The organism is Mucilaginibacter gynuensis (assembly GCF_039541195.1).
Taxonomy (GTDB): Bacteria; Bacteroidota; Bacteroidia; order Sphingobacteriales; family Sphingobacteriaceae; genus Mucilaginibacter; species Mucilaginibacter gynuensis.
The window spans coordinates 692,057-749,727 of the sequence record NZ_BAABFT010000002.1; the positions used below are offsets into that span (position 1 = coordinate 692,057).

At 44.2% G+C, this 57,671-nt stretch carries 51 protein-coding genes and 1 tRNA gene (1 of these 52 cut by a window edge); 22 read left to right on the forward strand and 30 right to left on the reverse strand.

Annotation, left to right across the window (positions count from 1 at the left end; genetic code table 11):
* Positions 1–67 precede the first annotated feature (67 nt).
* Positions 68–442, forward strand: coding sequence for a DinB family protein (locus tag ABD894_RS06160; RefSeq protein ID WP_345210197.1), 375 nt, complete (start codon positions 68–70; stop codon positions 440–442).
* Between the two features lie 119 nt (positions 443–561).
* On the forward strand, positions 562–984 hold the full coding sequence (locus ABD894_RS06165) for an SRPBCC family protein (protein WP_345210116.1): 423 nt from the start codon (positions 562–564) through the stop codon (positions 982–984).
* A gap of 59 nt (positions 985–1,043) precedes the next feature.
* Here ABD894_RS06165 and ABD894_RS06170 read toward each other — a convergent pair whose 3' ends face one another.
* Positions 1,044–1,646: a YceI family protein gene (locus tag ABD894_RS06170; protein WP_345210117.1), complete on the reverse strand. Its 603-nt coding sequence runs from the start codon at positions 1,644–1,646 to the stop codon at positions 1,044–1,046.
* A 51-nt stretch (positions 1,647–1,697) separates the two neighbouring features.
* Here ABD894_RS06170 and ABD894_RS06175 point away from each other — a divergent pair, with 51 nt between their 5' ends.
* Positions 1,698–2,648, forward strand: coding sequence for a winged helix-turn-helix domain-containing protein (locus ABD894_RS06175; RefSeq protein WP_345210118.1), 951 nt, complete (start codon positions 1,698–1,700; stop codon positions 2,646–2,648).
* Positions 2,649–2,707: 59 nt separating this feature from the next.
* Here the strand turns inward: ABD894_RS06175 and ABD894_RS06180 are convergent, their stop codons facing one another.
* Genes ABD894_RS06180 through ABD894_RS06190 form a run of 3 tightly spaced genes read right to left on the reverse strand, consistent with a single transcriptional unit; the run spans position 2,708 to position 8,629 of the window.
* Positions 2,708–3,391 (reverse strand): DUF3823 domain-containing protein, encoded by a 684-nt coding sequence (locus ABD894_RS06180; RefSeq protein WP_345210119.1) that lies wholly within the window; start codon positions 3,389–3,391, stop codon positions 2,708–2,710.
* Between the two features lie 11 nt (positions 3,392–3,402).
* Entirely contained in the window at positions 3,403–5,301 is a 1,899-nt protein-coding gene (locus ABD894_RS06185) for a RagB/SusD family nutrient uptake outer membrane protein (protein WP_345210120.1), read from the reverse strand.
* 10 nt (positions 5,302–5,311) lie between these two features.
* The gene (locus tag ABD894_RS06190; RefSeq protein WP_345210121.1) at positions 5,312–8,629 is read right to left on the reverse strand and encodes a SusC/RagA family TonB-linked outer membrane protein; all 3,318 of its coding nucleotides are present in this window, start codon (positions 8,627–8,629) and stop codon (positions 5,312–5,314) included.
* A 724-nt stretch (positions 8,630–9,353) separates the two neighbouring features.
* On the opposite strand from ABD894_RS06190, the gene ABD894_RS06195 reads away from it, so the two are divergent.
* Positions 9,354–10,001: an NAD-dependent epimerase/dehydratase family protein gene (locus tag ABD894_RS06195; protein WP_345210122.1), complete on the forward strand. Its 648-nt coding sequence runs from the start codon at positions 9,354–9,356 to the stop codon at positions 9,999–10,001.
* A gap of 1 nt (position 10,002) precedes the next feature.
* Positions 10,003–11,133 (forward strand): MBL fold metallo-hydrolase, encoded by a 1,131-nt coding sequence (locus ABD894_RS06200; protein ID WP_345210123.1) that lies wholly within the window; start codon positions 10,003–10,005, stop codon positions 11,131–11,133.
* A 25-nt stretch (positions 11,134–11,158) separates the two neighbouring features.
* On the opposite strand, the gene ABD894_RS06205 is transcribed toward ABD894_RS06200, so the two are convergent.
* Positions 11,159–13,468, reverse strand: a complete 2,310-nt coding sequence (locus ABD894_RS06205; RefSeq protein ID WP_345210124.1) for a PAS domain S-box protein — start codon at positions 13,466–13,468, stop codon at positions 11,159–11,161.
* Between the two features lie 279 nt (positions 13,469–13,747).
* Here ABD894_RS06205 and ABD894_RS06210 point away from each other — a divergent pair, with 279 nt between their 5' ends.
* Entirely contained in the window at positions 13,748–14,158 is a 411-nt protein-coding gene (locus tag ABD894_RS06210) for a response regulator (protein ID WP_345210125.1), read from the forward strand.
* A gap of 443 nt (positions 14,159–14,601) precedes the next feature.
* A complete protein-coding gene (locus tag ABD894_RS06215) occupies positions 14,602–15,288 on the forward strand; it encodes a GNAT family N-acetyltransferase (RefSeq protein WP_345210126.1) in 687 nt (228 codons plus the stop codon).
* Positions 15,289–15,291: 3 nt separating this feature from the next.
* Here ABD894_RS06215 and ABD894_RS06220 read toward each other — a convergent pair whose 3' ends face one another.
* The 4 genes from ABD894_RS06220 to ABD894_RS06235 form a co-directional block, all read right to left on the reverse strand.
* Positions 15,292–17,013, reverse strand: coding sequence for a hypothetical protein (locus ABD894_RS06220; protein ID WP_345210127.1), 1,722 nt, complete (start codon positions 17,011–17,013; stop codon positions 15,292–15,294).
* A gap of 20 nt (positions 17,014–17,033) precedes the next feature.
* Complete coding sequence (locus ABD894_RS06225) at positions 17,034–17,807, reverse strand: ABC transporter ATP-binding protein (RefSeq protein WP_345210128.1); 774 nt, start codon at positions 17,805–17,807, stop codon at positions 17,034–17,036.
* 84 nt (positions 17,808–17,891) lie between these two features.
* The gene (locus tag ABD894_RS06230; protein ID WP_345210129.1) at positions 17,892–18,707 is read right to left on the reverse strand and encodes an alpha/beta hydrolase; all 816 of its coding nucleotides are present in this window, start codon (positions 18,705–18,707) and stop codon (positions 17,892–17,894) included.
* Between the two features lie 244 nt (positions 18,708–18,951).
* On the reverse strand, positions 18,952–20,985 hold the full coding sequence (locus tag ABD894_RS06235; protein WP_345210130.1) for a beta-L-arabinofuranosidase domain-containing protein: 2,034 nt from the start codon (positions 20,983–20,985) through the stop codon (positions 18,952–18,954).
* A 679-nt stretch (positions 20,986–21,664) separates the two neighbouring features.
* Here ABD894_RS06235 and ABD894_RS06240 point away from each other — a divergent pair.
* Positions 21,665–22,498, forward strand: coding sequence for a hypothetical protein (locus ABD894_RS06240; RefSeq protein ID WP_345210131.1), 834 nt, complete (start codon positions 21,665–21,667; stop codon positions 22,496–22,498).
* Positions 22,499–22,622: 124 nt separating this feature from the next.
* On the opposite strand, the gene ABD894_RS06245 is transcribed toward ABD894_RS06240, so the two are convergent.
* A tRNA-Lys gene (locus tag ABD894_RS06245) sits at positions 22,623–22,695 on the reverse strand.
* Positions 22,696–22,806: 111 nt separating this feature from the next.
* Entirely contained in the window at positions 22,807–23,427 is a 621-nt protein-coding gene (locus ABD894_RS06250; protein ID WP_345210132.1) for a hypothetical protein, read from the reverse strand.
* A gap of 119 nt (positions 23,428–23,546) precedes the next feature.
* Between ABD894_RS06250 and ABD894_RS06255 the strand changes: the two genes are divergently transcribed.
* Positions 23,547–23,900, forward strand: a complete 354-nt coding sequence (locus tag ABD894_RS06255; protein ID WP_345210133.1) for a nuclear transport factor 2 family protein — start codon at positions 23,547–23,549, stop codon at positions 23,898–23,900.
* 60 nt (positions 23,901–23,960) lie between these two features.
* Here ABD894_RS06255 and ABD894_RS06260 read toward each other — a convergent pair whose 3' ends face one another.
* The 7 genes from ABD894_RS06260 to ABD894_RS06290 form a co-directional block, all read right to left on the reverse strand.
* Positions 23,961–25,064 carry a fatty acid desaturase gene (locus tag ABD894_RS06260; protein ID WP_345210134.1) on the reverse strand — a complete coding sequence of 368 codons (1,104 nt, stop codon included), beginning with the start codon at positions 25,062–25,064 and terminating at the stop codon, positions 23,961–23,963.
* Between the two features lie 185 nt (positions 25,065–25,249).
* A complete protein-coding gene (locus ABD894_RS06265; protein ID WP_345210135.1) occupies positions 25,250–25,900 on the reverse strand; it encodes an HAD family hydrolase in 651 nt (216 codons plus the stop codon).
* A gap of 81 nt (positions 25,901–25,981) precedes the next feature.
* The gene (locus ABD894_RS06270) at positions 25,982–26,992 is read right to left on the reverse strand and encodes a family 43 glycosylhydrolase (protein ID WP_345210136.1); all 1,011 of its coding nucleotides are present in this window, start codon (positions 26,990–26,992) and stop codon (positions 25,982–25,984) included.
* A gap of 1 nt (position 26,993) precedes the next feature.
* Entirely contained in the window at positions 26,994–28,013 is a 1,020-nt protein-coding gene (locus ABD894_RS06275; RefSeq protein WP_345210137.1) for a glycoside hydrolase family 43 protein, read from the reverse strand.
* Positions 28,014–28,015: 2 nt separating this feature from the next.
* The gene (locus tag ABD894_RS06280) at positions 28,016–29,992 is read right to left on the reverse strand and encodes an alpha-L-arabinofuranosidase C-terminal domain-containing protein (protein ID WP_345210138.1); all 1,977 of its coding nucleotides are present in this window, start codon (positions 29,990–29,992) and stop codon (positions 28,016–28,018) included.
* A 48-nt stretch (positions 29,993–30,040) separates the two neighbouring features.
* A complete protein-coding gene (locus ABD894_RS06285; RefSeq protein ID WP_345210139.1) occupies positions 30,041–31,594 on the reverse strand; it encodes an alpha-N-arabinofuranosidase in 1,554 nt (517 codons plus the stop codon).
* A gap of 49 nt (positions 31,595–31,643) precedes the next feature.
* Entirely contained in the window at positions 31,644–32,816 is a 1,173-nt protein-coding gene (locus ABD894_RS06290; protein WP_345210140.1) for an aldose epimerase family protein, read from the reverse strand.
* 328 nt (positions 32,817–33,144) lie between these two features.
* Between ABD894_RS06290 and ABD894_RS06295 the strand changes: the two genes are divergently transcribed.
* From ABD894_RS06295 to ABD894_RS06335, 9 genes are all read left to right on the forward strand, one after another.
* A complete protein-coding gene (locus ABD894_RS06295; protein ID WP_345210141.1) occupies positions 33,145–33,852 on the forward strand; it encodes an NUDIX hydrolase in 708 nt (235 codons plus the stop codon).
* 157 nt (positions 33,853–34,009) lie between these two features.
* Positions 34,010–35,728 (forward strand): ribulokinase, encoded by a 1,719-nt coding sequence (locus ABD894_RS06300; RefSeq protein ID WP_345210142.1) that lies wholly within the window; start codon positions 34,010–34,012, stop codon positions 35,726–35,728.
* Positions 35,725–36,423, forward strand: a complete 699-nt coding sequence (locus ABD894_RS06305) for an L-ribulose-5-phosphate 4-epimerase (protein WP_345210143.1) — start codon at positions 35,725–35,727, stop codon at positions 36,421–36,423. Before ABD894_RS06300 ends, ABD894_RS06305 begins: the two co-directional genes overlap by 4 nt.
* A 24-nt stretch (positions 36,424–36,447) precedes the next feature.
* Positions 36,448–38,367 (forward strand): glycoside hydrolase family 97 protein, encoded by a 1,920-nt coding sequence (locus tag ABD894_RS06310; protein ID WP_345210144.1) that lies wholly within the window; start codon positions 36,448–36,450, stop codon positions 38,365–38,367.
* A gap of 38 nt (positions 38,368–38,405) precedes the next feature.
* A complete protein-coding gene (gene araA / locus ABD894_RS06315; protein ID WP_345210145.1) occupies positions 38,406–39,896 on the forward strand; it encodes an L-arabinose isomerase in 1,491 nt (496 codons plus the stop codon).
* A 104-nt stretch (positions 39,897–40,000) separates the two neighbouring features.
* Positions 40,001–41,707, forward strand: coding sequence for a sodium:solute symporter family transporter (locus ABD894_RS06320; RefSeq protein WP_345210146.1), 1,707 nt, complete (start codon positions 40,001–40,003; stop codon positions 41,705–41,707).
* Between the two features lie 27 nt (positions 41,708–41,734).
* Positions 41,735–42,394: a fructose-6-phosphate aldolase gene (gene fsa / locus ABD894_RS06325; protein ID WP_345209184.1), complete on the forward strand. Its 660-nt coding sequence runs from the start codon at positions 41,735–41,737 to the stop codon at positions 42,392–42,394.
* A complete protein-coding gene (locus ABD894_RS06330; RefSeq protein WP_345210147.1) occupies positions 42,372–43,262 on the forward strand; it encodes a transketolase in 891 nt (296 codons plus the stop codon). The genes fsa and ABD894_RS06330 overlap by 23 nt, the downstream gene beginning before the upstream one ends.
* 91 nt (positions 43,263–43,353) lie before the next feature.
* Entirely contained in the window at positions 43,354–44,319 is a 966-nt protein-coding gene (locus tag ABD894_RS06335) for a transketolase family protein (RefSeq protein ID WP_345210148.1), read from the forward strand.
* Between the two features lie 135 nt (positions 44,320–44,454).
* Here ABD894_RS06335 and ABD894_RS06340 read toward each other — a convergent pair whose 3' ends face one another.
* The 5 genes from ABD894_RS06340 to ABD894_RS06360 are packed head-to-tail and all read right to left on the reverse strand — an operon-like array spanning position 44,455 to position 48,366.
* Positions 44,455–44,922: a QcrA and Rieske domain-containing protein gene (locus ABD894_RS06340; protein ID WP_345210149.1), complete on the reverse strand. Its 468-nt coding sequence runs from the start codon at positions 44,920–44,922 to the stop codon at positions 44,455–44,457.
* A gap of 22 nt (positions 44,923–44,944) precedes the next feature.
* Positions 44,945–45,883 (reverse strand): DUF5777 family beta-barrel protein, encoded by a 939-nt coding sequence (locus ABD894_RS06345; RefSeq protein ID WP_345210150.1) that lies wholly within the window; start codon positions 45,881–45,883, stop codon positions 44,945–44,947.
* Between the two features lie 21 nt (positions 45,884–45,904).
* The gene (locus ABD894_RS06350) at positions 45,905–46,450 is read right to left on the reverse strand and encodes a YceI family protein (protein ID WP_345210151.1); all 546 of its coding nucleotides are present in this window, start codon (positions 46,448–46,450) and stop codon (positions 45,905–45,907) included.
* A 3-nt stretch (positions 46,451–46,453) separates the two neighbouring features.
* Positions 46,454–47,737 carry an outer membrane beta-barrel protein gene (locus ABD894_RS06355; protein WP_345210152.1) on the reverse strand — a complete coding sequence of 428 codons (1,284 nt, stop codon included), beginning with the start codon at positions 47,735–47,737 and terminating at the stop codon, positions 46,454–46,456.
* Positions 47,734–48,366, reverse strand: coding sequence for an RNA polymerase sigma factor (locus ABD894_RS06360; protein WP_345210153.1), 633 nt, complete (start codon positions 48,364–48,366; stop codon positions 47,734–47,736). Before ABD894_RS06360 ends, ABD894_RS06355 begins: the two co-directional genes overlap by 4 nt.
* A 336-nt stretch (positions 48,367–48,702) precedes the next feature.
* Here ABD894_RS06360 and ABD894_RS06365 point away from each other — a divergent pair, with 336 nt between their 5' ends.
* The 3 genes from ABD894_RS06365 to ABD894_RS06375 all read left to right on the forward strand — a co-directional run bounded on the left by ABD894_RS06365 (position 48,703) and on the right by ABD894_RS06375 (position 51,261).
* Positions 48,703–49,575 (forward strand): hypothetical protein, encoded by an 873-nt coding sequence (locus ABD894_RS06365; protein ID WP_345210154.1) that lies wholly within the window; start codon positions 48,703–48,705, stop codon positions 49,573–49,575.
* Positions 49,576–49,733: 158 nt separating this feature from the next.
* The gene (locus ABD894_RS06370) at positions 49,734–50,144 is read left to right on the forward strand and encodes a nuclear transport factor 2 family protein (RefSeq protein WP_345210155.1); all 411 of its coding nucleotides are present in this window, start codon (positions 49,734–49,736) and stop codon (positions 50,142–50,144) included.
* Between the two features lie 49 nt (positions 50,145–50,193).
* Positions 50,194–51,261 (forward strand): NAD(P)H-dependent flavin oxidoreductase, encoded by a 1,068-nt coding sequence (locus tag ABD894_RS06375; protein WP_345210156.1) that lies wholly within the window; start codon positions 50,194–50,196, stop codon positions 51,259–51,261.
* 178 nt (positions 51,262–51,439) lie between these two features.
* Here the strand turns inward: ABD894_RS06375 and ABD894_RS06380 are convergent, their stop codons facing one another.
* From ABD894_RS06380 to ABD894_RS06400, 5 genes are all read right to left on the reverse strand, one after another.
* Complete coding sequence (locus ABD894_RS06380) at positions 51,440–52,168, reverse strand: esterase family protein (RefSeq protein ID WP_345210157.1); 729 nt, start codon at positions 52,166–52,168, stop codon at positions 51,440–51,442.
* A 46-nt stretch (positions 52,169–52,214) separates the two neighbouring features.
* Positions 52,215–52,820, reverse strand: coding sequence for a GDSL-type esterase/lipase family protein (locus tag ABD894_RS06385; RefSeq protein ID WP_345210158.1), 606 nt, complete (start codon positions 52,818–52,820; stop codon positions 52,215–52,217).
* Positions 52,821–52,899: 79 nt separating this feature from the next.
* On the reverse strand, positions 52,900–53,793 hold the full coding sequence (locus tag ABD894_RS06390; RefSeq protein WP_345210159.1) for a pirin family protein: 894 nt from the start codon (positions 53,791–53,793) through the stop codon (positions 52,900–52,902).
* Between the two features lie 487 nt (positions 53,794–54,280).
* Positions 54,281–55,021 (reverse strand): SDR family oxidoreductase, encoded by a 741-nt coding sequence (locus ABD894_RS06395; protein ID WP_345210160.1) that lies wholly within the window; start codon positions 55,019–55,021, stop codon positions 54,281–54,283.
* A 158-nt stretch (positions 55,022–55,179) separates the two neighbouring features.
* Positions 55,180–55,665: a GNAT family N-acetyltransferase gene (locus ABD894_RS06400; protein ID WP_345210161.1), complete on the reverse strand. Its 486-nt coding sequence runs from the start codon at positions 55,663–55,665 to the stop codon at positions 55,180–55,182.
* Positions 55,666–55,719: 54 nt separating this feature from the next.
* Between ABD894_RS06400 and ABD894_RS06405 the strand changes: the two genes are divergently transcribed.
* The gene (locus tag ABD894_RS06405) at positions 55,720–56,256 is read left to right on the forward strand and encodes a GNAT family N-acetyltransferase (protein ID WP_345210162.1); all 537 of its coding nucleotides are present in this window, start codon (positions 55,720–55,722) and stop codon (positions 56,254–56,256) included.
* Positions 56,257–56,259: 3 nt separating this feature from the next.
* Here the strand turns inward: ABD894_RS06405 and ABD894_RS06410 are convergent, their stop codons facing one another.
* Together ABD894_RS06410 and ABD894_RS06415 are read right to left on the reverse strand one after the other, a co-directional pair.
* Complete coding sequence (locus tag ABD894_RS06410) at positions 56,260–57,222, reverse strand: EamA family transporter (RefSeq protein WP_345210163.1); 963 nt, start codon at positions 57,220–57,222, stop codon at positions 56,260–56,262.
* Between the two features lie 35 nt (positions 57,223–57,257).
* Positions 57,258–57,671, reverse strand: partial view of an Lrp/AsnC family transcriptional regulator gene (locus ABD894_RS06415; RefSeq protein WP_345210164.1) — the 3' portion only. 69 nt of this gene lie beyond the right edge of the window; 414 of the gene's 483 nt are visible here — the last part of the coding sequence; its start codon lies off the right edge, out of view; its stop codon occupies positions 57,258–57,260.

Below are 57,671 nucleotides of genomic sequence, written 5' to 3' on the forward strand. Positions count from 1 at the left end.
TGCGGTTCAAGGGCTTTCGTACTCAATTTTGTGGCGAATGAAGTAAAGCACGACTGCCGTTAAACCCATACCCGAGTTTAACGGCAGCGATGTACGGTACCTACTGGTACACAATGCCAATGTGTATACGCACTGGCTGGCAAACTTCGCCATGAATAAAGGAGTAGCGATCATTGAAGAAAGCGACGTAATCACCATTGATGCTGTAAAACAATTATTTGCTAACGCGGATGCTTATGTGGATGAATTCCTGAATCGATTCGCGCAAACATTAAATGATCCCATCAGCGCTGTACTCCCGCGTAACCGACCCGTTACCGCTACTCCGCTGGAAATTTACACGCACGCGTTCGCCCATGAGTTTCATCATAAAGGGCAGATCATGACCATGTGCCGATTGCTTGGCCATACACCTCCCGATACGGATATTATCAGGTTTTAATTGTTATATATATTGCCATAAATACCCCGCAATTTGGCACAATTACACCTTTTTAAAGCAGGCAGCTTCTCCTATCTTTATCTTATTAAAATTCAACAAAATCACTAACCAATATTACTATGGAAACCACAAGCAAAGCAATTACTGTAGAAACTATTGTTAACGCACCTATTGAAAAGGTTTGGGATAGCTGGAGCCAACCCGAACATATCACTAAATGGTGCCAGGCATCCGACGACTGGCATGCCCCTCATGCCGAAAATGATTTGCGTACAGGCGGTAACTTTTCGACCACTATGGCCGCAAAAGATGGCAGTTTCAGTTTTGATTTTGGCGGTACTTATACCGATGTGCAGCCCTACAGCCTTATTGCTTACGGCCTTGGCGATGGCAGAAAAGTAAGCATCACCTTCACTAAAGAAATTGAGGGCACCAAAGTAACAGAAACCTTCGACCCGGAAGAAACCAACCCCATCGAAATGCAACGCGGCGGCTGGCAGGCTATCCTGGATAACTTTAAAAAATATACTGAAGCTTTGTAATAACAAGTTTTAAATAGTGGAGCCCGGTTGTAACAGCAGCCGGGCTTTTTGCAAAAATCCTATTTATTAAAAACCAGATTCAGGGAAATATCAATATTCTCGGTGATCATTTCATCTTTTATAGCGGCAAACAGGTTCCAGTCACCTTTTTTAGGCTGAAAATCGATACGCCATTTTACGCGGTTTATCTGGGTTGCTGCCGTCGCGGTAAGTGTATTTCCTGTGCCTTTTATAAGGGCAGTAAACGTAATTGGGTTGGTGATTCCTTTGATGGTTAGGTCGCCCGTTACTTTGTAATTATTTGCTTGCTCTGTATGGATAATCTGTTTAACCGCCATGGTGGCGGTTGGATACTGGGCCACATCAAAAAAGCCGGGGGTACGCAACTCGTCATCTACTTTTTTATTTTTACCCTCTTTAGTATGATCGGTGGCGCGCATCGTGTTCATATCAATGGTGAAAGTGCCATCTTTACGCTCACCTTCGGACGTATAGTTCAGGGTACCTGCATTAAAAAGGATGTAACCGAAATGGCCACCCATCGTTTTCTGCCCGTTCCATAAAAGTTTGCTTTTTTTGATATCCAAACGGTATGTTTGCTGGCCATAAGCAGTAAGTTGAAACATGGCGAACAGCAGGATAATGGTAAGTTTGTTTAGCATGGTTTAATATATTTTGATGCAGCAAACCTACTTACACGCAATACTTTAGCTATGATGATTATTGTAAATAAAATTGTAAACTTTGTAAAATCAATCCGTATAGATATGGCCGGTTATAAAGTACTCCTGAAAACCAAAACAAAATACCTGCTGGGGCTCACCGTTTTGTTGTTTTTAACGTTATTGTGCGCTGCTTTTAGCAGGGCCGGTACCGATGATTTTGATACAGCCAGGAAAGAATTATTGTTCCGAAAAATAGGCCATGAGGTGCTCCTGCAATCGGGCGACAGTACATCGAGGGTATTGCCGGTAAAAAAAATAGCCGAAAATGAGTACCAGATAAGGTTTGAAAACGATTTTTCTTTTCAGCCCGATTCGCTGGAAAAGATAATAAGCCGCACACTGGCCAAAGAGAAGATTGCCAACGATTACATTGTTAACGTATTAAATTGCACCGGCAAGGAAGTAATATATGGCTATGCCATATTCAAAAACTCGAAGGACAATATTGTAGCCTGCACCGGCCGTAACCAGCCTAAAAACTGTTATCTTATTGAATTAAAATTTAAAAGCAGTGGTATACCCCTACCTCAAAAAGGATATTTGTTAGGTGGTATTCCTTTACTGGCCTTTATTGGGCTGATCATCTCGAAATCGGTTAAATCGCGGAAAGAGGTAGCTGAATCAAATAATACCGGTATTGACCATTATAAACTTGGCGATGATACGATATTCTATCACGAGAAAAAACAACTCCTAAATAACCAAACCATAACAAAACTCACCGCTAAAGAAAATAAACTGTTACTGATCTTTGCTCAATCGCCAAACGAAATTGTTGAACGAAGCCGCCTGCAAAAGGAGCTATGGGAAGATGAAGGCGTAATTGTAGGCCGTAGCCTGGATATGTTTATATCAAAATTGCGCAAGAAGCTCGAAAATAACCCATCGATACAATTGATCAACATACACGGCAAAGGTTATAAACTGGAGATCAAATAGCTGATAAAATCACTATCATCATAAAAAAAGCAGGGCTTTTACACCCTGCTTTTTCTGTATTATTTAAGTTGTATTTTTTGCGGTGCCGAATAGGCCAGCTCATTTGCGCCTACCGTTTTTACACCTACACGCACATATACCGCATCGGCGCCGGTTAAGGCTGCCGGTATAGTTACGGTGGCGTTAAATGGCGTACCCGGTGTTACCGCAGCACCGTTAACTACGCCAATAGCGCTGTTATTATCCTGATCAAGCAGTGTAGTTCTGAAAACATACAACCGTACCTGCTCAAGCTGACTGCCCTGATCGCCCCGTGCGATTGTTACAGATGCGGTAATGTCATTCCCGCTCCTGGTATAAGCAGCATTGGTTACAGCGAAATAGGGTGTTACCGGTACATCAACAATGGTGTTGCCGCTAACATGCACGTCAATGGAGTCTGTTTGCGTTACCCACGGACCGGATCCGGGCAGGCGGGTAAGTTTGTAATCGCCATCGAAAACCAAGGCAGAAAACGAACCGTTCTGGTCAACAAATATCTGTATCTTATTAAAAAAATCGTAGCCGTGCTGCCAAAGCTCCAGCTGAACTTGGTTTGACCTTACTCCTATAGGTTGGCCATTAAAAACAACCCGGCCTGATAGTTTTGATTTTGGCGCTTCATAGTTGTCTTTTTTGCAACTGCTTGCCCCTGCTATTACCAGCAATAATAACAGGCTATATATATATGATCTGACTTTCATGATGCTCATAATTAGTTAAATGGATTTTGAACAATTTTAGGGTTACGGTTAAGGATGGATTGATCAAACCGTGAGTAATAATTGAAATTTTGGAAGAACCTTGGTGATTTAAAACGTGGCGCTACCATTTTTACATATATGTATTTACCATCGCGGGCAGCATCACCGGGGCGTATAACCCTGTACGGATATAAGCTGTATACTACCGCGTCCGGATTGCCAGCACTGCCATTCCAAACTTTATCGGCTATTCTCCAGCGTTTTAAATCCCATACACGGTGATCTTCAAAGGCAAATTCAGATCTGAACTCGGCCCTTATTTTATCACGGGTAATTGTTGCTGTAGTGTACAAATTAGCACCGGTAAAGCCTGCGCGCTGGCGTATCGGGTTAATATAGGTTACTGCCTGCCCTGTTTCGCCCAGTTCAAAGGCGGCTTCGGCGGCGTTAAGGTACATTTCGCTTAAGCGGAACCAAACCCACCACACATCGCTTTGTATACCACGGGTACTGGTACCACCACCCTGATCGATATATTTACGCAGGTAAAAACCTGTATTTGACACCTCGGCAATACTGCGGTGCGGGCCCGAAGCCGATACCAGCAGCTTACCATCGGTGTAATTTGTACCTAAATCTGCACCTTCCTGAAAAGTGTATGAGCCTGAGCCTGCATTCCAAACGGCAACGCCGGCCTGCATATCAACACTGGTGCCTTTAAACGGAGCACCCGGATAGATCACTGTTCCGTACATACGGGCATCTTTACCGGCAAAAACATCTGACACGTTATTGTAATACAAATAATCAGTATTACCGGCATTACGCAATTTCAGTTCACCGCTGGTACCATCGAGGTTCTGGTAACTTTCAACCAGGTTTAGCGATGGCGTAACGCTTGATGAGCTTAGGTTATCTTCACGTAAGCCACGGGCTATATTATCATAAGTAAACCCGTGTTTTTTTGCTTTTGAGGTTAAAAAATCACGTACAAACAGCACCTCTTTATTACCGGTTTTGTTACGGATGGCCTCATAAAAATTCTCGCCTGCATCAGGGTTGCTGTTGTACAATTCATAAGAGCCGCTATTGATCACCTCTTTTGACGCATCAAGCGCTTTTTGATAATATTCATTGGCACGGCTTGCCGGTATACCTACCTCACCACCCGGTAAAGTTATTGATGGAGTAAGCAAGGCATTGTATTTGGCAATACTTGCAGCGTACAACATCGCGCGGCTTTTAAGCGCGAGGCAGGTGTATTTATTGGCACGACTTACACTGGTACCATTAGCTATATCATCTTTTATAGCATCCATCTCGCTGCCTATAAAATCATATACTTCGGCCTCTTTGTTACGCGGTTGCTGCAAAGGTGTTGGGTCGCCGCTGAAATCGTAAATGAGTTGTTTGGTAACCAATGGCACCCCGCCTTCGCGCTTTACCATTTCAAAATACTGGTAGGCTCTTATAAACCTGAATTCGGCTTTCAGTTGCGTACGCTGTGCTTCTGTTAAGGTTGATGCACCGTACTTATCAACGTTTTCAATTGCCAGGTTCAAATCGCGAATAAAAAAGTAATCATACAAGAACCAACGACTGGCGCTGTAATTCGTGATATTATTACGTGCTTCGAGATCGGCATTAGTTTGGCCCGACCACATGGCATCATCATAAGCTGCCATATCGCGCCATTGCGAACCGGCCTGATCGGTAAGCCCCATATCTGTAGGCATACGGTTATAGTAATTGGCTAAGAGGCCAATGATCAATTTTTGGTCTTTCCATAAATCTTCGTCGGTAACTATACTAACGGGTTGCAATTCCAGGAAATTTTTTCTGCAGCTTGTTGCCGCCACCAGCACCAGGGCAAGGCTAAACATCAAGCATCTATATAAAATCTTTTTCATGATCTAACGTTTACAAGGTTAAATTAAAGCCAAATGTGTATATCTTTTGTTGCGGGTATGCCAATCCGTTTATAGCTGATATTTCCGGATCGATCTGGTATCCTTTCACATTATCAAATGAGAAAAGATTGGTACCTGTAACATATACCCTAAGGGCGCTTAAACCCATTTTTTTAATAATATTTTGCGGAAAAGTATAACCTAACTGCAAGTTTTTAAGCCTGAAGTAATTGATGTTTGTGGTCCAAAAATCATTTCTGAAGTTAGGTGCGTCATTTTCATTACGCCCGGGCAAAAACACCTTATTTGATAAAGCATTAGGCACCCTGAAAATAGATAAGTTATTGTTATCTTTTCTCAATGCCGGATAGGTACCCGGTAACCATGCGCTATTCGGGTCATAAAGATCGGCCCTGTGCCAGGCGTCAGTTAACATATAGGTAGGTGAGTTACCATTGTTTTGAAAAGGGTACTTCAACTCATAATCCCTATAAAATGTTTGCATAGTAGCACCGGCAAAATCAAAGGCCAGTGATATGCCTTTATAGCTAACGCGACCATTAACACCGTAATTAAAGTATGGCAATGCACCTTCGGCATATCCAATTGGCCGTTCGTCATATTGGTTTATTACACCGTCGCCATTCAAATCTTCGTATATCAAATCGCCGGGTAATAATGTTGTATTAGCGGCACCATCAATATTTACCGGGTAATCATTTATTTGTTGCTGCGACTCAAAACGACCTATAATGTGATGGCCAAAGTTAACGCCTGTCCACCGGCCTGCTTGCCCCAGCCTGTATTGTTCATAAGAGTTACCAAAACGTTCCCTGTACACATAATCTGTTTTGTTACGGCCTAAACTCGCGTTGCCACCTATAGAGAAATCAACCTGCCCCACTTTGTTTGTGTAAACTATTGATCCGTCTAAACCCTGTGTTATATCGGAGTTTAAGTTTTCGGGAGGCAGATCATATCCTATTTCTCCGGGTAAAACCACCTCATTTCTTATTGCCGGGAAGCCGGCCCTGGTACGGCGGAATACATCAAACTGCCCACTGAAGTGAGTAAACACAGTAAAATCAAAACCCACGTTCAGCATTTTGTTGCGCAACCACGATATAGTTGTAGTAGGTATACCTCGTGGCACTACGCCGTTGTAAAATGTACCGTCAAGCACCGCGCTGCCTGCATTAGTATTATAACCACCCAAATAAGCAAATGGGCCCGGCGCATAATAATTTCCGGCGCCGTCTTGCAGCGAGGTACCTGTTTCACCATACGAGAAACGCAGTTTCAAATCATTTATAGTGTTTGCAAAACGCTTCATAAAACCCTCTTGTGTTATGCGCCAGCCTGCCGTAACACCGGGAAAGAAACCAAACCGGCTACCATTACGGTACAAAAACGAACCATCATAACGGGCCACACCTTCTATGAGGTATTTATTTTTATAGCTGTAATTTATCCTTGATGCAACACCTTCAAATGCCTCCTGGTAACGGGAATCGCCCAAATAATCAACATCTGGAAACAACTGTGTTACAATAATATTATTAGGAGGTACCGAGTGCAGCGCCTGGTATTTGTTTTCGCTTTCGCGCCTTTCATACGCCACTACGGCCGATATATCATGATCACCAAACTTTTTGGCATAGTTCAATTGTAACTGCGAAAATTTTGAAATAACGTTTCTTTTATGTGTTTCGCGCCATGGGTTTTGGTTACCGTACAAGGCTCCGTTGGCAGCACGATCATTGTATTGGCCGGTAGTTTCATCGTAGATATAAGCCGGATAGGTATACTCAAAGCCTTCAAAATCTTCGTTCAGGAAATCATAAGAATATAAACCTTTAATTGACAGACCGAATTTAAAATCGTACTGCGCGTTAAACTTGGCGCTCATGGCACGGGTTATATTGTCAATATAACCGGTCACATCGTTTTTGTAAGTTGCCGGATTAACGTTTACATTGTGTGTTTGATTGATGTACAGTGGGTTATCATTGGCATAAGCCTTTTCGGTAGGCCACATACTGCCTATACTTAGCAAGGGGTTAAAAAAATCGTCCAAACCCGGTACACCTACGTTGTGCCTGTCTTCTAAACGTCCGCTCAATTGGGCGCCTACGGTAAATCCTTTAGCTATTGTGCTGCTGATATTACTTTGCAGGTTTGTACGTTTAAATTTAAAATCCTTAATTATGGCATCCTGGCTTACATGGTTAACCGCCAAATAGTAAGTAGATGTTGCCGAACCGCCTGCAACATTGGCGCTTACATTATACTGCGGCACATTAGGGCGAGTAACAAATTCATAATAATCATTGTTCAGGTGGGCTTTATCTGCCTGGGTTTCCCATTTCATCAATTCATCAGCCGGATACAATGTTGATGGGTCGCCGCCAAGATTTTGAATAGATTGCGCAAGTCCCCTTATGTACTGTCCCGCATTTGCCGGGCGTGGGAAACGTGTGAAGTTTTGCAAACCATAATAGCCGGATAAGTTGATCTTGGCATCCTCACCTTTTTTACCGCGTTTGGTGGTTACCAATATAACACCGTTACCGGCCGCCAAACCATATATGGATGCCGACGCATCTTTTAATACAGTAATACTCTCAATATCATCCAAACCCAACTGGTTAAAAGCATTTTCACCAGAGATACCTGTATTATAACCAAACCCATCAGTACCGTTTGAGGTGCTGTAGGTTACCCCATCAATTACATACAAAGGGTTACCGAGGTTACGGATCTGGATGCTGGTACCATTACCCGGCCTTGAATCGGTAGTACGTGAGTTGATACCCGGTACCTTACCTACCAACGCGCTGGTTGCCGCTATTGATGGCGTGCGAACCAGGTCGGCAGATTTAACGGTGCTTATCGCGCCGGTTACGCTGGCTTTCTTTTGCGTACCATAAGCTACCACCACTACCTCTTCCAAATCGTTATTGGTGGGGATAAGCTGCACCGTAATGTTTTGGCCGGGCTGCACGGCTACATCTTTAGTGGTATAACCAATGTATTTTACCTCTAAAGTGGTGTTGGCGCTTATATTAAGCGAAAACTTACCGTCAATATCGGTGGCTACACCCGCTTTGCTCGTTTTATCTAACAAGGTAACGCCGGGCAATGGCACTCCCTTTTCATCAGTTACCACACCCGTAACCTTGGTTTGCGCAAAGGCGGTGGTGAGGGTTACACAAGATAAAATCAGCGCAATGATCAGCCTCCTGCTGCCATTCCGCAACCATCTGCCGGGAAACCGCGACAGATACCCGCGCACAAACGCAGGTTCGTGTTGTAAATCTTTTCTCATAAAATTTAATTGGTTTGTTTGATTTGTTGGTTTGTTGTTGATTTTGTTAGTTGAACTGCATCATATTTATTAATTGGCATTATTATCTGTAAAAGCAAATTCACAGAATTATATATTGTACTTATAACACTTATTAAAATGAACAAAAAAAATATCGTTTGATATTTTAAAGTTGTCAATAAACTTATAATCCCGTATCAGTTATAGCTGATGTAATGTAAAATATTCAGTATATTTTTATATAGTTATATTAAGAGAACAGGAGGCAGTTTCATATCTATAAATTTGATTATCAAATATATAATTGAACATAAGAAATGCCGTAAGCAAAAAATGCGTATACAGCCGACCATTGGCGAGCCCTGTATTTTTCATAAAAAGAGGTATTAACGGTTTCTGTTAATTGATTATAATATCAAATGTAAAATAAAAATCTGAAGTGTCAATAAGATAATGGTAAAAAGTGTTAAAAAAACACTTAAGATAGTTTAACATAGCTTTTAATTGGGTTTAAAGCCACATTTTCGCCTCAGTTAATGCCACTTTAAAATGAAAATAGTTTGCAAATTTTCATTTTAGGGCTGCGCAGATGAACTTTTCAACAAAGCAAATTGAACTTCTCAACAAAACTACCGTTCGTCATTAGCCATATCTTTACCTCAAAATGAGGCAATAGCGCGGCTAATTGCTTTACTTTAGTATTTACGTTATCATAAAACAAACAATGAAGATCATATTAACGGGCGCCACCGGTATGGCGGGCGAAGGTGTATTGTTAGAATGCCTGCAAAACAACGCCGTAACAGCTATACTCATGGTAAACAGGCGGCCATCGCCTATTACACACCCTAAACTTAAAGAATTGCTGGTGACCGACTTTTTAAAGATAGAGGAACACAGCGATGCGCTGCAAAGTTATGATGCCTGCTTTTACTGCGCGGGTATCAGCTCGGTAGGCTTGAACGAGGAAAAGTACACCGTTATCACTTACGATACTACCCTGCACTTTGCTAAAACCCTGCTGGCTATTAACCCCCGTATAGTATTTAACTACATAACAGGCGCGCATACCGATAGCTCGGAAAAAGGCCGTTCCATGTGGGCAAGGGTAAAAGGTCGTACCGAGAATGATTTGATGAAACTACCTTTCAGGGCGCAATACAATTTCAGACCCGGAGGTATGGCACCTGTTGAAGGGCAAAAGAACGCGAAGCCCCTGTACGTGGTTATTATCAATATAATCAAGATCTTTTCTGCCAAAAGCATTATCAGTTTAAACGAGCTTGGGCAGGCTATGATCAACGCGGTATTAAAAGGATATACAACACAAGTATTAGAAATTAAGGACATTAAAGCCTTAGCCGCGCAATAGCATGAAAAAATTGCTAAAAATACTGAAGTATACCCTATTGGGCTTTATGAGCTTGGTTATAGTGCTGGCGGTGATCACATTCTTTTATATGCGCCAGCCGCAGTTTGGCAAAACGCCATCGGGCGAAAGACTGACGCGGGTTGAAAGATCACCGCATTATAAAGACGGGCACTTTGTGAACAAGGTAGAGAAGCCCATTATTACCGAAGGCTATAGTGTTATCGGCGAAAGCTATAAAACAATCTTCGCTAAAAACCCAAGGGTAGCACCTAAAGATTCCCTGCCATCGGTACAAACCGACCTGAAACACCTCCCGCCGGATAGTAACGTACTGGTTTGGTTCGGGCATTCATCTGTATTTATACAGGTGGCGGGCAAGCGAATACTGATCGATCCTATTTTTAGCGGCAATGCCTCCCCCATTCCCGGTTCGTTGAAAGCTTATAAGGGTAGCAATACTTATCATGCAGCCGATATGCCCGAGATCGACTACCTGCTTATCTCGCACGATCATTACGATCACCTGGATTATGAGACGGTTGTAGCGCTACAACAAAAAGTAAAACATGTAATATGCGGCTTAGGCGTTGGCGCCGATTTTGAATATTGGGGCTATAAACCAAGCCAGATTATTGAGCAGGATTGGGATAAGGACGTAAACGTAGCACCCGGTTTTGTTATCCATACGGTATCATCACAGCATGACAGCGGCCGGGGATTTGTCCGCGCTAAAAGCCTGTGGATGTCGTACCTCGTGATAGCGCCTAACATGAAAATATACATCAGCGGCGATGGCGGGCACGACGATCGTTTTAAGCAATTGGGAAAACAATACGGCCCTATCGATTGGGCGATATTAGAATGCGGACAGTATAATAAAGCGTGGCAATCGGTACATCAATTGCCCGAAGAGGTAATGCAATCGGCTTTGGAGATGCACGCCCGGAACCTGTTACCTATCCACCATTCCAAATTCACACTGGCGCAGCACGATTGGGATGAGCCACTGATAAAAATTTCCGAGCTTTCTAAAAATCAACCTTACCGCTTGGCAACACCGTTAATTGGCGAGGTGGTACAATTGAACAGCACCAAACAAACATTTACACAATGGTGGAAAGGTATAAAATAAGTAAGCATCTATAATCGATATATGCTTACTTATTATAATGTACAGCGGCGGCTATTTTTTCGTTGATGGAATGCACTATGGTATCCATTTCGCGGGCGGTTTGGCCTATCAGTCCCAGCATTTCGTCCTTTTCTTCTATGGTACCGGCAGTTTCGGTAAGGTTCATTAAGCCCAATATGGTAGCAACCGGCCGGCGTATCTCGTGCGAACTCATCCAGGCTACCTCCCTTAAAAATTCGTTTTGGCGTTTTACCTCGTCTTCCTTTTCCTTACGCGAATTGATATTTTGATACACTGCTATATATCCCTGGTACTCGCCTTTGCTATTAAATGATGGTGTAAACTCGGCAGCCACCCACACCGGAATATTGTCAATAGTGTAAATGATGAGGTCAAGCACGAAAGCTTCGTGTGCTTTAATATGGGTGAGTAATTTTTCAACCGTTTCCGGTGCCATACTTGGCCCGGTTAAAAATTCGAACGGTGTTTTACCTGCTATTTCAGGCAATTTAAAACCTGTATTCTCTTCAAAAGCACGGTTTACCCATTCTACCCGGTTTTGGCAATCGGTAACGATAATCATGTTGTTTACCCGGGTAATTAAATCGGCCAGTCGTTTATTTTCATTTATGGAGCGCTTCAGCTCGTCAATATCTCTTATGGCGCCTATCAACCTTACAGGTTCTTTTTGATCGTTATACACAAAATAACCCTGATCCATTACATATTTATACTCGCCGCCACCAATATCAATACGGTATTCGCATTCCCAATTGGTTTTGCCCTCGCTGCTGATCTTGTGCTGACTCGCGGCTACATTAGCCACATCATCCTGATGAATGAGCGAACGCCACCATTGCAGGTCGTAACCTACCTGGTCTATCGGTATCTTCACCAGTTGCGTAAGGCTGGTATTGTAAACCAGTTGATTATTCACCATGTCCAAATCGTAGATCACATCGCGTGTGGCCTGCGCTACCAGTTCGTAACGCTCAATGGCTTCCTTCAACTGGCTGTCTTTCAGCTTATGTTCGGTGATGTCTGAAAAATAAACAGCCACACCTTCATCGGTTGGGTATGCCGCCAGCCTGATCCATTTTTCCAGGTTGGTTGAATATTCATCCAACTTAACTATCACCTTCTCATGCAGCGCTTTTTCATAAGCCGGATAAAGTTTATTTCTCTCTCTGGGGAAAACGTTAAAGATATTCATACCGATCACCTCTTCACCGGGTTTACCTATAATACTCAGAAAAACCTGGTTACATCGTATAATATCCATCTTTGCATCCAGCGCGAAAAAGGCATCGCTCATGCTGTTGAGTGTATTTTCGAGGCTGTAAAAATATTTGTTCCGCTCCTCTTCAAGCTGCTTTATCTCGGTGATATCCTGCATAGAACCGATAATCTTAGGTCCTGCTTCGGGCGAGGTTTCCAACTTAGCGAGTTGCCTTATGTAACGGATCTCGCCGTCTAAACCTATTATCCTGTGCGTAACATCCAGGTGGCGGCCTTCTTTCAGCAGACTTTGCAAACCGGCAACCATTTGCGGGCGATCTTCGGGATGAATGTGCTTTATATAAATATCAAACGCCGGCCGTGTATCGTCCGCGCTGATCCCTGTTATTTCATATACCTCGGCAGACCATACCAGGTTATTATTCTCGGGGTAAAACTCCCAGCCGCCAACCCTTGATATACGCTGCGTTTCACGAAGCTTGGTTCTTTCAGCTTGTAAATCCTGATTAACCTTTTGCAAGGCATCCTGAAAAGTAACACGCTCGGTTATGTCGCGCGCCATAACTACTACGGCGGCATGCTCATTAAACCTTATTTTGTGCGATATGATAATTACGGTGATTAGCGAACCATCTTTTTTCAGATGCCTCCATTTGCCACTCTTGTTAGGCTCGGCCTGTACTTTTTTGGTGGCTTCTTTTACCTTTTCCACATCTTGGGCAGGCCTGATATCGAGGATAGATTTACTTAAAAACTCCGCACGAGAATAACCATAGGCAGCAATGGCCGCGTCATTTACCGATAATATCTTCAGCGTAGCCTCGTCGTAGATCCACATCGGTTCGGGATTGGCCTCGTACATGCTGCGGTATTGGGCTTCGCTATTACTTAGTTTTTTTTCGTTGCTGTTAATGAGCAGGTAAAGCGCCAAACCTGTACCACTTACAAAAAAACATCCCTTTACCGATCCGATCAACAGCAATTGGTTCTCGCTGAGCTGCTGAAAAAAATAAAACAATAACTTGTCACTACAAGTGATCCAAATTAAACTGATAATTATATAAATAACCGCGATGCGCAATGCTCCGGACTTCATGCTCATGTTTATAATTTACCCCTCACTAAACGCTTTTACGTGGGTACCGCCAATAAGTTATTGTTGGGTTGACATTTATATGAATGAACACGTTGTTTTATACACATTGCTTCATTTTAAAGCTAATAATAGTGTGCTTTATTGCTCAATATTTCCCGTTTTTCATCAAGTGTGTACTTTTCACACCAACTACACCCCACATTTCACACTATTTAGCCAATCAATTTACTGGCACATCAATTGTCATGATGTAAACAATATTATAAACCATTTTTTGATATGTGTAAAGCGATTGTGATTGACGATAACCCCATGGAACATATGATTATTCAGCGAATGTTTGAAAGCTATGATGTGTTCCCTGATGCTGTTCACAGCACCGATGGGGCTATGGTTATTTCTTTTATGGAAGAGTATTATAACGAAACCGATATTCTGCCCGATCTTATTTTTCTCGATCTGAACATGCCATACACCGGCTGGGATTTTTTGGTTCACCTGGAAAACTTGTTACCTTCATTACATAAACAACCTGATGTTTTTGTGGTTACCTCATCAATTGATATTAATGATAAGCTGAAAGCCGCGCAATACGCGTGTGTTAAAGGTTATATCAGCAAACCGCTGAAAAGAGAAACCCTTACCGAGCTTGCCGCTACATATTTGCCTGAAAAACGTATTGCGAGTTAATGATGTAAAAAATATGTCATTGCGAGGCACGAAGCAATCTCTACTTAGGTTAGGCTTGTGCTTTCACTAACGTTAGTCTGCTCTTGGGCGCAGGGCCCCATTACTTTTGAGGGCAAAAGTAACAAAATCCTTGTCCAGCAAAAAGCTTCTTTGCCGCACAAGGCCATGCCCTGCAAAGCGAACAGAACTTTGGGCTGGAACTTTTGCCCCGCCGCTCATTCCTCCCCACATGCAACAAGTTCGCTATGCCCGCCTTTGCGCTCCCGGCCACTAAAGTTCTCCCGCTTTCGCCCGAAGCTGTTTGCTGACGGGAAGAGAATAGCAATAACGTAAACCTGCTTCTTCGTTCCTCCTACACCTGTGCGTCGCTGTGGCAATTTCTATTATTTTCCAATACTTATACCCTATCCTTCATTAGCACTTTTTTTATAGGTTTGCTGTAAATGGAATATGTATTGAACAACCCGGCCTGGTATGCTTTGGGTACCGGCAACCAGCACCTCGGCAGCGGCAATGATGTGGCGAAGTATTTCGACAGGGAGGTTTCGCCTTTTGTTGGCTTGCGCGATAATTCTGTGGAAAACCTGCTGCATCTGTTCGAAATATTATCGCACAACAACCCAATCTTGTTACTCTCCTTAAACGAAATGGAAATCCCGGCGGTGCTCAATACGCTTTTTTATATAAAAGGTCTGCAAATGGTTTGCGATGCGGAAGTACAAGTACAATCCATTGATGCCGAAATCACTAATTTAACCGAAGAGCATATCCCGCAAATGATAGCGCTTACCAAGCTCACTAATCCCGGACCATTTTCGTTACGTACCATTGAGTTTGGGCATTATACCGGTATCTTTCATAATGATGAACTGGTGGCTATGGCCGGTCAGCGTATGCATGCACCGCCTTATGCCGAGATAAGCGCTGTTTGCACCCACCCCGATCATTTAGGTAAAGGCTACGCACGGCAGTTGGTTCAATACCAGGTGCAACGCATTAAAGCATCAGGCGGCATTCCATTTCTGCATGTTAGGCATGATAATGACCGGGCTATTAAGGTTTATCAAAACCTCGGCTTTACCGGGCGTACCACAGTGCATTTTTATCTGCTGCAAAAAGCAAGTCAGTAGGTTTTATATTTCCTCCACCTCCAGATCGCGCCAGGTTTGTTTTTTGTACGAACGGAACATAAGCCAGTTGATTAGCAACGCCGGGATAATGGCTATCCATACAACCATTTCCCATCGCATTAAAAGGTAATGCCCGAAACCGATGCCGCCTGTAAAAATGAGGATCACCAAAGACGTAATTAACTTGCCCCCACCCTGGCTGGCTACTACAGGCTTTGAAAAAGGCAAACCCTTCACCATAAAAAGCGCCAGTAATATACCGTAAATGAGGCTCACCAGTAAGGCCAGCAAAATATCGTTAATGGCTTGCGGTCCCCAAACGGCAATAATACCTGCACTTAGTACCAAACAATAAGGTAAAAAATACAGCGTAATAATTGCCTTGTACATGCCCGATAGTATTTTACCCGGTTTATCAACAGGCAAGGCATAATAAACCCAGGCCGATTTATATTTTTCTGTCATGGAGATATTCATCAATATGCTCGACAGCAGGAAAGTACACAGGTAGATCAGGAACACGTAATTGTGCCCGCTTTGTAACGTTTCCCAACGCTCGTTAAGATCGTTCCCTTTACCGTTTAACGCGAAGTACAAGAAGTAAATAGGCACATAAGCAAAGGCAGGATAAACCTTCATTTTAAATTCGCGGGTACGGGCGGCAAGCTTCCAGGTGATTCTGAAACCGGCATTCTCTAACGGTTCGGGCGCTACAAAATTGGCCAGTTTTTCTATAAAGCTGGACTTTCCTGCTTTTTTAACTACAGGCTCTTTACTATTGTTGGCATCCGAAGTAGCAATAACGGCCAGGCGCTTATTAAAACCGGGCGCCAAAACCTTAGCCACAAACCATAAACCGCCAAGCGGAACCGTTATGCCTGCAATAGCCAGTAGGCTGGTAACAAGGTTTGATCGTGAGGGATGTATCAATACCTCGTTGAGCGCGGCTATCCATACCGGTGGCAAAGGGTACGCCCACCAATGCGAAAGCAAGGCTATTTTACCCAGAACCGATACATTGATAAGCCTCGGTACCAGGTAATACGCCGCGAAGATGATCACCGAAAAACCGATCTGGAAATAGCTGATCACATCCTTAAACCGCTGCGGACTTACCGACCGCATCAGCAGCAGGTATATGATGTTCACGAAAAATATGCTTAAAAAAGTGGCTTCCAGTATCTGCACAAAAAATATGGGTACAGCCCAAATACCATCGAGCACACCAACAATAATTAACGCGGGCAAGCCTTGCAGCAATGCCAGCCTGAGCACGTAAATACTGATATGCAATATGCGCGATACCGCTATGGTACGATCATTAACCGGCTTGGGCAGCAGGATAAACTGATCGCGGCTGTCAATTAATACCGTGGTAAAATCTGATATCAGCGTGAGCGACATCAGCACCATAAATATGATGAAGTAGTACGTTTGCCCCACAAAAGGCATGTCATTTAAAAACAGCACCATACCTATAAAAACGCCCATTAGCATGGTAAAAAAGTTAACCAGCCACTGCGGCGATTGCTGCGCGTTCTTTTTGGCATCCTTACGGGTAGCAAACATGGCTTTCGGCCTGCGGGTATCCATCATTAATTTGATGCGCAGTATTTCGGCAAGCTGCGCGGTATCAACACCCGTTTTAGCTAAGACGGGGTAAAAGCCGGATACAAAATAGAGGAACAGCTTATCTATCGAGAACTTTTGTAGAAATGATTTCATGCAGAGGAACGATGAACAGGTTAATCAAAGGCATTGATAATGGCATCTGTTTCGGTTGACGAATCTTCGCGGCCGGTAAGTTTTGAAAAGATGCGTTCCAGCGTATCGCTATGGTTTTGCTTTAACGATTCGAAAGTGCCGTCGGCAATAATTTCGCCTTTGTTGATGAGCAAGATCCTGTCGGATACTTTCTCTACCACATCCATCATGTGCGAACAGTAGAAGATGGTTTTCCCCTCCTGCGACAAGCGCATGATGAGCTCCTTGATCATGATCACCGCGTTGGCATCCAATCCCGACAAGGGTTCATCCAATATAATAATCCGCGGGTTGTGGATAATGCCCGATATCAGCAGCACCTTTTGTTTCATTCCCTTGGAGAAGGTATCCATGCGGTCGTCGCCATTAGTGCCCAAACCAAATGCAACCAGCAGTTTTCGGGCTCTGTCGTGCAAAACAGATTCCTCCATACCATACAGCTTACCTATAAAATCAAGGTATTCCATAGGGGTGAGCACATCGTAGATCTCGGCATTTTCGGGCACATAGCCTATCAGCTTCTTAATTTCGAGCGGAGCCGTAGCCATGTTGATGCCATCTACAATTACCTCGCCCTCAAACTCGGGAATAAGCCCCGTAAGTATCTTAACCGTGGTTGACTTACCCGCGCCGTTTGGCCCTATGTAACCAATTACCTGCCCCGGGTAAATATCCAGCGAAAGGCCTTTTAGCACGTGCTTATCGCCGTAATGTTTTGAAAGATCGCGTATTTGAATAAGAGGAGTATCAGCCATAGTATGTAAGGTAATAGAGCTGTAAGTTATAAAACTTAGGTGGCTTTTGGTGGATAAACGCAGTATTACTTTCTCACAAGGCCATTACTTACTCTTCAGTATAGCTGCAACTTCTTTAAGCAGCAACGGAAATGCCGGTACGGCCATGCCACCATGATCGTATCCCTGCAATTGCAGCAACCGGGTTTTGGTATGGCCTGCCAGTTTCATCATGCGTAACATGTAGGCGTTTTCTTCGTAGCGGCCAAGCAGTTCCATCTCCGCGTCGCCGGTTATGAGTAGCGTGGGCGGGGCATCGGCACGTACAAAGTAAAGCGGTGCGTATTCATCAATAATAGGTTGGGTATCTTTTATACCCCGCTCCTGCCGTACGGTAAAATGGGTAATGCACTGTCCGCTAAAGGGAATCAATCCGGCTACGTTGTTGGCATCAACCTGGTACTTGTTCAGGTATTTTTTATTGAGCGTGATCATCATGGCCAGGTAGCCACCGGCAGAGTGTCCCGACAAAAAGATCTGCTTATCGTTACCGCCGTAGCTGCCTATGTGTTTAAACGCCCAGGCAACTGCCGCCGCGGCATCTTCAATGTAAGCAGGTGCTTTTACCTTCGGCGATAACCTGTAACCTACGCCGATCACCGCGTAACCTTTGTTCATGAGTTCTTTTGGCAACTCTCGGCCACCGCCGGTTAACCCGCCGCCGTGGAACCAAACAATGGTAGCGAAGTTCTTTACGCCTTTAGGGTAGTATATATCCAGCACACATTGCGAAGCGATGTAAGCATCGGTTTTATTTACCGCGTCGTCATAATAGTGTATCGCTTTTTCGGTTACGTATTCCTGCTGCGCGAAGGTGACAACAGAGGGGATCAGCAGAAGCAGGAAGATAAGTTTTTTCATGGTTTATTACAGGTAAAGATGAGCACAACTAAACTATACAATATGCGGCAATTATTGAAGCCATCAATGTAACTGCTTTATGACAATTACGAAGCAGGACGACAAAAAACATGTCATTTCGAACGAGGTACGAGGAGAAATCTTCTTCATTGAGCAAGTAGCAGACATGCTTGATGAAGAAGATTTCTCACTGCGTTTCGAGATAACACGTAGTTTTCTAACACTTATAATTTAACACCGACCTTTACCTTACCACCGGGAACTGCGAAATGCGCAATTGGGTACAACCATAAGGCACCAGCGTTACTTCTTCTTCCTTTTGGTTTTCCATGCCTTCGTTGTAAATAATACTGTAAGGCACAGGCCCGGCCATTTCGTTGTACAGTTGCCATTGGGGTATCCGCTTAGCTTTGGCCTTTATAGTTACCGGCGAATTAGCTAAAGTCCATGGGAAAAGGGCCACTGTAGCTGCTTTTTCAACCTTGTAGGTTTCGTTCAGCTTATTGTTGGGCACTTCAACCAAACCATAGTTCCACGGTGTTGTAGGGCGAACTTCGTAGTACGAGCTGCCATAAGCAATTGGATCTTTATCGTTGATTACCTTCTTTGTTTCTTCGCCCATTTTAAGGGCGTAAACTATCGGTCCGCGTTCTACTGAAGCTGAATTTTCGTACCAGGTATTTTTAAAGATGTGCATAGGCAAGGTCAGTTCAAGCACATCGCCGCTTTTCCATTCGCGGTTTATCTTTACAATTTGGTTGCCGGTAACTTGTTGCAGCTCTTGTCCGTTCACTTTAATTACAGCGTTTTTGCACCAGGCCGGTATCCGCAGGTGAAAAGGGAACGTAACCGTTTTCGTTTTTTTACCGGTGCTTAGCGTAAACTTAATGGTTTCATCAAAAGGATAACTGGTTTCTTCCTTAAAAGTTACAGGCACGCCATCAGCCACCGAAGCGCTTACCTCGCTTGGCGAATAAACCAGCGCGGCAATACCCTTATCGGCAGTAGCGTACCAAAGGTTTTGCACAAATTTAGGCCAGCCCTGGTGCATGTTTGATGTGCAGCAAGGGTAGCCGGTAAGCAGACCGTAGCATACATCGGTACCGGCATGGTTCACATCAAAATTATGCGGCTGCCTGGTAAGCATCACCTGATTAGCCTGCTGAAAGTACTGGCGGTTCATATAATCGGGCGTGGTTTGCGTTGGCAGGGCGTTGAAGGCTATCTTCTCTAACTGATCGGCATAATTCACATCACCAGTGATCTCCAGTGTACTTTCCAGCGTAAACATCATCTCCACAGCACTACATAGCTCCGAACCCTGGGTTGGGTTATTACCGTGCAGCGCTTCATCGCCACCATACAGGCCATGCGCCATACCGTTAAACTTGCGTAGGTCGGCATAGCCTTTTTTAGTGGCATCTACATACTGCGCTTCGGGGTGTTGCTGGTAGTAGATGATAGGCTCTTTCATGCCCTGTGCCAAATTTACCCCGTGGATACTGCCTGCACTGGCCAGCATATCGGTATTCAAAAAGGCGTTGGTAAAATCAAAACCTTGCTTGTGAAGCAGATCGGCCAGATCAAGCAGGTATTTATCGCCAGTAATATTATACAACCAGTACACTACTTGCAAATTATCGCCCTCACGGTATTTAGCCCAAAACGACCAATGATCAAGCGGTTTCTGCGGTAATTCTTTCAGTTGGTATTTGAAATAATTAGTCATGAGGGTGATCACTCTTTTATCGCCCGTGGCGGAATAATACTGCTTTAATATTTTCAGCATCACCATTTTTGGCCACCAGTCGCGGCTGTTATTGCGCTGCAAACCGGGTTCGCTACTATAATCTTTCGATGGGCCGAAGTAACCATCGGGCTGCTGGCTTTTTATCGACCACTCTACCCATGGCTTCACCTTCGCTATCAGCTCCTTATCATTTAATATATAGGCCAAAGGCAACAACCCGTCAATCCAGTACGGACCGCGCTCCCATTGATCGCCATCGCCACCCAGCCAGCCATTGCGCTGGTTCATTACCAGCGGATACAGCTTATCGAGGTTACCGGTAGCGCCGTTCTTTTGCCTAACAAGCATTTCGCGTAGCCAGCCCTGCGGCCTTATGGCACCCAGCGGAAGTTCGACATAAGGGTTTTGGCGCAAAGGCGCGCGGCTCATGGTATAAGCCGCCGGTACAAGGTTGCTTTTTGCCGACTGGGCCGCGCCGTTTAAAGCAGCCCCCATCAACACGATTTGCAGTAGATACTTGATTCTCATTTAAGTTTTCAGTGGTTTATGATGTATTTCGAAGTATGGTTTATAAATCGCACTAAAAATAGCATTTTAAGTTACAAAAACGATTTATGTGGGTGCGTAATTTGGATTGGTGAGGACTTAATTTCAGGTCAACTATCCAGTCTTTCGTTGATTTAATATATTGACTGTCTGTTATTTTACATTTTATTTAAACAAAAATCGATTCAAATTTGTATATTAAACCAAACTTAAAACTTATGGCAGCGGTATTAGTAATTTCAACAATTGCAGGAGTAGTTATCTATATCACTCGTTTTAGAACTCAATAGACTCACTTCATAAAAAAGTGTACCGGCACCACAAAAAGGTGCCAAAAAAAACCTCACTTTCGTGAAAGGCTCTTTTTTCAGCCTGTGGTCGGTGTTATCACCGCACCACAGTTTATGTTCCTTATCCACATCTAAAAAATGGTGCGGTTATAACACCGACCATAAGCTGAATTCTTTATTAGCGTTCATTTTTATTATTTTAGCTATACTCAAACCTATTATTATGCACATAAGGGTAATAGCACCTGTACATTACTTAGAAATACCTCAAAGTATTACCATAAACCAAACAATACTAACAAACGATGTTGGCATATTACAATTACTCAGTCAAAGTGAAACCTTTATAAATGCCATTGGATATATTCGTTTTGAAACAATATCAAAATCATTATTTCTTCTTCGAAGGTGATTCATCTGAAATAGATTTTTTGGGAGATACTGAATCAGGACGTGAAATAGCATTCAAAATGAATAATTTCTTTGCAATGTTTGTACATTCTATTTGGTTCGTCAAAGACAATAGTGCGTATGTGAATTATTGTGTAGTAGAAGATTTGGACAATGAAAAAGTTTTCACAAACACTAAAGATATCCTTGCCACAAATAGCACTGGTGAATATGCCAACACTAACTTAAGTATCGATGAAGTGGAAACATTTTACAATCTTCTACCTTATTTTTTCAAACTTAATGTGGTTGATAATCAATCTGAGATTAACCTTTTTGGTCCAGACGAAATGATACACAACGCTATTCCAAGTGAGTTTAATTATATACGTTATGATTATAATAGGGTTAAGCGTGCTGCATATTTTTTACAGCTTATAAGACACAATTCAAACCTTATAATAAAAATTACATTTTTTGTCGCAATTTATGAGTGTTTATTTACTTCTAACCCGAGTGAAGTTACACATCAAGTTTCAGAAAGAGCAGCTCTGTATATTGGAGGCGATAATTTAATTAAAAGAGTCAACTATGATTTGATTAGAGAGGCATATACAATTAGGTCAAAATATATCCATGGAAGTGTTGTTAAAAACTCCCGTGAAGAACTATTAAGAATTTGTATGTCGATTGATGCCCTAACAAGACAGTTATTTTTAAAAATAAGGGGTAACGATGAAATATTTTTACTATCCGATTCTGAAGGCGATAAGAAGAAATTTGAAAACTATTTTAAGAACTTACTATTCGAATAACTATCTAAAGAACATTTTATCAAACAACAAGACTCAAACTTAAAATATGGATTAATCGCACAGAAACAAAATATCTGAAACACAAAAAAAGCCCCTAAAACTAAATTTAGAGGCTAATCAAAAGTGACCCCGCTGAGGCTCGAACTCAGGACCCACAGATTAAGAGTCTGTTGCTCTACCAACTGAGCTACGGAGTCGGGTGCTTTATTTTTTGGTGCGACAAAGAAACAATTATTTCCGAATAGTAACAAGTCATGTGTTTGTATAATTAACGTTGGGGTTACGTTATTATAATAACGCTATATTGTTCAAAATGTATATCGCCTCGTTCTGCTGTCCCCATCAATATCATATTCAATCAATAAGAACTTACTATCCAGCTTTTTAATCTTCATTCTACCCAAAATCATGGGTTCACCAAAAATATCAGCCGGAAATGCGAAGTATTTCTTTTGCCTGGTTCGTATATTATATAATATCATCTTGTCGTTTGGCGTGGGTACACCCTTATCGCAGTATAGTAATGTTTCCTTTTTAACGTCGGCATCAATCCAACATGCAGCGGGACTGATTATGTTTTTTCCGGTTGATTTTGCAATAAGCTCAATCTGATTAGGGTTACCCGAACCGAAGGAATGCACTAACACGAAATAGTCTTTAAAATCAGCCCCTACATAGCCAAGGTTTTTATGCGGCATTCCTTTAGATATAGAAGATAATTCGGAAATAATTTTTCCTTTTTTTGTCAGGTATAGGTATTCTGTATCATCATCTACCTTAAACAGAATTTTGTAAGCACCCACTAAATTAGTTTGATAATCGTAGGATTCTACATCATCTGAATCGTCGTCAGGCAACGTTGATTGCTGGGCATTAACAGTAAAGCTCAAAAGAAATGATAAAATAAAAAAAGATAAGATAGCTCGCACAGTGATAAGTTTAATGCTAATTTAATTAAACTTTTTTTCTTATCAGTCATTATACTTCTTGGTATCTGCAACAAGTTAACACTATCTGCGGTATCCATTTAAACAAAAAAGACCATCCTATGAACACCAATAAAACAATACTCGAAAAAGCCAATGCAGCCGTTACCCAAGGTGATAATGAGGGCTTCCTCGCCTACTGTACCGACGATACGGAATGGACATTTATAGGCGAGCAAATCCTGCAAGGCAAGGAAGCTGTTCGGCAATACATGGCTAAGGCTTATGTAGAACCGCCAAAGTTTGAGGTAGAGCACTTAATAGCCGAGGGCGACTTTGTTACGGCGATCGGCAAGATCAGCATGAAAAACGACGATGGGAAATTGATCCACTACTCCTATTGCGACATATGGCGATTTCGCGATGGCAAAATGGCCGAATTAAAGGCTTTCGTTATAGAAACTGAAGCGAAATGATAAAAGCAAAAAGCCTTTCAGTAGTAACTGAAAGGCTTTCTTATTAGAATATTTTACAGCTTACAAATCTGCCAGTACACCACTACGGCGTGCGTTAACAGGTGTGGCTACCACTACCGGCACGGGTACTATTCCGTTCTTGCTTTCAAGGTATGGCAGGTAATATTTTTCGTAGAAGTTTTTCTTAGAGTCTTTATAAGAGCTTATGGCGCCTAAGGTGTGCATAAACTTAATATAATACCAGGCCATATCAACCTGGTGCGGTTTAAAGCCGCTACGCGCGCTTTTAGGGTACAGGTGGTGGTTGTTATGCCATTCGCCGGCTACAATGCCAGGCCAAAGCTGGTTAACCGATTTGTCGTTCACGTTATGGTCAACACCTTCGCGTTGTTTGTCTTCACCTTTGCCGTGGCCTTCGTAGTTGAAGGTACGTACACCTACAGCCCAAAATCCGGCAGCGCCGAATAAGCTGCATGCCAGCGCGTGACCACCAATAAAGTAAAATGCCGCATACCAAAAGCCCCAGTTAAGCACCCAGGCCAAAACGGCACGGGCCGGGTTTACATACGAACCCCATTTTTGGTATTGCTTATAGTTATTTGCCTGCACACCGGTATGGCGCATCAGTTGTTTTACGCGGTTATAATCCGACTCATTAAGGTCTTTAGCGATAGATTGATGGTTAACATCGGCCAAAAAGCAATAGAAGAAACCCGCCTGCGCGTTGTAAGGATCGCCGGGCTGATCAGATTTCGCGTGGTGCACATGGTGCGATATCACGTAGATCTCTTCCGGAATTACGCTGATGGTTAAGTTTTGGGTTACAAAACGCCAAAAATTATTGCGGAACTTATAAGCCCCATGTGTACAATAGCGATGGTGCCAAATGGTACCATGCGTACCCATGATGATCATGCTGTACAGAAAAGCTGCACCCACGGTCCATACAGAAAGATAATTGAACAGGAATAAAAAGAAGAAAGGGATAAGGCACAATACCTTAAACCAGCTAAAGAAAGGCAGCCAGTTCTTGCGATCGGCAAATACATTGAGGCGCGAGAAAAACTCACCAAACAACTGCTTTACCGTGGGTTTAATCAAATTCCCCTGTTCGTCTTGCCAACCATAGGCAGGGCGTTGTAGTACATGGTCTAAAAATGCCATTAGTTTAAATTAAAATTTAAAGTGCTATTGAATAATGTGTGAGTGTAAAGGGGACTTTCTAAAGATAGTTTTTTAATATGAAGGTCATATTATTAAATGAGAATTATTTTAAACAAGATATTCAGAGTTAATAATACAGCCTTACGATTAATAAATTATCGTTATTGGTTATATACGAGAAAAAGTTAGAATAGGTTTTCTATGTATTCGTCCCTAAAGTCGGCAGTAAAGCGCAAAATATTATGCTGACCGGCAAATTCAGAGGGCTCATGAGTAGTAGTAAGGATGATGGCCTGCATGCCCGCGTTGGCCGCGGCTTCCGCGCCTTTTGGCACGTCTTCAAAAACAAGGCAATCGGCAGGTTCAACATTTAACAGTTGGGCCGCCTTCAAAAAGGTTTCGGGGTGGGGTTTGCTTATCGCCACGTCATCGGCGCTTACCACCACCTGTATATATTTACGGATGTTCAGGCCATCCAGCACAAAATCAATATTAAACGGAATAGCCGCCGAACCAATAGCCATCGGGATTCCTTTTTGGTAGGCTTTCTCTAAAAACTCGGGCAGGCCGGGCAGCAGGCTTAGTTCGGGTAAAAAGGCTTTTTGGTAACGCTTTTCTTTTTCAAGCGATAGCCTGTCCATTTCTTCGAGGGTGAAGTGACCTTCGCCAAACATGCGTACCAGCAGTTCGTGGTTTTTGCCGTACATGTTCTGCTTCACCTCTTCGCGGGTGAACGAGCCGCCTAAATCTTCGTTTAGTATGCCTTCCCATGCCAGTGTATGATACCACATATCATTGATCATGGTGCCGTTTAAATCGAAAATTATAGCCTTCATTCGTAGCAATTCCTTTTTCACAAACATAACATAATCAATATGCTTTAAATGTTAAATATTGTTATTTAAAGCATACAGGCACTATTTTGTTACAACAGGCCAGCCATCTGCCCAATTTAATTTTTCCATACGCAGTTTCGGTATGCCTCTGTCGGCCGCATCATAAGCGTGAAATACCAGGTAATCAGCCCCTTCAAAATTAGCTACCGCGTTGTGCCCCACGCCATACCAATCTTTATCGCCCTCTAAAACCAAAGTACCACCGCCGCTTTGCATAGGCGTACCGGTTTTGTCCAGGTATGGCCCCTGTAATTTTTTGGCACGGCCCACTATCATTTTGTATGTACTCTTCGGCCCTTTGCAACAATAATCAATAGAAGTGAACAGGTAGTAGTATTTATCTTTTTTGTAGATGAACGGCGCTTCAATAGCATTGCCGCCCGCGTCGGCAGGGTTGCCATCCACCGCAGGTGGATTGGCGGCGTTAGCATTTTTCTTGCGCGATGCAATGGTAGGTATCTTAGCTGGATCTTCGGCCAAGCTCAACCTGTCTTTCTTAAGCTTCACCAGCTTTATACCATCCCAAAACGAACCGAATACCATGTATGGTGTTCCGCTTTTATCGGTGGCAATGTTTGGGTCGATGGCGTTCCAGTTGGTTTTACCGGGATACGATTGAATTACCCGGCCATGATCAACCCATTTATAAGCCGCGTTATTAGTATGCAGTGTAGTATTAGTGGCTACGCCGATGGCGGATGTGTTTTTCCCGAAGGCAGATACCGAATAGAACAGGTAATACGTGCCCTTATAATAGGAAATATCGGGTGCCCATATATGGCCTTTAAAACCGGGGATGGTATCAACAGCCCATTTTGGCGGGGTATCAAATACAGGCTTTTCCTGTTTCCAGTGCACCCTATCGGCAGATGACCACATGGCGATGCCATTGCCCGTACAAAAGATGTAGTACAGGCTATCCTGTTTCATCATCACCGGATCATGTACCGATATATTGGTTTTAAGATCCTGTGCGCTGCACCAGCTGTGCAGCGAAAGGATCATCACCCACGAGAAAAAAAGCTTTTTCATATTATTTTGCCGGCTGTACGCCTTCGGTGGTCATTACTACCTTTTTAATAGAACCATCTTTATTATAGTACAAATAATCAATACAAACCGACCGCCTGAAACTGCCGCCATTGGTTTGCATAGCACCGTTATGATAAACGATATATGATTTTCCTTTAAAATCAATAATAGCCTGGTGGTTGGTATTGGAGTTACCGGCCACCTCGTTAAGCAAACCTTTAAATTCCCACGGTCCGTTTATACTCTTGCTCATGGCATAGGCCAGTTTCTCGGGGAATTGGTAAGCGTACGAGAGGTAGTACCAGTCGCCATGCTTATGGATCCACGGAGCTTCGGTATAATGCGGCAGGCCGTTTATTTTAGTGATAGGGCCGTCGAGCTCTGTCATATTGGCTTTTAACTTGGCGTAGTAGCAAACGGTATTACCCCAAAACAAGTAAGCCTGCCCGTCATCGTCAATAATTACCGATGGATCGATATCGTCCCAGCTGATCTTGGTGTCGGTGGTCATATCGTTAGTGATAATAGCCGAACCACGGGCATCCTTAAACGGCCCTGTCGGACTATCAGACACCGCCACCCCAATGGCCTTGCCATGTATGGTAGCGTGCTCAACCGCTACGTACCAGTAAAATTTACCATTATGCTCTATCACCTGCGATGCCCAGGCATCATCACGTGCCCATTTAAATTCTTTTACATTAAGGGGCGATGGATGCTCCGTCCAGTTCACCATATCCGACGACGAGAAGCATAGCCATTCGTGCATTTCGTAAAAATTCTTTTCGGGCGGGGCTACATCATGGCCGGTATACAGGTACACCTTATCCTTGTAAACCATAGCGGCCGGGTCGGCAGTGTATTTGTTTTTGATGACCGGGTTACGCTGCAAGGTATCGTGCACACCGGCGGTATTGTGCGTGGCTTTTACCGATGAACAGGCATTAAATGCCAGCGATGCAAAACCTAAACCGGCAATAGCCACAGCGGTTACAGAATATGATCTCTTGGTAAACAACATACTTATTTAGCTTTTAATTTGATCACTGTAAATGAATACGGCTCAACAGTTACAATTAAGTTTTTACCCGCTATTTTCAGCTGACTAACCACAGGCGCTATCACCACTGGATTGGCCAGTGAATTTTCGGCATCAAGCTTATTGCTTTGCAGGGTTGTTATGGTAGCCGTTGGCTGATACTTTGCAAGCCCCTTAACATCAAATGCGGCAGTTTGCTTAGCATCAGTTGTATTTACAAATTTGATAAGCAGTTCGTTGGTCTTTTTATCGATACTGGCGGTAGCAAAAATGCCGTTCTGCCCGGTTACGGCTTCGTCATTCAATAGCAGCGGTACCACATCTGTACCTTTATTAAGCGAGTAAAGCTTTTGTACATAATAGTTAGGTGTACCATAGCTGTGCTCATTATCAAACCAGATCAGGTCGGGTGTCCATTGCCAGGCATCCACATGGGCGAAAAGCGGCGCATACGATGCCATGGCCACTACATCGGCATTACGCTCAAGGCCAGTCATAAACGCGGCTTCAGATAACGCGCATTCCCAGTTGTTCTTGTTCTGCGGACTCGCGATAGCCACACTCTGCGCGGCATACTCACCCGCGAATATCTTCGGACCATTACGATCATATTTATCATACCTTTTGGCATTACCCCTGAACCATTTTGGCGCGCGGTAATAATGCTCGTCCAAAATATCGGCACCTAATGCACGGAAAGCCGTATTCAGCGTATCAAACCTTGCACCATCCGGGTCGGTACCGGTACTGGTTACTATTTTAACATCAGGGTATTTTGCCTTAATGGCTTTGTGGAAGATCTTCCAGCGGTCAATATAGTTTGGCCCCCAGTTTTCGTTACCCACACCCAGCATTTTAAGGTTAAATTTAGCCGGGTGACCTAATTGCGCGCGCAGCTTTCCCCATTCTGTTTCAGGGCCGCCGTTGGCAAACTCAATCAGATCTAAGGCATCCTGCACGTAAGGGTCAAGCTGACCAAGTTCGGTAAGCTCGCCGCTGTTGAACTGGCAGGCCATACCGCAATTTAAAATTGGCAGCGGTTCGGCGCCAATATCTTCGCTCAACATAAAGTACTCCATAAAACCAAGGCCGAAGCTTTGGTAATAATCAGGCGTTAAGCGGTGCTTGAACTCGGTATTCCAGCGGTTAATCACATTCTCACGTGTATCAATATCGCCAATGGTTTTTTTCCATTGATAACGGGTTTTCAACTCGCGGCCTTCAACAATACATCCTCCCGGAAAACGCAGGAAACCCGGTTTCATATCGGCCAGCTTTTGTACTAAATCGGCACGCAGGCCATTGGCACGGTTCTTCCAGGTATGTTGTGGAAACAGCGATATCATATCCATATCAACCGAACCTTTACCCTTAAAGCTGATGTACAATTTTGCCTTATTGGCCGATGCCGTTGCCACCAGTTTAGCGCTGTGCTTAGCCCATGTGGTACCGTTAGGCAGTAGATCCGTGGTAGCTATAACCTTACCGGCCTCGTCGCGCAGTTCAATGGTAAGCTTCACTTTACTATCCGCGGCTTGTTTGCTCAAAACCGAAAAGTTATACCCCTCCCCTTTTTTGATCCCCATACCACGAAAACCCTCGTTAATTAACGAAAAAGCACCGCTATTTGAGGTGATATCTACATTGATCACATGCGGGTTATCGGCACGTTCGCTGCTGCGGTCAACCACTTTTACAATGCCATTGCCGCCTTCGGTTTTCCAACCCTGCAAGGCATCGCCAAACTCAAACGAGCGGTTTTTTACCAGTTCGGCATACAGGCCGCCATCGGCACCCATATTAATATCTTCAAAAAATATACCGTACATGGTAGGCTGTATATGCGCCGTTATCTGCGCCGGATCAATGGTGTACACCTTACCCGTTTGGCAAAACGCCGTTACCGACAGCCCTAACGCGCTTATCAGCAAGCCTATTTTTTTTGTTCCTTTAAAAATCATATTCAAATGCTACTATATGTAATAGTTGTTTATTTTTTTGCCGTTCAATTATTTCAACTCCAGTACCACCACCGATATCGGCGATAGCTTCACCTGTAATTTACCGCCTTTTAATGACGCGCCTTTAAAAGCAACCGGTTGTATCGCATTCGGCTGATCGAAGGTGTTGCGGTCTTGCAGGTTTTTTGAGGTAAGCGCCCTGCCTGTTACGGTTTTGTAAGCGCCGCCGTCAAGGGTCAACTCAATATCCTGAGCGTTTTTTGGGTCGATGTTAGCGAGGGTGATATGTGTTACCCCGCTCTTATCAACCGATGCCGAAGCAGATACGGCTGGTAGTTTATCGGTGCCGAAAGTATAATCGTTACTGGTAACTTTTATAGGCAGCAAGGTAGCATCCTGGTGTACGCTGTACATTTCCATAACGTGGTATGTAGGCGTAAGTATCATTTTCTCTTTATCGGTAAGTATAACCGCCTGCAATACGTTTACTGTTTGGGCAAGGTTGGCCATGCGTACCCTTTCGGCATGGTTATTAAATATGTTAAGGGTAACACCGGCAATCAGCGCGTCGCGGATGGTGTTTTGCTGATACAGGAAACCAGGGTTGGTACCATCTTCCACCTCGTACCAGCCGCCCCATTCGTCAACCACTAAAGCTACCTTCTTTTCCGGATCATACTTATCCATAATGGCCGAATGCTTGGTTACCAGTTCTTCCATGCGCAAGGCCGATTTGATGGTTTTGAAGTAAGTATCCTCGTTAAATTTAGTTGCCGATCCTTTTTTGTTCCATTCCACAATTGAGTAATGGTGCAGGGCCACACCTTCTACCATTTGTTTCGGGATGCCTTTCATCAGGGTTTCCGTCCAGTTGTAATCATCAACGTTGGCGCCCGATGCTACACGGAAGATATGCCCGGTATTTGTCCAGTCGGACATGAACGTAGCATATTTTCTAAACTCGTTGGCATAATAATCCGGTGTCATGTTACCACCGCAACCCCAGGCCTCGTTACCCACACCCCAAAAACGTACGCTCCATGGTTTCTCACGTCCGTTCTTTTTCCGCAAGTCCGACATCGGGTTCTTGGTATCTGAATTTACATACTGTACCCAATCGGCCAGTTCCTGCACTGTACCGCTGCCAATGTTACCGGCCAGGTATGGCTCGGTACCTAAAGCTTCGCACATGTTCAAAAAGTCGTGTGTACCAAAGCTGTTATCTTCGGTAACGCCGCCCCACCAGCGGTTCACTATCGATGGGCGTTCGGCTTTAGGGCCTACGCCATCGCGCCAGTGGTAGGTATCGGCAAAACAACCGCCCGGCCAGCGCAGGGCAGGAATCTTCATTTTTTTTAACGCCGCCACAATATCATTACGCACCCCATTGGTATTCGGAATTTTTGAGGTATCGCCTACATAAAAGCCACCATATATACACCTACCTAAATGCTCGGCAAAATGACTGTATATATATTTACTAATTTGCGTTTTACCCTGCTTGGTTTCAACAACAATGGTATTTTTTTGCTGCGCGAAAGCGTAGTTTGTAACAAGCAATCCCGTTAGCGCGATCTTTGATAACAGTGAAGAAATTCTCATGGTTTACAGTATGGTTTGTAATATCAGTTGTTAACTGCTGCGTTGGTTCTTAGTTGGTTAAAAATTTATAGGTGGTTTCGGTATGGTAAACCTGTCCCGGTTTTAACTCGGTAGATGGGAATTTTGGTTGATTTGGTGAATCGGGAAAGTGTTGTGTTTCCAAACAAAACGCCGAACGCAAGCCATAGGCCTTACCGCCCTTACCATCATGATCGGCACCGGTTAAAAAGTTACCGCTGTAAAACTGCACACCCGGTTCGGTAGTGTACACTTCCATTTTAATACCGGTTTGCGGGCTACTTACAATAGCGATGGGCTGCTTGCCATCATTTTTGTTAATTACAAAGTTGTGATCGTAGCCTTTACCGTTCTTCAGTTGCTCATCTGTAACGTCAATATCTTTGCCTATAGCCTTGGCCGTAGTAAAATCAAAAGGCGTACCTTTTACCGGTTGCAGTACGCCGGTTGGTATCAGCGTAGTATCAACAGGGTTAAATGTATCGGCATTTATTTGCAATATGTTATCGGTAATGGTTGGGCTGCCCGCGCCGTTCAGGTTAAAATAAGCATGGTTGGTAAGGTTTACCACCGTTGCTTTATCAGTAGTAGCATGGTAAGCTATCTTTAGGGCATTATCATCAGTTAAGGTATAAGTTACCTTAACGGTTAACGTGCCCGGGTAACCGCCTTGGCCGTCATCAGATATATAAGTAAGTTCGAGGTTTTGATCGTCAACCTGTTTAGCATCAAAAACTTGCGCGTAAAAACCTTTGAGGCCGCCATGCAGGGTATTTACACCATCGTTAATATCTAACTGGTATGTTTTGCCGTCAAGCGTGAATTTGCCTTTGGCAATACGGTTACCGTAACGCCCTATTATAGCACCGAAGAAAGGCTCTTTCGGTTTTTGATAGCTCTTTAAACTATCGTACCCTAAAACTACATCGGTTAATACGCCCTTATTATCGGGTACTAACAAACTCACCAGCCTGCCGCCGTAATTGGTAATGGCTGCCTCGGCGCCGCTTTTGTTCTTTAACACGTAAAGCTCAACTTGCTTATCGTTGATGGTTGCTTCAAAGTTTTTCTTTTCGGGGATCATTTTGTTTGTAGATACTGAATCCTGCCCGCCGCTTTGCTTGCCAGCCTGGTTATTGCAGGCAATAAATAGTGTTGCCGCGCAGCAGCTTGTAATAAATAGGTTAATAAAATTTCTTTTCATAAGATATTAATACTAAAAGTGACAGCAACAGGCTTTAACCTTTATATGGCGCGGCTTGTTGTATTGTTATATAATTGGTTGCTTATAATTTATTAAGGGCTACAAGAGCCTTTTAATTAAAATCGAAGATATAATAAAATATTTAATTGTAAAAAAAACACTTAAAATATTTTTCACAAATGCAGTGTATTTGTTACACTAATTACTAACTAAAAGCGAAGCTAAAATGTAACAATACATAAAAATGGGTACACGTTTTATTTTGAAAAAAAATTTAATTCTTATAAGTACATTTGTTTTTTTTAGAAAAATCACATAACGTTATAAAATGCAGAAATATTCGAAACAGACCAGGCTCTTACTTGCAGTTGATTGTATCATATTTGGTTTTGACGGAGAAACTTTAAAACTCTTGCTAATAAAAAGAGGTTTTCAGCCCGAAAAGAACAACTGGAGTTTAATGGGTGGTTTTGTTCAGCCTGATGAAAGCTTAGACCAGGCATCCAACCGAATATTAAAGCAACTAACTGGATTAGAGGGTGTTTACTTAGAACAACTGCATACTTTCGGTAACCCGCTGCGCGATCCTATTGAGCGTACCATATCAGTAGCATACTTCGCGCTGGTTGATATACATAAATACGAAAAGCAGATCAGCGCTGATTACCACGCCGAGTGGTTTTCGTTGAAACGTGCGCCAAAAATCATCTTCGACCAGCAGGAGATGGTAGAATTGGCCAAACAACGCATCCGCTACAAAGCGGCTTTACACCCTATTTTATTTGAATTACTACCCGGAAAGTTCACTTTACCGCAATTACAGAACCTTTATGAATGCGTTTTCAATACAACCATTGATAAGCGTAACTTTAGCAAAAGGGTACTGGCTACAGGCCTGCTGATAAAGCTGAACGAGAAAGACAAAGCAGGTTCAAAGCGCGGCGCGTACTATTACCAGCTGAACATGCAAAACTACTATGCTAAATTTCAGGCGTTTATGAACTTCATTCCTAACCCGGATTCTATCGGTCTGTAAGCCCATCCTAAGCTCTTTCTTCTTTGCAATAACCGGTGTAAACATGCCCATGTTTTTACACTAAGCCTCCCTTGTGAATTTATTTTTAAATGTTTTTTTGTAAAAATTTCTTTTTGTCAAAAAATAAGTGTTATTTCGACAACAATTATTAATCTTTATGAGTAAGAACCAATATGTAATTGGAGTTGACTATGGGTCTGATTCCGTTCGATCTGTGATTGTTGATGCCGCTAACGGCGAAGAGATCGCATCATCAGTATACTACTATCCGCGCTGGCAAAAGGGGCAGTATTGCAACCCGGCCGCCAACCAGTTCAGGCAGCATCCGCTGGATTATATTGAAGGTTTAGAATTTACGATAAAGGATTGCATACGCTTAGCCGGCGGCGATGAAGTGGCCAAAGCAGTTAAAGGCTTATCGGTTGACACCACAGGCTCAACCCCCGTGGCGGTTGACAGCACCGGCACACCGCTTGCGCTTACCCCGGGTTTTGAAGAAAATCCTAACGCGATGTTCATCCTTTGGAAAGACCATACCGCGGTTAACGAAGCCGCCCAGATCAACGAGCATGCTACAAAGTTTGATACCAATTATCTTAAATATGTAGGCGGAATTTACTCGTCGGAGTGGTTTTGGGCCAAATTGCTGCGTATTGTAAGGGTTGATAAAGGCGTAGCCGAAGCGCTGCACTCATGGGTAGAGCATTGCGACTGGATCCCTTTCTTACTTACCGGCGGTACCGATGTAAAAGAAATTAAACGCAGCCGTTGCGCCGCAGGCCATAAAGCCCTTTGGGCCGAAGAATTTGACGGGCTGCCGCCAGATGAGTTCTTCTCGTCGTTAGACCCGATTTTGGGTGGCATTACCGCTAAATTATTTAAAGATACCTATACATCTGACATCGCCGCAGGCAACTTAAGCCGGGAATGGGCCGACAGGTTAGGCCTATCTACCGATGTGGTGGTAGGCGTTGGCGCTTTTGATGCCCACATGGGTGCAGTAGGCGGGCAAATTGAGCCTTACCATTTAAGTAAGGTAATGGGTACTTCCACCTGCGATATACTGGTTGCGCCAAGCGCCGATGTAGAAGGCAAACTGGTACGCGGCATTTGCGGACAGGTGAACGGCTCGGTTATTCCCGGTATGGCCGGTTTAGAGGCGGGGCAATCTGCCTTTGGCGATACGTATGCCTGGTTCAAAAATATCCTGTCGTGGCCATTAAATAACTTGCTGGCACAATCAACCGTATTGGATGCGCAAACCGCGGCCGCTTTAAAAGAAGAACTGGCAGAAGCGATCATCCCCGAGTTAAGTCGCCAAGCCGCTTTATTACCTATAGAAACCAGCAACGAACTGGCCATAGACTGGTTTAACGGCCGCCGTACCCCGGATGCCGATCAATCTTTAAAAGGCGCTATCACCGGGTTAAACCTGGGTACTGATGCACCGCGCGTGTTCCGTGCGCTGGCCGAGGCTACCTGTTTTGGTGCCAAGAGTATTGTTGACCGCTTTGTACAGGAAGGTATCCCGGTTAAGGGAATCATCGGTATAGGTGGTGTGGCTAAAAAGTCGCCGTTTGTAATGCAAATGATGGCCGATGTATTGGGTATGCCTATCCGCATCCACCAATTTAAACATACCTGTGCTTTGGGCGCGGCCATGTTCGCGGCAGTTGTAGCAGGCATTTACGCTACGGTAGAAGAAGCCATGGAAGGTATGGGCCGTGGTTTTGATGTAGAATATCAACCAAACAAAGAAAACGAAGCGGTTTACCAAAACCGTTACGAGCAATATAAACGCCTGGGCGAGTTTACCGCTAAAGAAATTGCCGCTAAAGCCGCCGTAAGTGAATCATCTAATTCGGTATTGGCATGAGCAAGTATCAGCATATAAAACAAAGCGCTTACGAAGCCAACATGAAACTGCCCAAACTGGGTTTAGTATTATTCACCTTCGGTAACGTAAGTGCCGCCGACCGTGAACTGGGTGTATTCGCCATAAAACCGAGCGGTGTGCCTTATGAAGACCTCTCGCCCGAAAAGATGGTAATCGTTGATTTTGATGGTAAAACTATTGAAGGCGATCTGCGCCCCTCATCAGATACCCTTACCCATGCCGTATTGTATAAGCATTGGGATCATATCAACGGCATCGTGCACACACACTCTACTTATGCCACCGCCTGGGCACAAACCCAAAGGGATATACCTATTTTCGGTACCACACATGCCGATCATATTACGGTTGACGTGCCCTGCGCCCCACCCATGAGTGATGAAATGATTGCCGGTGATTACGAATATCAAACCGGTTTCCAGATAATGGATTGCTTTAAGGAAAAAGGCTTGAGTTATGAAGAAGTAGAAATGGTACTGGTAGGCAACCACGCACCCTTTACCTGGGGCAAAACTGCCGACAAAGCCGTTTACAACAGCGCCGTTTTAGAAACCGTTGCGCAAATGGCCTACCTCACCGAGCAGATCAATCCGCAAGCCCCGCGCCTGAAGGATGCCCTGATCAAAAAACATTTCGAGCGTAAACATGGCCCTAATTCATATTACGGCCAATAACCAACCATAAATTATAAAGCCAACATGGTATATAAATATATTCTGTCTTTACTGCTCGTAAGCGCGTTGATTACGTCGGCATCGGCGCAAAGCGTTTACAGTCCGGATAAAAAAATAGTGGTGGCATTTAAACTGAAGGCAGGCAAGCCTGTGTATACGGTAGCGTATAACAAGCAACCGGTTATCAACGAGTCGGCTTTAGGTATAGCGCAAAGCAATGCCAACCTGTACAGTGAATTAACGCTCAAAAGCACATCGGCAGTAAAACCGGTGAAGGATAGCTACACTATGCTGAATGCAAAGAAGAGCCAGATCAGCTACACGGCTAACCAGGTTACTTTTAGTTTAGCTAACGCTGATAAAAAAGCGGTGCAGATCATCTTCAATGTATCAAACGATGGGGTTGCTTTTCGTTACCATTTCCCGGGGCAAGCAGACACAGCCGTTACCATAACAAAAGAGTATACGGCCTTCAACTTTGCGCCAAGTACCAAAGCATGGCTGCAACCCAAGGCCGAAGCCCAAAGCGGCTGGGAACATACCAACCCATCGTACGAGGAATATTACGAGCAGGATATCCCCGTAGGGAAAACAGCCAAAAACGGTTGGGTATACCCCGCCCTGTTTAAAAGCGGCAATGCATGGCTGCTGATCACCGAAGCCAATATGGATGGTACTTATTGCGCTACCCATTTGGTTAACGATTCGGCAAGTACTGTTTATCATACCGGTTTCCCGGATGCACGCGAGCTTTTTACCGGCAAAGGTTTATTACCTAAAGGCGCCGCTTATTCGCCATGGCGTGTAATTACTATTGGCGGGTTAAAAACCATTGTTGAATCAACCTTAGGTACCGATTTGGCTAAACCCGCGCAACAATCGCCAAAGGCTGATTATATAAAACCGGGTAAAGCGGCCTGGAGCTGGATCATGAGCAAGGATGATTCCATCACCTATACCGAAACTATTCGTTACATTGATTTGGCCGCCAAAATGAAATGGCAATACTGCCTGGTAGATGTTGACTGGGACACCAAAATTGGCTATGATAAAATAAAGACGCTTGTTGATTACGGCGCGCAAAAAAATGTGGGCCTGCTGCTTTGGTACAATTCTGCCGGACCATGGAATACCGTTAAATATCACCCTAAAGATAAATTACTCACTCACGAAGGCCGCGAAAAAGAGTTTGCCCGCTTACAGCAAATGGGTATTAAGGGTGTTAAGATAGACTTTTTTAATGGCGATGGCCAAAGCATGATACAGTATTACATTGATATACTGAACGATGCGGCCAAATACAAACTATTGGTAAACTTTCACGGCGCAACCTTGCCGCGTGGCTGGGCACGTACCTATCCGCACCTGATGAGTACCGAAGCAGTGAAAGGTTTTGAGATGGTAACCTTTGAGCAACGCGGTGCCGATATGCAGGCCAACCATTGCGCCATGCTGCCCTTTACCCGCAACGCTTTCGACCCGATGGATTTTACCCCGGTGAACCTGTATAAAATACCTACGCAGGTTATCCGAAAAACCAGCAGCGGTTTCGAGCTGGCTTTGAGCGTGCTGTTCCTGTCGGGCATCCAGCACTATGCCGAATCGCCGGAAGGCATGACCCACGTACCCGATTTTGTAACCGATATGCTGAAAACATTACCTGATAACTGGGACGATGTAAAGTTTATTGACGGCTACCCCGGCAAATACGTGGTAATAGCCCGCAAAAGCGGCAACACCTGGTATGTAGCCGGCATCAATGGCGAGGGTGCTGCTAAAACACTGAATCTTGACCTATCGACCCTAAACAAAACAACCGGCACCATAATTACCGATGGTAAAGAACCTTTATCCTTTAGTAAAAACAGTATCAGTTTACCGGCAAATAAAAAGATAAACGTAACCATGCAGGCCAATGGCGGTTTCACCATGGTACTTAACTAAGCTTATAAATTTAAACACAGCTATATAAATAACACACAATGATAGATTTAAAAACATTTGAAGTTTGGTTTATAACCGGCAGCCAGCACCTATACGGCGAAGAAACTTTGAACCTGGTTGCAGAGCATTCAAAAGAAATTGCAGCCGGATTAAACAGCGCGCAGGAAATACCGGTACGCGTGGTATTTAAACCAACCGTAAAAACCACCGAAGAAATATACGACACCCTGCTTGCAGCCAACAGCGCCGAAAACGTAATTGGCGTGATCACCTGGATGCATACCTTCTCCCCTGCTAAAATGTGGATCCGTGGTTTAAACATCCTTAAAAAACCATTGCTGCACCTGCATACTCAATACAACCGCGATATTCCGTGGAGTTCTATCGATATGGATTTCATGAACCTTAACCAAAGCGCGCATGGCGACAGGGAGTTTGGTTTTATGGTATCGCGCATGCGTAAAAACCGCAAGGTAGTGGTTGGTCACTGGCAAGATAGCGAAGCATTGGCCGAAATAGGTGCCTGGACACGTGCAGCAGCCGGTTGGTACGATTGGCAGGGCGCTAAGTTTGCCCGCTTTGGCGATAACATGCGCTATGTTGCCGTTACCGATGGCGATAAAGTAGAAGCCGAACTGAAATTTGGCTTCGCTGTAAATACTTATGGCATTGGAGATTTGGTTGCATTGATCAATAATGTAAGCGAAGAAGATATTCAAAACCTGATCAACGAGTATGAAGCAACTTATACCATGGATGCCGCTCTGTTAAAAGGCGGTGAAAAACATGCATCGGTATATGAGGCTGCAAAAATTGAAATAGGCTTACGTAAGTTTTTGGTAGATGGCGGCTTTAAAGGCTTTTCAGATACGTTTGAAGACCTGCACGGCATGATCCAATTACCGGGCCTTGCCGTACAGCGCCTGTTGGCCGATGGCTATGGCTTTGCCGGTGAAGGCGACTGGAAAACAGCGGCATTGGTACGCGCGTTCAAGGTGATGGGGGCAGGTTTGCAGGGCGGTAATGCATTTATGGAAGATTACACTTATCATTTCGACCCCAATAATGCCCTGGTATTAGGCTCACATATGCTGGAAGTTGACGCCTCTTTAGCCAACGGCAAAGCAAGTTTAGAGGTACACCCATTGGGTATTGGCGGCAAAGCCGATCCTGCACGTTTGGTATTTAACGTATCGGGCGGCGCAGCGCTTAACGCTTCTATTGTGGATATGGGCAACCGTTTCCGTTTGTTAATTAACGAAGTTGAAGCTGTTGAACCACAGAACGACCTGCCTAACCTGCCTGTAGCACGCGTGCTTTGGAAACCACTACCTGATATGAAAACAGGTTGCGCGGCATGGATTTACGGCGGCGGCGCTCACCATACAGCATACAGCCAAAATTTAACAGCCGAACATTTACAGGATTTTGCCGACATGGCCGATCTTGAGTTCTTAGTGATCGGTAAAGACACCAAACTGGCACAGTTCCGCAACGAGATCCGTTGGAACGATATTGCTTACAAATAGTATTTCCTACTCCCCTAATTAAAGATACCGGCGGCCGCATTTATATAATAATGGGCTATCGTGGCCACCGGTATCTTCCATATCAAAACTAATTAAACCGAATTATGAGTAAATTTTCAACCATTGATTACGTCATCTTCGTGATCTACTTTATTGCGGTATCCAGCTATGGTTACTGGGTATACAGCCGCAAAAAAGTTAAAGGCGTATCAGATAGTAAAGACTTTTTCCTTGCCGAAGGATCGCTCACCTGGTGGGCTATCGGCGCTTCGCTTATCGCGTCCAACATATCTGCTGAGCAGTTTATAGGTGCCAGCGGGCAGGGTTTCGCCGTGGGTTTGGCCGTTGCCGCCTACGAATGGGTTGCGGCTATAGCCCTCATTATTGTAGCCGTTTGGTTTGTACCGGTGTATCTTAAAAATAAGATATTCACTATGCCGCAGTTTCTGCATACCCGCTACAACGAAACCGTGAGCTTTGTAATGGCCATCTTCTGGCTGTTTCTTTATGTGTTCGTTAACCTTACCTCCATACTTTACCTCGGCGCACTGGCACTCAACAATTTAGCAGGCGGCAGTCCGGATATGATGCATGGCATCATCATCGCGCTGGCTATTTTCGCATTGTTTATTACCCTTGGTGGTATGAAGGTGATCGGCTTTACCGATGTGATACAGGTTTTAGTGCTGGTAATTGGTGGTTTGGCAACAACCTACATCGCTCTTACTTTGGTGAGCGAGAAATTTGGCTTAGGTAAAGATGCCATGGCCGGACTTGATGCCATGCTTACCGACGCGCCCGACCACTTTAAAATGATGTTATCCAAACCAAAACCGGGTGCATCGCAAGGCGAGATCAATAAATACCTGGCCCTGCCCGGTATTGCCATGTATTTTGCAGGCCAGTGGATAGTGAACCTTAACTATTGGGGCTGTAACCAATACATTACCCAACGTGCCCTTGGTGCCGATTTAAAAACTGCCCGTACCGGGATCCTCTTTGCCGGTTTAATGAAACTGGCTATGCCCGTAATTGTAATTGTACCGGGTATTGCCGCTTATGTATTGTACAAAAACGGCAGCTTACAACAGGAAATGTTATCGGGTGGGCACTTCAATTCGGATAATGCTTATTCGGCTGTGCTTGGCTTTTTACCAACAGGTTTAAAAGGCCTTGCGGTAGCGGCGCTTACAGCGGCTATTGTGGCTTCACTTGCGGGTAAAGCCAACAGTATCTCCACCATTTTCACTTTAGATATTTACAAAAAGCACATCAGCAAAGATGCCAGCGAGAAAAAGCTGGTAGTAGTAGGCCGCTTAACCATTTTCGCGGCTATGGTGTTTTCCATATTATTAACCTGGAAAGATTTGCTGGGTATTGGCGGCGAGGGTGGTTTTACCTTTATTCAAAAGTATACAGGCTTTATCAGCCCCGGTATATTTGCCATATTCATTTTAGGTTTCTTTTGGAAACGTACTACAGGCGCGGCAGCTATCGCGGGTATTTTAACCGGTTTTGGCATGTCGGTATTGTTTAACAACTACGCCCCGGCTTTATTCGGACACGAAACCTTCCTGTATACAGCGTTCCCTAACGGTAAGGGCGGATATGAGATCCCGTTCCTGATATGTATGGGCTTATCGTTCCTGTTCACCATCATCGTAATGGTGGCCATCAGCTTCGCCGGACCGAAGATCAATCCAAAAGCACTGCATTTGGATAAGGGCATGTTTAAAGTTGAATCATCAACCCTTGCCTTAATTATATTAACCCTTTTATTACTTACCGCCTTGTACGTAAGGTTTTGGTAACATCACACTAAATCAAACAATTACACCATGAAATTTTTTATTGATACAGCAAATCTTGCACAAATTAAAGAAGCACACGAATTAGGCGTTTTAGATGGCGTTACCACCAACCCTACCCTGATGGCCAAAGAAGGCATCACCGGTCAGGATAATGTGATTGCCCACTACAAAGCCATTTGCGAAATTACCGATGGCGATGTAAGCGCCGAAGTAATTGCGACTACTTATGACGAGATCATTGTTGAAGGTGAAGCTTTGGCTAAACTGCACGAGCGCATCGTGGTAAAAGTGCCGATGATTAAAGATGGCGTTCGCGCTATTAAATACTTTACTTCAAAAGGTATCAAAACCAACTGTACCCTGGTATTCTCTGCCGGTCAGGCTTTGTTAGCTGCTAAAGCAGGCGCTACTTATGTATCTCCGTTCATTGGCCGTTTAGATGATATTTCAACCGATGGTTTGCAACTGATTGAAGATATCCGTTTGATCTATGATAACTACGGTTACGAAACTCAGATCCTGGCTGCTTCGGTTCGTCATGCTATGCACATCATCAATTGCGCTAAATTAGGTTCTGATGTAATCACAGGTCCGTTAAGCGCTATCACCGCTTTATTGAAACACCCTTTAACTGATAATGGTTTAGCCCAGTTTTTGGCCGACCATGCTAAAGCGGCAGGTAAATAATTATAAAAACGATCACGATATGAAACAAGACATAGCACAATTAGAGCAGACCGCCTCGCAGGTAAGGCGCGATATCGTCCGCATGGTACATGCCTGCCAGTCGGGGCACCCCGGCGGTTCTTTAGGCTGCGCCGATTTCCTGGTGGCACTCTATTTCAACGCCATGAACCATAACCCGGCTTTCAGCATGGAAGGCAAAGGCGAAGATCTTTTCTTCCTTTCTAACGGCCACATTTCCCCTGTTTTTTACAGCGTACTGGCTCATGCCGGTTATTTTGATAAAGCCGAACTGGCTACTTTCCGTAAACTGAACTCACGTTTACAAGGTCACCCTACTACTCATGAGCATTTACCGGGCGTGCGTATCGCTTCGGGTTCTTTGGGCCAGGGTTTATCGGTAGCTATCGGCACCGCTTTAGCTAAAAAGCTGGATGGCGATCCGTCTATCGTATATACCTTACATGGTGACGGTGAGTTACAGGAAGGTCAGATCTGGGAAGCGGCCATGTTCGCCCCGCACAACAAGGTAGATAACCTGATCGCTACTATTGACTATAATGGTCAGCAGATCGATGGTCCTACCAGTTTGGTACTTTCTTTAGGCGACCTGAAAGCCAAGTTTGAGGCTTTTGGCTGGGATGTTTTGGATGAGCCTAAAGGTAATGATATGGCCAGCGTAGTTGCCGTGCTTGAAAAAGCCAAGAGCCATACCGGCAAAGGTAAGCCTGTAGCCATTTTGCTGCATACTGGCATGGGTTACGGTGTCGATTACATGATGGGCACCCACAAATGGCATGGTACCGCGCCTAACGATGAGCAATTAACACTTGCCTTAGCGCAATTAGAGGAAACTTTAGGGGATTATTAATATCAGGTTCCGGTGGCGGGGTTTCTGTGGCGGGTGAAAAGCCCTGCTATGGTTTTACCGGCCACAGGCCACTCACAACAGACAACTCATAATGAAGAAATATACTTTCACAGAAAAAAAAGATACCCGCTCGGGTTTTGGCGATGGCTTGCTTGAGGCAGGTAAACGCAACCCCGAAGTGGTGGCACTTTGTGCCGACCTGATCGGTTCACTCAAAATGAACGATTTTATCAAGGCTTTCCCTGAACGCTTTTTCCAGATCGGCATCGCTGAAGCCAACATGATCGGCATCGCGGCAGGTTTAAGCATCAGTGGTAAAATACCTTTTACAGGTACTTTCGCTAACTTTTCTACCGGCCGTGTGTATGATCAGATCCGCCAGTCGGTTGCTTACTCTGATAAGAACGTAAAGATCTGTGCTTCGCACGCGGGTTTAACCTTGGGGGAAGATGGTGCTACACACCAGATCCTGGAAGATATCGGCTTAATGAAAATGCTGCCGGGCATGACCGTGATCAATACTTGCGACTATAACCAGACCAAGGCGGCTACCATCGCTATCGCCGAGCATCATGGCCCGGTTTACCTGCGTTTCGGTCGTCCTGTGGTGCCTATCTTTACTGATGCTGATCAAAAGTTCGAGATCGGTAAGGCATGGATGGTGAACGAGGGTGCCGATGTATCTATCTTCGCTACCGGTCACCTCGTATGGGAGGCTATCCTTGCCGGTGAAAAACTGGCCGACGAAGGTATCGATGCCGAGATCATCAATATCCACACCATTAAACCTTTGGATGCGGAAGCCGTACTAAAATCGGTTGCCAAAACCGGTTGTGTGGTTACTGCCGAAGAGCATAACCGTTTAGGTGGTTTGGGTGACAGCATCGCGCAGCTTTTAGCGACCAATACCCCTGCCCCGCAGGAATATGTGGCCGTAAACGACAGCTTTGGCGAAAGTGGTACACCAGCGCAACTCATGACCAAATATGGCCTCGATGCCGAGCATATCATCGCTGCTGTGAAAAAAGTCATCAGTAGAAAAAAACAAAACGGATAATTTCCTTATAAACTATAAACAAATCGTCATTGCGAGGCACGAAGCAATCCCCTACTTACAGAGCGGTTCTGTATAGCTTGGAGATTGCTTCGTACCTCGCAATGACGATATACTCTTAAGAACTTACGTTCAAAATTATGCCGTAACGGTTAAAGTAGTGTTAGTTACCTTAACTGTGTATTGCTTAAGCGCGGTGGCTGCCGGTCCTAATAAAACAGCTCCGGTTTTACTGAATTCGCTGCCGTGGTTAGGGCAAATGAATTTACCTTGTGAGTTGTTGTAGTTGATAGATGTGCCCTGGTGTGTGCAAGCAACCTGTACCGCGGTGAAGGCATCGGCAGTGTTGCCGGTTGCAATACGTACCACTATCACCCCTTTTGCAACCTTAGATGCGCCAACTGACGTTAATTCAGAACTTAGGTTAGCTGTAACAAGGTCATTGTTACCACCGTTATTTCCCCCGTTGTTACCTCCGTTGTTGTTATTGTTGTCATCGGGTGTAGGGTCGTTTTTGGGCGAGCTTCCGCATGATGCAACGCCGCAACCCAGGCATACGGCGGCGAGGCCGATGCCAAATTTTGATAAAAATTCGTGTCTTTCCATAATGAGTTAGTTTTAGTGCTGATTATTTATAAGTGCCTTTGTGTTTCTTGTTTAAATCAAATACCCTTGTTATGGTAAAGCCAATACGGTATTGCCCCTTACCCCATTTAGATTCGGTATCGGCCAGGTAATTCATCTCGGATATGGCCTTGGCATTGCTGAAATTGAGCGTAAATACGTGGCCGCCGGTTTCCATCTCAATGCCCACGCCCGATGCATCGTAGAAATACGGGCTGGTGCTATTTTTGCGGAACGAGGAGAAAGGATGCGCGTAATCAAATACGATCCCCATGCGCTTGGTCACCTTTAAACGGCCTGCCGCAGCAAGCGAGAAAATATTTTGCTCGTTACCCTGTATGTAAGGGAAAGGCAGGTTGTTACGTAAAAATATCGGCGAGATCTGTAACGATAATTTCGACGAGAACTTACGGGCTATTACCGCCTGTGCTAAATAAGAAAAGCGGTTAGTGTAATCGTCAAACACATTGGTTTCTACACTGTAAGGCTTTAAACCCATGCGGCCTATCAGGGTAACGGCAACCGGTACGTGATCATCTGATGTTTGGTGCAAGATGTTGTATTTGAGACCAAGCTCTATCAGCTGCTCAAACTTGCTGCGGCCGAAATCGATATCGAGGTTATCGGTAACGCCGTATTCAAAGCCGATATAAATGTCGGATGAGTTATCTAAACCCCACAGCGTTTTGCCGCCGCCATCGGTACCGCCAATATCACCGAAACGGTGAACTACCAAAAAGTTGAGGTTGTTCTTTTTAACGGTTTCGGTAGTTTGCGACAGGATGAGCCGCGTTGACTTGAAGGTAGCAATGACAGGCTCGCTCTTTTCGGAGCCGCCAAGCGAGTTAAGCAATGAATCGGTAGATGCAGAGTCGGTTTTTGTTTGGGCAAAGGCTACGCCCGCCGTCACGGTGAGTAACAGTATTAACAGGGATTTTTTCATGTGTGATATATTTGTGGTGAGCTATTTCTTATAGGCTTCGTAGGTAGCGGCAACCTTAATTTGTATACTTTCGGCTATCTTTTTAAATACTATTTGAGGTATCTCTATGTTGTGGTCTTTACACAGCACCATAAACTCTGACGACAGACTTACCACACCTTTGCTTACCGTTATTTTACCGGGAATGGTACGGTTTTGCTTTACGCCATGTACTTCCAGTACGCCTGTTACGTTCACGGCGAAGGTGCCATCCTGTGTTCCGCTTATTTTTTGCGATACCTTGCCCTTGAATGTGGCGTTAGGATATTTATCGCTTTCCATATAGTTTTCGTTAAAATGCTCCTGCATCAGCGCCTTTTGGAACTGCAACGAGCGGATAGGTAAGCTAAAGCTCAAGTCGCCGGTGGTGGCATTAAATACTGATACGGCCTTTGCCGAAGAAGCATCGATATTCTCCAGCGGAGCTTCAGAATACAGGCTGATCTTAGCATTTTTACAAACATAGATCTCCTGCCCCACCTGGTTTGTGCTAAACCAGGTAAGTAAAATTAAAGCGATATATTTCATAGATTATTTGGGTTTGCCTGTGTTGAAATTCCAGCCTACGCCTACTGCCACCCCTGTAGTTTTCAGATCGGCCTGCGAAAACCCGATCTCCGTTAACGGCAGTTTGAGGTAAGGTTGTACAATTAAATTGAACTTTGAATTTATTTGTCGTTGATAGCTCACGTTAATATTAGCCACACCAAAAATGTGCTGATTTTGGTTGGTGACCGTCATTTTGCGCACATCGGTTGTGTTGGCATAGGTATAAGTATACTTTTCGCTCAGCATAAAGTATGATGATAAGCCCGTACCCGCGCTAAAACTATTTTTGCCTTTACTGTAAATTTGGTAATTGATATTTAGCGGAACATCAAGCACATTACAATTGGCAGCCACCGTTGCCGGCATGTAAGCCCATTGCCTTTTATATTGATCGCCATTGGCTGCATAAGGTTTTACAGCGTACGATACACCGGTAGTAACACTCCATTTGTTGGAGATGCGGTAGGATAACATTACCCCTGCGGATGTACCCACACGGCCATTATTAAACGAACCAACACCATTTACATCCGGCGCAGCCAAAATACTAAGGGCGAAACGAGGCTTGCTTACACCTGTTAAACATATTAGACGCCCACCAATGTCATTTATTAAAGTAGTTTGATTGATTTTTACCGGACCATCTGATATATCCACCTTATTATTAGCGGATGCAATCAAGTTTGAATCAGCATTTCGATCACGAGTATTGGTGTTCGTATTAGCTGATGCAATCAGATCCGAATCTTTTTTGTCACCATTGCTGATGCCTGTTTCCGGTTTGCTTTTAGGATGGTTAGCTGTATAAATAGCATCCTTATTAACATTACTGCCCGCTTGTTTTTTACTCTTTCCTTTTGCGGCAGTTTCGGCAAGCAAAGGTTCTTCGTTTTTCATCCTCGCATTATCTGTCTCCAAACCCTTGCTGCCTTGTAACTGCACACCCCTGTTAGTTGTTGTATCGTCAGTTTTACTTCGCGTTGCCTGTTGCTGTCCGGTTTTAGTGATCAGGTCGGGCTTTTTATTGTTTTTAGTGCCCTTATCATTATTCCCTAAGTAAAACCAGCCTAAAGCCAATATCAACATGGCAGCAATACTGCCTGCAATAATGGTAAGCCTGCGCACAACTCCCCTCCTCGCCGGACGCTCGTCCAGCATTTTTTCCATCGCATCCCAATCCGCATCATGAAAAGCAATATGATTTTCCGCATCGGATAGCCCGTCGCTAAAAATCTTATCTATTTTATTACTGTCTTGCTTTTTCATCTTATAATTCCGTTACCTAAAAAGGTAACTTTTAAATTCGCTGTACTAATGGCTACTATCGGGGTATAGGCTGTGCCCGAATACTGCCCCGGTAAATTATCTGCATCGGCTATCATCTTCTTTAACTTATCGCGCGCCTTAAAAAGGTTTGATTTTGATGTGCCGCTGGTTATTCCCAGCAATTCGCCAATCTCATCATGCGTATATCCTTCAATGGCGTATAAGTTAAACACGGTTCGGTAGGCATGGGGCAGCTGCTGTATCATGGCCAGCAGGTCATCATACCTCAATTTTCTATCGGGCATATCATCATTAGCTACCTCGGCCGCCTCGTCAATATCATCGTTATACATCATTTTAAGATTGTTACGATAATAATCGATACTCGTATTCATCATGATACGGCCCAGCCATGCCTTAAAGGGCTTGCCATTATCAAACTTATCCAGGTGACTGAACACTTTGAAAAAGCCCTGGTTCATGATTTCGGCAGCCTCATAGCGATTGCCGGCATATCGTAAACATATACCCATAGCAAAACCATAAAATGTTTTGTACAACATTTTTTGATCGAGCCTTTGCTGTTTTATACAACCGGCGATTAAATTTTGTAGTTCTGCTTCTCCCATACAGGCGGTACCGCTTTCATTTTAAAATTACGCCTTTTTACACATAACACGAAGATACTTTAGCAATGGTTGCCTCAACTATTATATTTTTTTGAAAAAAGTAATATTCAGACTGGCCATTGCTTCGACATAGCCACATATCACTGTATATCAATAAATTAAAAACAACCAAGAGTTGTAATAATATTGTGGGCAGGTTTTACAAATTAATAATATTGATTTACAGCCACATAAATACTTTCTGAAAATTCTTTTACAGACACAGGCAACCCATCCTGATTTGAGGGCGTACTCACTTTATAAAATTTAATTTTTAATCACATTTTCTCAACTAAAATGAAATCAACACATCACAAACTGATGATAGCAGCCATTGCGGCGGTTATTATCTCATTCGCTTCGGCCTGCAAAAAAGATTCAAACAATACCGACAATACCAAGCCCGATGAACCTACAACAGTAACCGGCGTAAAGCTTACGCAGAACGCCACTTTCGGTAATATCATTACGGATAGTAAAGGCCGCTCGCTTTACTTTTTCGCTATTGATGCCGATGGAAACTCCAACTGTAACGGCCAATGCGCCGTGGTATGGCCTGTTTTTTACAAAGAAAACCCTGAAATGGGCACCGGCCTTAACGCTGCCGATTTTGCCGTTATTACCCGTACCGATGGCAGCAAGCAAACCACTTACAAAGGCTGGCCGCTTTACTACTACCAAAGCGATAGCCAGGCCAATGATGTAAAGGGCGATAAGGTTGGCAACACCTGGTTTGTAGCCAAGGCAGATTATACCGTAATGCTGGCCAATAAACAATTGGTTGGGCACGATGGCGTTAACTACAACGGCCAAAGCCAGCCTGCTACCGAAGTAACCCAATACATTACCGATGCAAACGGCCAAACGCTATATGATTTCGCGCCTGATAAATTCAAGAAGAACAACTTCACCAAACCCGATTTTTCAAACAACGCGGTATGGCCTATTTACGAGGTAGCCACTGTAGGCAGCATTCCATCGATATTGGATAAAACACAGTTTGACGTGATAGATGTATTCGGCAAATCGCAATTGGTTTATAAAGGTCACCCACTGTACCATTTTGGTACCGATGCTGGTGTGCGCGGCAACACTAAGGGCGTAAGTTTCCCTACCCCGGGTGTATGGAAAATAACTAATTCAACCACTGTTGATGCTCCTGCAAACTAATCAATTATATCCCTTACCAACAGGCGCAGTAATTGCGCCTGTTGGTATTTTTTTACTGCGAATAGATTTAAACCGACAAAATATCTCCATTAACTGCCACACAATAAGTAAACAGTACCATAAATAATTGCGGGCACTTACATAGCTTTACTTTTATTATGGAACAAAAACTCCCTTTACCACCGTTCACTTTTGAAACGGCTACCCAAAAGGTTCAACTGGCCGAAGATGCCTGGAACAGCCAGGACCCGCACCGGGTCTCATTAGCGTATACCATTGATACCGAATGGCGCAACCGCGATAAATTTATCAACGGCCGTGCGGAAGTAGTGCAATTTTTAACCTCCAAGTGGCAAAAAGAACAATCGTACAAACTCAAAAAAGAGCTGTGGACTTATACCGGAAACCGCATTGCCGTACGTTTTGAATACGAATACCATGATCATACCGGGCAATGGTACCGAGCCTACGGCAACGAAAACTGGGAATTTGACGAGAACGGCCTGATGCAAAAACGCTACGCAAGCATCAATGATCTGGCTATAGGTGAGGAAGACCGCAGACTTTAATACCACAGTTTAGCGGTATATTTACCCCCGTTGTAAAGCCTTTTTTACTATGAACCGGAAGAATGAAGTTACCCAACTGTTTAATGTTGAATACCCTATAATTCAGGCGCCTATGCTTGGCGTTACTACGCCCGAAATGGTGGCGGCCGTATCAAACAATGGCGGACTGGGTTCATTACCTGTAGGTGGTTTATCGGTAGACAGAACTCGTGCGCTCATCCATCAAACCAAGGCATTAACTCAAAAACCTTTTGCTGTTAATTTATTTGCTAACGCGAATGCCATGCCCAACAAAGAGCAGGTAAAACCGATACAAAATTTTATAAAGCAACTTGCCGCTAAACATGGTTTGGATTTTGAAGAACAATCCGTAAACAGTTTTGAATATTATACCTATCAAGATCAGATTGCGATACTAATACAAGAGCAGATCCCTGTAGTTAGTTTCACCTTCGGGATAATTGACAACGATAGCATTGAGGCTTTAAAAAGGGCAGGCACCATACTTATAGGTACGGCAACCTCAAGTAAGGAAGCGGAACTGATAGCAGCCAAAAATATTGACATGATCACAGCGCAAGGCATTGAGGCGGGTGGGCACAGGGGCACATTTTTAGATGATGAACCGCTGCCGATGGTTGGCTCGATGTCGCTGATACCGCAAATTGTTAGCAGGGTTACTAAACCTGTAATTGCCGCGGGCGGTATTATGGATGGCGGCAGTATTAAAGCAGCCTTCGCCTTAGGTGCAAAAGCCGTGCAGGTAGGTACCACGTTTATAGCAAGTGATGAAAGTATGGCCATTGCGGCATATAAAACAGCCTTACAAAACAGCGTGGAAACGGATAGCATGATCACACGATCTATCTCGGGCAGATGGGCCCGCGGTTTACGAAATACGTTAATTACTGAATTGGAAGCATCGGGCATTGAAGCAGCACCATACCCCGTTCAGTATAGCCTGGTTATGGCTTTACGTAATTTAGCCCTTGCCACAGGTAATATTGAATTTATTAATATGTGGGCCGGGCAATCGGGCTATAAAGCACAGGCCAAACCCAGTGCCGAAATATTGCTGGATTTGGTTAAACAGGCAGAGATGTTGGATGTTTTTTGAAATATAGCCGTATAATTTTTACGCGCTGTCATCTCGAAACGCAGTGAGAGATCTTCTTCACCCTGCAAATCTGCTACTTGTTTGATGAAGAAGATTTCTCCTCGTTCCTCGTCGAAATGACAATCATACTTTAATAATTCTCAGCAATTTAAAAAACCTAAACCGTAGTATACCGTATTTAAAAATACAACTGCACCATGTGCCGCCAGTACTTAGGCCTGTGGGCTTCTTCGTTCCAGATATAGAGGGAATTGTTGATGCCTTTTTTCGATAGCTCGCTGCTGAGGTAACGGTTATCATCCAAAAACGCATCCTCTTCGCCTACGGCTATAATAATATCCAGCTTACGGATCTGGTTGATCAAGGCCTCATCGTACAGATTGCTGATGTACTGGTTAGGCATGTTGAAGTAAATATCTTCGTTATGATAACCATCCAACAAGTCGCGGAACATTTTGATAGGCTGCGATACATCATACCTGCCGCTCATGCCCACTACTTTGCAAAACAGTTGCGGATGTTTAAAGGCGAGGTTTACCGCGTGGTACGCCCCCATGCTGCAACCGGCAGATATTACCGACGAGCCCGTATTAATTTCATCAATAAAGGGGATCACCTCGTTAACGATATAACCTTCGTATTGTATATGCCTGCGGATACGTTCGCGGGGAGGGATATTGAGGTTATAAAAGCTTTCCTGATCTATACTGTCAACACAGTATACCTGCAATTCGCCGGCCTCAATGCGGGGCCGCAGGGCTTCTATCACCTTCCAGTTTTCGTAATCGTAAAACCGGGCCATGCGTGTTGGAAAAAACAGTACAGAAACACCGCCGTGCCCGAATATCAATAACTCCATGTTCTTACGAAGCGAGGTACTGAACCACTTATGATATTCTCTTTTCATCCTTTATATTAATGTTGAAAGATGCTCACTGTTTATAACATTATTGTTAAATAATCCTGATGCTTTCCGCAAGTTTTGGGTAGAGGGCGTTTTTCCATAACTCATACCCCTTAGCGTTTAAATGCAGCCCATCATTACTGTAATACTCATATTTCGGAAAGCCCTTGGCATCAATCATCTGGTTATATACGTTAACAAATTGCCAGTTATGAAAATGATGCACTATCAGGCTCTCGATAATGCGGTTGCTGTATTTAAACTTCTCTATCAAATGCCAGCGGGCAATACTCGGTTTAAGCGATATAAAAAAGCAGGGAATGCTACCAAACGTGCGGTGCACATCGGCCGCGAACTGCTTAAAAAATATAAACACCTCTTCGGGGTTGCGCCCGTCGCCAAGGTCGTTATCGCCTGCATACAGCACAATAGCCTCGGGTTTGTATGGAGCTACCACACGCTCGTAAAACCAAACGCAACCTGCCAGGGTAGATCCGCCAAAACCTAAATTTACCGGACTAAACGGCTCGAAATCTTTTTGCAGCGTACTCCACATACGCATGGACGAGCTGCCATAAAAAAGCACTTTAGGGTTGTACCCTAATTTGCTTCGTTCACTTTCTAACCGTCTAACCTCGTCTTCGTACCAATACATATTGTGTTACATCCAAATATAAAAAAGCTTTATCGCATTCAGCGGATAAAACCGTCAAAATAACATTTAAAATAATGCGCTATTTAAACTTCACTCCCTGTGCTTCGGGCGGCAGCGGAATAAATTCCGTTTCGCCGGGTACAGGTGCAAAGTTTTGCTCGCGCCAGTTTTGTTTAGCCTGCTCAATCAATTCGCGGCTGGTGGCTACAAAATTCCAGTATATAAAGCGTTCTTCGGGGAACGCGTCGCCGCCAAAAAAGTAAATGGTGGTATTTTCGGCCATGGTAAACTCGCACAGGCTGCTGTTTTTAGCTACCAGTAGTTCTTTAGGGGCATAGCTTACACCGTCGGTTTCAATACTGCCTTCCAGTATATACAACCCGGCTTCGCCATACAGCTCATTCCCTATCCTGATGGTTTGTTTAACCGTACTTTTCAACTCCAAAAAATACAGCGGACTATACACCGGCACCGGCGATTGCCTGCCCATGATACTGCCTGCTATCAGCTTGTACTGTACACCGTCGGTTTCCCAGGCGGGTAGTTCATCTTCGCCAGCGTGGAAAAATGCCGGTTCCATTTGCTCCAGTTCCTTGGGTAAGGCCACCCATATTTGTAAACCGTGCATTTGCTTATCCGAATGCCGCAAACGCTCGGGTGTGCGCTCGGAGTGGGCTATGCCCTTTCCGGCTGTCATCCAGTTTACTTGTCCGGGTTCAATTTCAATCGCTGTACCCAGACCATCGCGGTGCATTATATTGCCTTCAAATAAATAAGTGAGGGTAGAAAGCCCGATGTGCGGATGCGGGGGAATATCGATATTATGATACTCGTTCAAATTAACCGGCCCCATGTGATCGATAAATATGAACGGACCAACCATACGTTTACTGCTAAAAGGCAGCAAACGGCCTACCAAAAAATTACCGATATCGCGCGGACGTTCTTCAATAATGAGGCTGATGTTTGACATGGCTGTTTTTATTTAGCTACAAGCTGCAATGTACTACATAAATGGTATATAGCTATAACGGGAGCGTAAAAGCTGTGTTAAAAAATCAACAGCAATAAAAAAGCAGGCTTTGTGAGGCCTGCTCTTTTATTGAATGACTTAGTATTTGGAGGCACGAAGTAATATCTACGTTTCTGCAGTAATCAAAGTTGGTCTGCTCTTGGGCGCAGTGCCCCATTACTTTTGAGCCCAAAAGTAACAGACTAAGCGAAGCGATCTCATGAGCACCTATAAAAAACAAACAAACAGCGAATAACGGCTTGTCCAGCAAAAGGCTTCTTTGCCGCACGAAGCCATCCCTGCAAAGCGTGCAGAACCCGGGGCGGAACTTTTGCCCAACTTCTCTATCCTGCCCTCATGCAACAAGTTCCAAAGCCCGCCTTTGCGCACAAGCCACCGGTGTTCTGCCCGCTTTCGCCCGAAGCTCTTTGCTGACGGGGAAAGAAAATTAGCGACCGCTGTTTAAAGCTGCCAATGCTTGTTCAGGTGATGACAGGTACAGTTTATATATATCGGCTGTTCCGCCTACGTGGATCTCAAAGGTGTCGTTGTCGATAGCATTTAGCAAGTCGGTTGCTACTACTGATGGAGGGATACCGTTTTCGCCGCCTATCTCCTGCGAAAAATCGGTGTTTACTAAAGGAGGCATTAATTCGTAAACCTTTATCGCCGTGTCCTGAAGGGTATGGCGCAAAGCCCTGGTATAAGAATGCAACGCCGCTTTACTTGCCGAGTAAGTTGGTATGTTAATACCCGGTACAAAAGCTACTATAGATGAAACGTTTACAATAGCGGCTTCTGCCTGTGTTTTTAACAACGGCAACAGTTGCTCGTTCAGGTTAATGATAGCTAAGTAATTGGTGGTTATTTCTTCGGCTGCTTTTTCAAAAGCGCCGCTGTTATCATCCAATTTATAGTATGATGCCGCGCCCGCGTTGTTGATCACTATGTTGAGTTGAGGAAAATCGGCGTTTATCTTATCTGCCAATTGCTTTACTTCGGCAGGGTTGCTAACGTCGGATACAATGGCGGTTACGTTTTTAAGTTGAGCGGCGGCTTTCTTCAGCCTCTCCTCGTTACGGCCAGTAATAATTACGTGGTTGCCCAGCGCATCAAATTGTTTAGCAATTTCAAACCCTATACCTGCGCTGCCGCCGGTTATTAGTACGGTGTTGTTTGTAGTTTTCATTTTCTTCTTTTTTTAGTTGTTGTGATATCTTGTTAATAATATACCAATTGGTATATTATTGTTTTTAAAATTACCCGATGGAATGATTGTCAAAATTCATGTTCATCCTATCGGGTAGACGAAGCAAATATACCACTTGGTATATATATTATATATTATCAGGGCAGAAATTTTATCATCACAACTTCATCTTTAACTGACGCTTGTTTTACAAAGCCCAGCTTTTCGCAAAGGCGGATAGCTTGCAGGTTATCTTTACGGGTGATGCCGCGCACCATACGGCAGCCTGGAATTTGGCCCGCAAATGAAATGGTTAAAATGAACGCTTTTCGCATCACTGACCGCCCCGAGTAATCAGGATGAAGCACGCCGCCAATTTCTACGGAGCTTTCTGCGGGGTTGTGATGATGCAGCGCGCAGTCGCCAATAATGCGTTCTGGCGCTTCAGAAGCCCTAATTGTCCGGATATAAAAGCACGAAGCAATAATTCGGCGGGTAAAATCTACAGGGGTTTCACCAGGCAAAAACGGACTGCCGCCAAAACTTTGCTGCAATTGAGGCAGGGCGTACAGATCATAAAACGCCTCCGAATCGGCTTCGGTAAGGGGTTTTAGCAGGATGTCGGGCTGCCCCGGTTTTTCCATATTAAAAATATTTTCCTACAATTACTACTCTATTTTTTTGATAAATATAAGCCTATGTTTGAAGAAATACTTACTGACAGGTGCCGACTAAATGTGCTGAATGCTAAAGACGAGAAAGAGGTTATCACCGGGATCGATAACGATCAGGTTATTAAGTATTTTTCAGTTTCACCAAAAACCTTTCATAAAATTGAGTTCAGGCGGCATTGGTTTAATAAGCTGATGGAGCCCGGTACCAGCCTTTGGTGGGCTATCAGGTTTAAGGATAGCGACGAAATTATTGGCGGCTGCGGCTTTAAGGAGATTGACCACGATAAGAACAATGCCGAGCTTGGCTTTTGGCTGCTGCCCCAGCATTGGAAAAAAGGCATTATACAGGAAGTGATACCCTATATTATCCGTTACGGTTTTGAGCAATTGAACCTACTGCATATTGAAGCCATTACCGAAAGCGAGAACGAAGCCAGCCAAAACGCTTTGCTAAAACTGGGCTTCGCCCCTGCCCTCACCCTGCCCGACTGCCAGCTGAAAGATGGCAAATACATTAGCCTGTATGTATTTACCCTCTTTAATTTGCGCTGCTGCGGCTGACTCTTACGCCTCTGCTATTTCGGCTTGCGAAACCTGTTCAGTTTTTGTTTTAAAGTACTTGGTAAAGTTAATAAGCAATACGCTGCCCAAAATAACTACCAGCCCTAAAATTTGTAGCAGGCTGATATTTTCGTGCGCGAACGCCACGCCCAGTATAACCGCTATAACCGGGTTAACATAAGCATAGGTGCTCACCTGCGTAGCCGACCGTACCGACAGCAACCATACATAAGCGCTAAAGGCCACAATAGAACCGAATATTACCAGGTAAGCTACCGCCCACCATGCGCTTGCAGGAATGGCGGCAAAATCGATCCCCGTAAACTCGCCGTGTAACAGGCTGAACGGAACAAAGGCTACACCCGCGGCTATCATTTGCCAGGTAGTATTTACACTGGCCTCGCCATCGCTGGCTTTATATTTTGAATACAACGAACCTGCCGACCATGAGATAGAGCCGATCACGAGGATAATCATATCTGAAATATGCGTTGTTGAGTTAACCCCGAATGATTTGCTCAATTGCTCGCCAAACAGCAGCATAATACCCGCGAAGCCTATGATAAGGCCTACTATGGTATAAGTATTTTTAAAATTCACCTTCCAGTGCGAAACATCCATCAGTATAAACCAAATAGGCGCCGCCGATACCAGTATGGCCGTAACCGCGCTGGGTACAGTACGCTCGGCCCATATCAAACAGCCCGTTCCGCCAAATAGCATCAACGCGCCGCTTATAGCCGAATGGATATTGTTTTTAGCTATCCACAGCTTTTTACCTGTAAACAGGCACCAGGTAAATAATAATAACCCCGACGCGAGGAAGCGCATAGCGCCCATCATAAACGGAGGGATACCTTTTACGGCTATTTGTATAAAGAAATAGGTTGATCCCCATACAACGTAAACCAGCGCGAAAGCGATGATCACCAATAATGTGGAGGCTTTTGTATTTTGAGTAGTCATGATCGGTTGGGTTAGTAGTGATTTAAATACGATATTTATTTTATCGGGATAACCAGTTGCTGCTGCTCCTTCACGGTTTCGAGCACTATGGTTGTGCGCGTACTTTGTATGTTAGGGATCTGACTGAAATGCGTTCGCATAATGTTCATCAGTGATGCCGAATCATAGGTACGTATCTTAACCAGGTAGCAATCGTCGCCGGCAACGTGATGCACTTCCTGCACTTCGGGTATTTTGGCAATTTCATCGGTAACCAGGTTATCGCAGCCCGGCCCAACATTGGCTTTGATGAAGATGAAGGCCAGTAACTTTTGCTGTAACGCCACCGGATTAATGCGGGTGGTATATTGCTGTATCACCTTCTTTTGCTCCAGTTTTTTTACCCGCTCCAGTACACCTGATGGTGCCATACCTACCTCGCGTGCTATATCGGCATTTGATATACGGGA

What these genes read in the sequence shown, in the direction of transcription:
- ABD894_RS06390 (WP_345210159.1), bottom strand. Translation starts at nt 53,793, where the DNA reads ATGTCAAACATCAGCCTCATTATTGAAGAACGTCCGCGCGATATCGGT.
- ABD894_RS06200 (WP_345210123.1), top strand. Translation starts at nt 10,003, where the DNA reads ATGAAAAAATTGCTAAAAATACTGAAGTATACCCTATTGGGCTTTATG.
- ABD894_RS06275 (WP_345210137.1), bottom strand. Translation starts at nt 28,013, where the DNA reads ATGTTGTTTACCAAGAGATCATATTCTGTAACCGCTGTGGCTATTGCC.
- ABD894_RS06350 (WP_345210151.1), bottom strand. Translation starts at nt 46,450, where the DNA reads ATGAAATATATCGCTTTAATTTTACTTACCTGGTTTAGCACAAACCAG.
- ABD894_RS06195 (WP_345210122.1), top strand. Translation starts at nt 9,354, where the DNA reads ATGAAGATCATATTAACGGGCGCCACCGGTATGGCGGGCGAAGGTGTA.
- ABD894_RS06265 (WP_345210135.1), bottom strand. Translation starts at nt 25,900, where the DNA reads ATGAAGGCTATAATTTTCGATTTAAACGGCACCATGATCAATGATATG.
- ABD894_RS06290 (WP_345210140.1), bottom strand. Translation starts at nt 32,816, where the DNA reads ATGAAAAGAAATTTTATTAACCTATTTATTACAAGCTGCTGCGCGGCA.
- ABD894_RS06330 (WP_345210147.1), top strand. Translation starts at nt 42,372, where the DNA reads ATGCTAAAGCGGCAGGTAAATAATTATAAAAACGATCACGATATGAAA.
- ABD894_RS06310 (WP_345210144.1), top strand. Translation starts at nt 36,448, where the DNA reads ATGGTATATAAATATATTCTGTCTTTACTGCTCGTAAGCGCGTTGATT.
- ABD894_RS06295 (WP_345210141.1), top strand. Translation starts at nt 33,145, where the DNA reads ATGCAGAAATATTCGAAACAGACCAGGCTCTTACTTGCAGTTGATTGT.
- ABD894_RS06170 (WP_345210117.1), bottom strand. Translation starts at nt 1,646, where the DNA reads ATGCTAAACAAACTTACCATTATCCTGCTGTTCGCCATGTTTCAACTT.
- ABD894_RS06375 (WP_345210156.1), top strand. Translation starts at nt 50,194, where the DNA reads ATGAACCGGAAGAATGAAGTTACCCAACTGTTTAATGTTGAATACCCT.
- ABD894_RS06230 (WP_345210129.1), bottom strand. Translation starts at nt 18,707, where the DNA reads ATGAAAAAACTTATCTTCCTGCTTCTGCTGATCCCCTCTGTTGTCACC.
- ABD894_RS06235 (WP_345210130.1), bottom strand. Translation starts at nt 20,985, where the DNA reads ATGAGAATCAAGTATCTACTGCAAATCGTGTTGATGGGGGCTGCTTTA.
- ABD894_RS06205 (WP_345210124.1), bottom strand. Translation starts at nt 13,468, where the DNA reads ATGAAGTCCGGAGCATTGCGCATCGCGGTTATTTATATAATTATCAGT.
- fsa (WP_345209184.1), top strand. Translation starts at nt 41,735, where the DNA reads ATGAAATTTTTTATTGATACAGCAAATCTTGCACAAATTAAAGAAGCA.
- ABD894_RS06355 (WP_345210152.1), bottom strand. Translation starts at nt 47,737, where the DNA reads ATGAAAAAGCAAGACAGTAATAAAATAGATAAGATTTTTAGCGACGGG.
- ABD894_RS06320 (WP_345210146.1), top strand. Translation starts at nt 40,001, where the DNA reads ATGAGTAAATTTTCAACCATTGATTACGTCATCTTCGTGATCTACTTT.
- ABD894_RS06335 (WP_345210148.1), top strand. Translation starts at nt 43,354, where the DNA reads ATGAAGAAATATACTTTCACAGAAAAAAAAGATACCCGCTCGGGTTTT.
- ABD894_RS06380 (WP_345210157.1), bottom strand. Translation starts at nt 52,168, where the DNA reads ATGAAAAGAGAATATCATAAGTGGTTCAGTACCTCGCTTCGTAAGAAC.
- ABD894_RS06165 (WP_345210116.1), top strand. Translation starts at nt 562, where the DNA reads ATGGAAACCACAAGCAAAGCAATTACTGTAGAAACTATTGTTAACGCA.
- ABD894_RS06405 (WP_345210162.1), top strand. Translation starts at nt 55,720, where the DNA reads ATGTTTGAAGAAATACTTACTGACAGGTGCCGACTAAATGTGCTGAAT.
- ABD894_RS06215 (WP_345210126.1), top strand. Translation starts at nt 14,602, where the DNA reads ATGGAATATGTATTGAACAACCCGGCCTGGTATGCTTTGGGTACCGGC.
- ABD894_RS06280 (WP_345210138.1), bottom strand. Translation starts at nt 29,992, where the DNA reads ATGATTTTTAAAGGAACAAAAAAAATAGGCTTGCTGATAAGCGCGTTA.
- ABD894_RS06225 (WP_345210128.1), bottom strand. Translation starts at nt 17,807, where the DNA reads ATGGCTGATACTCCTCTTATTCAAATACGCGATCTTTCAAAACATTAC.
- ABD894_RS06365 (WP_345210154.1), top strand. Translation starts at nt 48,703, where the DNA reads ATGAAATCAACACATCACAAACTGATGATAGCAGCCATTGCGGCGGTT.
- ABD894_RS06345 (WP_345210150.1), bottom strand. Translation starts at nt 45,883, where the DNA reads ATGAAAAAATCCCTGTTAATACTGTTACTCACCGTGACGGCGGGCGTA.
- ABD894_RS06190 (WP_345210121.1), bottom strand. Translation starts at nt 8,629, where the DNA reads ATGAGAAAAGATTTACAACACGAACCTGCGTTTGTGCGCGGGTATCTG.
- ABD894_RS06395 (WP_345210160.1), bottom strand. Translation starts at nt 55,021, where the DNA reads ATGAAAACTACAAACAACACCGTACTAATAACCGGCGGCAGCGCAGGT.
- araA (WP_345210145.1), top strand. Translation starts at nt 38,406, where the DNA reads ATGATAGATTTAAAAACATTTGAAGTTTGGTTTATAACCGGCAGCCAG.
- ABD894_RS06175 (WP_345210118.1), top strand. Translation starts at nt 1,698, where the DNA reads ATGATGATTATTGTAAATAAAATTGTAAACTTTGTAAAATCAATCCGT.
- ABD894_RS06255 (WP_345210133.1), top strand. Translation starts at nt 23,547, where the DNA reads ATGAACACCAATAAAACAATACTCGAAAAAGCCAATGCAGCCGTTACC.
- ABD894_RS06360 (WP_345210153.1), bottom strand. Translation starts at nt 48,366, where the DNA reads ATGGGAGAAGCAGAACTACAAAATTTAATCGCCGGTTGTATAAAACAG.
- ABD894_RS06410 (WP_345210163.1), bottom strand. Translation starts at nt 57,222, where the DNA reads ATGACTACTCAAAATACAAAAGCCTCCACATTATTGGTGATCATCGCT.
- ABD894_RS06305 (WP_345210143.1), top strand. Translation starts at nt 35,725, where the DNA reads ATGAGCAAGTATCAGCATATAAAACAAAGCGCTTACGAAGCCAACATG.
- ABD894_RS06385 (WP_345210158.1), bottom strand. Translation starts at nt 52,820, where the DNA reads ATGTATTGGTACGAAGACGAGGTTAGACGGTTAGAAAGTGAACGAAGC.
- ABD894_RS06260 (WP_345210134.1), bottom strand. Translation starts at nt 25,064, where the DNA reads ATGGCATTTTTAGACCATGTACTACAACGCCCTGCCTATGGTTGGCAA.
- ABD894_RS06285 (WP_345210139.1), bottom strand. Translation starts at nt 31,594, where the DNA reads ATGAGAATTTCTTCACTGTTATCAAAGATCGCGCTAACGGGATTGCTT.
- ABD894_RS06400 (WP_345210161.1), bottom strand. Translation starts at nt 55,665, where the DNA reads ATGGAAAAACCGGGGCAGCCCGACATCCTGCTAAAACCCCTTACCGAA.
- ABD894_RS06180 (WP_345210119.1), bottom strand. Translation starts at nt 3,391, where the DNA reads ATGAAAGTCAGATCATATATATATAGCCTGTTATTATTGCTGGTAATA.
- ABD894_RS06210 (WP_345210125.1), top strand. Translation starts at nt 13,748, where the DNA reads ATGTGTAAAGCGATTGTGATTGACGATAACCCCATGGAACATATGATT.
- ABD894_RS06270 (WP_345210136.1), bottom strand. Translation starts at nt 26,992, where the DNA reads ATGAAAAAGCTTTTTTTCTCGTGGGTGATGATCCTTTCGCTGCACAGC.
- ABD894_RS06220 (WP_345210127.1), bottom strand. Translation starts at nt 17,013, where the DNA reads ATGAAATCATTTCTACAAAAGTTCTCGATAGATAAGCTGTTCCTCTAT.
- ABD894_RS06300 (WP_345210142.1), top strand. Translation starts at nt 34,010, where the DNA reads ATGAGTAAGAACCAATATGTAATTGGAGTTGACTATGGGTCTGATTCC.
- ABD894_RS06370 (WP_345210155.1), top strand. Translation starts at nt 49,734, where the DNA reads ATGGAACAAAAACTCCCTTTACCACCGTTCACTTTTGAAACGGCTACC.
- ABD894_RS06340 (WP_345210149.1), bottom strand. Translation starts at nt 44,922, where the DNA reads ATGGAAAGACACGAATTTTTATCAAAATTTGGCATCGGCCTCGCCGCC.
- ABD894_RS06185 (WP_345210120.1), bottom strand. Translation starts at nt 5,301, where the DNA reads ATGAAAAAGATTTTATATAGATGCTTGATGTTTAGCCTTGCCCTGGTG.